The sequence below is a fragment of the Mycobacterium sp. 1164985.4 genome (assembly GCF_001668575.1).
In the GTDB taxonomy this organism is placed as follows: Bacteria; Actinomycetota; Actinomycetes; order Mycobacteriales; family Mycobacteriaceae; genus Mycobacterium.
In genome coordinates, this window is record NZ_LZMD01000075.1 from 1 (window position 1) to 56,123 (window position 56,123).

At 68.2% G+C, this 56,123-nt stretch carries 54 protein-coding genes, 3 tRNA genes and 1 pseudogene (1 of these 58 running past the window's edge); 24 read left to right on the forward strand and 34 right to left on the reverse strand.

Features of this window, described 5'->3' with window-relative positions; genetic code table 11:
• On the reverse strand, window positions 1-379 hold a 379-nt coding region (locus A5650_RS15895), incomplete at its 3' end, for a class I SAM-dependent methyltransferase (RefSeq protein ID WP_156744155.1).
• Between the two features lie 61 nt (window positions 380-440).
• On the reverse strand, window positions 441-1,115 hold the full coding sequence (locus tag A5650_RS15900) for a TetR/AcrR family transcriptional regulator (protein WP_502687078.1): 675 nt from the start codon (window positions 1,113-1,115) through the stop codon (window positions 441-443).
• Between the two features lie 108 nt (window positions 1,116-1,223).
• Here A5650_RS15900 and A5650_RS15905 point away from each other — a divergent pair, with 108 nt between their 5' ends.
• Together A5650_RS15905 and A5650_RS15910 are read left to right on the forward strand one after the other, a co-directional pair.
• A complete protein-coding gene (locus A5650_RS15905; RefSeq protein ID WP_067080413.1) occupies window positions 1,224-1,790 on the forward strand; it encodes a TetR/AcrR family transcriptional regulator in 567 nt (188 codons plus the stop codon).
• Window positions 1,791-1,804: 14 nt separating this feature from the next.
• Entirely contained in the window at window positions 1,805-3,976 is a 2,172-nt protein-coding gene (locus A5650_RS15910; protein ID WP_067293283.1) for an FUSC family protein, read from the forward strand.
• Here A5650_RS15910 and A5650_RS15915 read toward each other — a convergent pair.
• Complete coding sequence (locus tag A5650_RS15915) at window positions 3,957-4,925, reverse strand: pirin family protein (RefSeq protein WP_067293288.1); 969 nt, start codon at window positions 4,923-4,925, stop codon at window positions 3,957-3,959. The two genes, A5650_RS15910 and A5650_RS15915, sit on opposite strands and share 20 nt — an antisense overlap.
• A gap of 111 nt (window positions 4,926-5,036) precedes the next feature.
• Here A5650_RS15915 and A5650_RS15920 point away from each other — a divergent pair, with 111 nt between their 5' ends.
• Together A5650_RS15920 and A5650_RS15925 are read left to right on the forward strand one after the other, a co-directional pair.
• A complete protein-coding gene (locus A5650_RS15920) occupies window positions 5,037-5,306 on the forward strand; it encodes a hypothetical protein (protein WP_067293291.1) in 270 nt (89 codons plus the stop codon).
• Between the two features lie 2 nt (window positions 5,307-5,308).
• Window positions 5,309-6,406 (forward strand): annotated as a pseudogene (locus A5650_RS15925) (13E12 repeat family protein); the annotation flags it as partial.
• Window positions 6,407-6,850: 444 nt separating this feature from the next.
• Here the strand turns inward: A5650_RS15925 and A5650_RS27370 are convergent.
• Together A5650_RS27370 and A5650_RS15930 are read right to left on the reverse strand one after the other, a co-directional pair.
• Window positions 6,851-7,159, reverse strand: coding sequence for a hypothetical protein (locus A5650_RS27370; protein WP_082950786.1), 309 nt, complete (start codon window positions 7,157-7,159; stop codon window positions 6,851-6,853).
• A gap of 7 nt (window positions 7,160-7,166) precedes the next feature.
• Window positions 7,167-7,685: a hypothetical protein gene (locus A5650_RS15930; protein WP_067293502.1), complete on the reverse strand. Its 519-nt coding sequence runs from the start codon at window positions 7,683-7,685 to the stop codon at window positions 7,167-7,169.
• Window positions 7,686-7,892: 207 nt separating this feature from the next.
• Here A5650_RS15930 and A5650_RS15935 point away from each other — a divergent pair, with 207 nt between their 5' ends.
• The 3 genes from A5650_RS15935 (at window position 7,893) to A5650_RS15945 (ending at window position 10,511) form a co-directional block, all read left to right on the forward strand.
• The gene (locus A5650_RS15935) at window positions 7,893-8,192 is read left to right on the forward strand and encodes a hypothetical protein (protein ID WP_067293297.1); all 300 of its coding nucleotides are present in this window, start codon (window positions 7,893-7,895) and stop codon (window positions 8,190-8,192) included.
• 106 nt (window positions 8,193-8,298) lie between these two features.
• Window positions 8,299-9,681 carry an acyl-CoA dehydrogenase family protein gene (locus A5650_RS15940; RefSeq protein ID WP_067293299.1) on the forward strand — a complete coding sequence of 461 codons (1,383 nt, stop codon included), beginning with the start codon at window positions 8,299-8,301 and terminating at the stop codon, window positions 9,679-9,681.
• A gap of 17 nt (window positions 9,682-9,698) precedes the next feature.
• Complete coding sequence (locus A5650_RS15945; RefSeq protein ID WP_067293302.1) at window positions 9,699-10,511, forward strand: DUF427 domain-containing protein; 813 nt, start codon at window positions 9,699-9,701, stop codon at window positions 10,509-10,511.
• Here A5650_RS15945 and eccD read toward each other — a convergent pair.
• From eccD to A5650_RS16010, 13 genes are all read right to left on the reverse strand, one after another.
• Window positions 10,508-12,034 (reverse strand): type VII secretion integral membrane protein EccD, encoded by a 1,527-nt coding sequence (gene eccD, locus A5650_RS15950; protein ID WP_067293305.1) that lies wholly within the window; start codon window positions 12,032-12,034, stop codon window positions 10,508-10,510. The genes A5650_RS15945 and eccD overlap by 4 nt on opposite strands.
• Window positions 12,031-13,425: a MinD/ParA family ATP-binding protein gene (locus tag A5650_RS15955; RefSeq protein WP_067293307.1), complete on the reverse strand. Its 1,395-nt coding sequence runs from the start codon at window positions 13,423-13,425 to the stop codon at window positions 12,031-12,033. Before A5650_RS15955 ends, eccD begins: the two co-directional genes overlap by 4 nt.
• Before the next feature lie 91 nt (window positions 13,426-13,516).
• Window positions 13,517-13,816, reverse strand: coding sequence for a WXG100 family type VII secretion target (locus A5650_RS15960; RefSeq protein WP_067080511.1), 300 nt, complete (start codon window positions 13,814-13,816; stop codon window positions 13,517-13,519).
• Window positions 13,817-13,843: 27 nt separating this feature from the next.
• Window positions 13,844-14,143, reverse strand: a complete 300-nt coding sequence (locus A5650_RS15965; protein WP_067080509.1) for a WXG100 family type VII secretion target — start codon at window positions 14,141-14,143, stop codon at window positions 13,844-13,846.
• Window positions 14,144-14,228: 85 nt separating this feature from the next.
• The gene (locus A5650_RS15970; RefSeq protein WP_067293309.1) at window positions 14,229-15,524 is read right to left on the reverse strand and encodes a PPE family protein; all 1,296 of its coding nucleotides are present in this window, start codon (window positions 15,522-15,524) and stop codon (window positions 14,229-14,231) included.
• Between the two features lie 33 nt (window positions 15,525-15,557).
• Window positions 15,558-15,851: a PE family protein gene (locus tag A5650_RS15975; protein ID WP_067293313.1), complete on the reverse strand. Its 294-nt coding sequence runs from the start codon at window positions 15,849-15,851 to the stop codon at window positions 15,558-15,560.
• Window positions 15,852-16,022: 171 nt separating this feature from the next.
• Window positions 16,023-17,780 (reverse strand): type VII secretion protein EccCb, encoded by a 1,758-nt coding sequence (gene eccCb, locus A5650_RS15980; protein WP_067293315.1) that lies wholly within the window; start codon window positions 17,778-17,780, stop codon window positions 16,023-16,025.
• Window positions 17,777-20,008, reverse strand: coding sequence for a type VII secretion protein EccCa (gene eccCa / locus A5650_RS15985; RefSeq protein WP_067293318.1), 2,232 nt, complete (start codon window positions 20,006-20,008; stop codon window positions 17,777-17,779). The genes eccCb and eccCa overlap by 4 nt, the downstream gene beginning before the upstream one ends.
• Window positions 20,005-21,474, reverse strand: coding sequence for a type VII secretion protein EccB (eccB, locus tag A5650_RS15990; RefSeq protein WP_067293322.1), 1,470 nt, complete (start codon window positions 21,472-21,474; stop codon window positions 20,005-20,007). Before eccB ends, eccCa begins: the two co-directional genes overlap by 4 nt.
• 2 nt (window positions 21,475-21,476) lie before the next feature.
• The gene (eccA, locus tag A5650_RS15995) at window positions 21,477-23,198 is read right to left on the reverse strand and encodes a type VII secretion AAA-ATPase EccA (RefSeq protein WP_067293505.1); all 1,722 of its coding nucleotides are present in this window, start codon (window positions 23,196-23,198) and stop codon (window positions 21,477-21,479) included.
• The gene (locus tag A5650_RS16000) at window positions 23,191-23,673 is read right to left on the reverse strand and encodes a secretion protein EspD (RefSeq protein WP_067293325.1); all 483 of its coding nucleotides are present in this window, start codon (window positions 23,671-23,673) and stop codon (window positions 23,191-23,193) included. Before A5650_RS16000 ends, eccA begins: the two co-directional genes overlap by 8 nt.
• Window positions 23,663-24,502, reverse strand: a complete 840-nt coding sequence (locus A5650_RS16005) for an ESX secretion-associated protein EspG (protein ID WP_067293329.1) — start codon at window positions 24,500-24,502, stop codon at window positions 23,663-23,665. The genes A5650_RS16000 and A5650_RS16005 overlap by 11 nt, the downstream gene beginning before the upstream one ends.
• On the reverse strand, window positions 24,499-24,825 hold the full coding sequence (locus A5650_RS16010; protein WP_067293332.1) for a type VII secretion target: 327 nt from the start codon (window positions 24,823-24,825) through the stop codon (window positions 24,499-24,501). The genes A5650_RS16005 and A5650_RS16010 overlap by 4 nt, the downstream gene beginning before the upstream one ends.
• A 512-nt stretch (window positions 24,826-25,337) precedes the next feature.
• On the opposite strand from A5650_RS16010, the gene A5650_RS16015 reads away from it, so the two are divergent.
• Window positions 25,338-26,645, forward strand: coding sequence for a MinD/ParA family ATP-binding protein (locus tag A5650_RS16015; protein ID WP_067293508.1), 1,308 nt, complete (start codon window positions 25,338-25,340; stop codon window positions 26,643-26,645).
• Between the two features lie 5 nt (window positions 26,646-26,650).
• Here A5650_RS16015 and A5650_RS16020 read toward each other — a convergent pair whose 3' ends face one another.
• A complete protein-coding gene (locus A5650_RS16020; RefSeq protein ID WP_067293337.1) occupies window positions 26,651-27,382 on the reverse strand; it encodes a helix-turn-helix domain-containing protein in 732 nt (243 codons plus the stop codon).
• Window positions 27,383-27,690: 308 nt separating this feature from the next.
• Here A5650_RS16020 and A5650_RS16025 point away from each other — a divergent pair, with 308 nt between their 5' ends.
• Window positions 27,691-27,981, forward strand: a complete 291-nt coding sequence (locus A5650_RS16025) for a WhiB family transcriptional regulator (RefSeq protein ID WP_067293340.1) — start codon at window positions 27,691-27,693, stop codon at window positions 27,979-27,981.
• Between the two features lie 187 nt (window positions 27,982-28,168).
• On the opposite strand, the gene A5650_RS16030 is transcribed toward A5650_RS16025, so the two are convergent.
• Complete coding sequence (locus A5650_RS16030; protein ID WP_067293343.1) at window positions 28,169-29,737, reverse strand: acyl-CoA carboxylase subunit beta; 1,569 nt, start codon at window positions 29,735-29,737, stop codon at window positions 28,169-28,171.
• A 96-nt stretch (window positions 29,738-29,833) separates the two neighbouring features.
• On the opposite strand from A5650_RS16030, the gene A5650_RS16035 reads away from it, so the two are divergent.
• Genes A5650_RS16035 through A5650_RS16050 form a run of 4 tightly spaced genes read left to right on the forward strand, consistent with a single transcriptional unit; the run spans window position 29,834 to window position 32,405 of the window.
• Complete coding sequence (locus tag A5650_RS16035) at window positions 29,834-30,253, forward strand: EVE domain-containing protein (protein WP_067293347.1); 420 nt, start codon at window positions 29,834-29,836, stop codon at window positions 30,251-30,253.
• Window positions 30,254-30,268: 15 nt separating this feature from the next.
• Window positions 30,269-31,234, forward strand: a complete 966-nt coding sequence (locus A5650_RS16040) for a pirin family protein (protein ID WP_067293350.1) — start codon at window positions 30,269-30,271, stop codon at window positions 31,232-31,234.
• A 7-nt stretch (window positions 31,235-31,241) separates the two neighbouring features.
• Window positions 31,242-31,574 (forward strand): GNAT family N-acetyltransferase, encoded by a 333-nt coding sequence (locus A5650_RS16045; RefSeq protein WP_067293353.1) that lies wholly within the window; start codon window positions 31,242-31,244, stop codon window positions 31,572-31,574.
• 27 nt (window positions 31,575-31,601) lie between these two features.
• Complete coding sequence (locus tag A5650_RS16050) at window positions 31,602-32,405, forward strand: acyl-CoA thioesterase domain-containing protein (RefSeq protein WP_067293357.1); 804 nt, start codon at window positions 31,602-31,604, stop codon at window positions 32,403-32,405.
• 101 nt (window positions 32,406-32,506) lie between these two features.
• Here the strand turns inward: A5650_RS16050 and A5650_RS16055 are convergent, their stop codons facing one another.
• The 4 genes from A5650_RS16055 to A5650_RS16070 all read right to left on the reverse strand — a co-directional run bounded on the left by A5650_RS16055 (window position 32,507) and on the right by A5650_RS16070 (window position 36,867).
• A complete protein-coding gene (locus tag A5650_RS16055; protein ID WP_067293361.1) occupies window positions 32,507-33,460 on the reverse strand; it encodes a hypothetical protein in 954 nt (317 codons plus the stop codon).
• Window positions 33,461-33,590: 130 nt separating this feature from the next.
• A complete protein-coding gene (locus A5650_RS16060; RefSeq protein ID WP_067293364.1) occupies window positions 33,591-34,070 on the reverse strand; it encodes a nitroreductase family deazaflavin-dependent oxidoreductase in 480 nt (159 codons plus the stop codon).
• 4 nt (window positions 34,071-34,074) lie between these two features.
• Window positions 34,075-34,575: a pyridoxamine 5'-phosphate oxidase family protein gene (locus tag A5650_RS16065; RefSeq protein WP_067293366.1), complete on the reverse strand. Its 501-nt coding sequence runs from the start codon at window positions 34,573-34,575 to the stop codon at window positions 34,075-34,077.
• Between the two features lie 12 nt (window positions 34,576-34,587).
• A complete protein-coding gene (locus A5650_RS16070) occupies window positions 34,588-36,867 on the reverse strand; it encodes a molybdopterin-dependent oxidoreductase (protein WP_067293368.1) in 2,280 nt (759 codons plus the stop codon).
• Window positions 36,868-36,918: 51 nt separating this feature from the next.
• Here A5650_RS16070 and A5650_RS16075 point away from each other — a divergent pair, with 51 nt between their 5' ends.
• Window positions 36,919-37,521, forward strand: a complete 603-nt coding sequence (locus A5650_RS16075; RefSeq protein ID WP_067293370.1) for a TetR/AcrR family transcriptional regulator — start codon at window positions 36,919-36,921, stop codon at window positions 37,519-37,521.
• Here the strand turns inward: A5650_RS16075 and A5650_RS16080 are convergent.
• Window positions 37,505-38,680 carry a DUF7373 family lipoprotein gene (locus tag A5650_RS16080; protein WP_067293372.1) on the reverse strand — a complete coding sequence of 392 codons (1,176 nt, stop codon included), beginning with the start codon at window positions 38,678-38,680 and terminating at the stop codon, window positions 37,505-37,507. The genes A5650_RS16075 and A5650_RS16080 overlap by 17 nt on opposite strands.
• A gap of 115 nt (window positions 38,681-38,795) precedes the next feature.
• Window positions 38,796-38,878 (reverse strand) — tRNA-Leu (locus A5650_RS16085).
• A gap of 258 nt (window positions 38,879-39,136) precedes the next feature.
• Between A5650_RS16085 and A5650_RS16090 the strand changes: the two genes are divergently transcribed.
• The 7 genes from A5650_RS16090 to pknB all read left to right on the forward strand — a co-directional run bounded on the left by A5650_RS16090 (window position 39,137) and on the right by pknB (window position 48,925).
• Window positions 39,137-40,597: an FhaA domain-containing protein gene (locus A5650_RS16090; protein WP_067293376.1), complete on the forward strand. Its 1,461-nt coding sequence runs from the start codon at window positions 39,137-39,139 to the stop codon at window positions 40,595-40,597.
• Between the two features lie 129 nt (window positions 40,598-40,726).
• A complete protein-coding gene (locus tag A5650_RS16095; protein WP_067293380.1) occupies window positions 40,727-41,194 on the forward strand; it encodes an FHA domain-containing protein FhaB/FipA in 468 nt (155 codons plus the stop codon).
• Entirely contained in the window at window positions 41,191-42,780 is a 1,590-nt protein-coding gene (locus A5650_RS16100; RefSeq protein WP_067293383.1) for a PP2C family protein-serine/threonine phosphatase, read from the forward strand. The genes A5650_RS16095 and A5650_RS16100 overlap by 4 nt, the downstream gene beginning before the upstream one ends.
• Window positions 42,777-44,189, forward strand: coding sequence for an FtsW/RodA/SpoVE family cell cycle protein (locus A5650_RS16105; RefSeq protein ID WP_067293388.1), 1,413 nt, complete (start codon window positions 42,777-42,779; stop codon window positions 44,187-44,189). The genes A5650_RS16100 and A5650_RS16105 overlap by 4 nt, the downstream gene beginning before the upstream one ends.
• Entirely contained in the window at window positions 44,186-45,661 is a 1,476-nt protein-coding gene (pbpA, locus tag A5650_RS16110; protein ID WP_067293391.1) for a D,D-transpeptidase PbpA, read from the forward strand. The genes A5650_RS16105 and pbpA overlap by 4 nt, the downstream gene beginning before the upstream one ends.
• A 46-nt stretch (window positions 45,662-45,707) precedes the next feature.
• On the forward strand, window positions 45,708-47,051 hold the full coding sequence (locus tag A5650_RS16115) for a protein kinase domain-containing protein (protein WP_067293394.1): 1,344 nt from the start codon (window positions 45,708-45,710) through the stop codon (window positions 47,049-47,051).
• Entirely contained in the window at window positions 47,048-48,925 is a 1,878-nt protein-coding gene (gene pknB, locus A5650_RS16120; RefSeq protein WP_067293397.1) for a Stk1 family PASTA domain-containing Ser/Thr kinase, read from the forward strand. Before A5650_RS16115 ends, pknB begins: the two co-directional genes overlap by 4 nt.
• Here the strand turns inward: pknB and A5650_RS16125 are convergent.
• Both A5650_RS16125 and A5650_RS16130 read right to left on the reverse strand, forming a co-directional pair.
• On the reverse strand, window positions 48,903-49,589 hold the full coding sequence (locus A5650_RS16125) for an aminodeoxychorismate/anthranilate synthase component II (protein ID WP_067293402.1): 687 nt from the start codon (window positions 49,587-49,589) through the stop codon (window positions 48,903-48,905). The two genes, pknB and A5650_RS16125, sit on opposite strands and share 23 nt — an antisense overlap.
• A 67-nt stretch (window positions 49,590-49,656) precedes the next feature.
• The gene (locus tag A5650_RS16130; RefSeq protein ID WP_067293406.1) at window positions 49,657-50,442 is read right to left on the reverse strand and encodes a DUF881 domain-containing protein; all 786 of its coding nucleotides are present in this window, start codon (window positions 50,440-50,442) and stop codon (window positions 49,657-49,659) included.
• A gap of 90 nt (window positions 50,443-50,532) precedes the next feature.
• On the opposite strand from A5650_RS16130, the gene crgA reads away from it, so the two are divergent.
• Together crgA and A5650_RS16140 are read left to right on the forward strand one after the other, a co-directional pair.
• Window positions 50,533-50,796, forward strand: a complete 264-nt coding sequence (crgA, locus tag A5650_RS16135; RefSeq protein ID WP_067087535.1) for a cell division protein CrgA — start codon at window positions 50,533-50,535, stop codon at window positions 50,794-50,796.
• A gap of 154 nt (window positions 50,797-50,950) precedes the next feature.
• Window positions 50,951-51,373, forward strand: a complete 423-nt coding sequence (locus A5650_RS16140; protein ID WP_067293411.1) for a PH domain-containing protein — start codon at window positions 50,951-50,953, stop codon at window positions 51,371-51,373.
• A gap of 9 nt (window positions 51,374-51,382) precedes the next feature.
• Here A5650_RS16140 and A5650_RS16145 read toward each other — a convergent pair whose 3' ends face one another.
• Entirely contained in the window at window positions 51,383-51,910 is a 528-nt protein-coding gene (locus A5650_RS16145) for a peptidylprolyl isomerase (protein ID WP_067293416.1), read from the reverse strand.
• A 106-nt stretch (window positions 51,911-52,016) separates the two neighbouring features.
• Between A5650_RS16145 and cwsA the strand changes: the two genes are divergently transcribed.
• Entirely contained in the window at window positions 52,017-52,457 is a 441-nt protein-coding gene (gene cwsA / locus A5650_RS16150; protein WP_067293419.1) for a cell wall synthesis protein CwsA, read from the forward strand.
• A gap of 23 nt (window positions 52,458-52,480) precedes the next feature.
• Here the strand turns inward: cwsA and A5650_RS16155 are convergent.
• The 5 genes from A5650_RS16155 to gyrA form a co-directional block, all read right to left on the reverse strand.
• Window positions 52,481-52,553, reverse strand: a tRNA-Ala gene (locus A5650_RS16155).
• Window positions 52,544-52,672, reverse strand: a complete 129-nt coding sequence (locus A5650_RS27540; RefSeq protein ID WP_286150380.1) for a hypothetical protein — start codon at window positions 52,670-52,672, stop codon at window positions 52,544-52,546. The genes A5650_RS16155 and A5650_RS27540 overlap by 10 nt, the downstream gene beginning before the upstream one ends.
• A gap of 16 nt (window positions 52,673-52,688) precedes the next feature.
• Window positions 52,689-52,762, reverse strand: a tRNA-Ile gene (locus A5650_RS16160).
• A gap of 72 nt (window positions 52,763-52,834) precedes the next feature.
• Window positions 52,835-53,734 (reverse strand): DUF3566 domain-containing protein, encoded by a 900-nt coding sequence (locus tag A5650_RS16165; RefSeq protein WP_067293422.1) that lies wholly within the window; start codon window positions 53,732-53,734, stop codon window positions 52,835-52,837.
• A gap of 30 nt (window positions 53,735-53,764) precedes the next feature.
• Window positions 53,765-56,123 carry the 3' portion of a DNA gyrase subunit A gene (gene gyrA / locus A5650_RS16170; protein WP_067293425.1) on the reverse strand. It continues 149 nt past the right edge of the window, so the window shows 2,359 of its 2,508 coding nt (coding positions 150-2,508); the start codon falls outside the window, past its right edge; it ends in the stop codon at window positions 53,765-53,767.

Consider the following 56,123-nt stretch of genomic DNA (forward strand, 5'->3'; position numbering starts at 1 on the left):
CCGCGGGCCAGTCGAGCCGGTACGCGCGCGAGTCCAGCCCCGACGCCAGGATGACGATCTGCCGGATGCCCGCGCCGACGGCGTCGGTGAAGTAGGCGTCGAAGAAGTGCGTCCGCACCGCCTGGTAGTTCCCCATGTGCTCGAAGATCGCGGCGACGTCGGGATCCGCCTCGTCGACCTTCGCGCGGGTGCCAGGGTCCGTCATCACGTCCCAGGCACCGCCGCCGGTGCCCGCCACCAGCACCTTCGCGAAGGGATCGCGGATCAGCGCGTCGTCCCGATCGGTTTCGGCGGCGCGGGCGGCCGCCACCATGACCGCGGTCGTCCCAACGCTGGTCGCGATGTCCCAGGTGTCGTCTTCAGTGCGCAGCGAACTCATCGAACGCCATGGTAGCCGGAAGAACTTAGGCAGACTATCGAGCTGTGGGGCAGGTCACCCGTCAGGACTGAAGGCGCCAGAGATTGTTCGACATCAGCAGCTCGAACTGCCGCACCACGGCCTTGAGCTCGTCGTGGCTGCCGACGAAGCCGGCGTAGAAGCCCATGCCCCACATCACCGCGACGAGCATCTCGACCAGCGATTCGACCTCGGTATCGGTGGTGAGCTCGCCGCGCTGGATGGCCTCGCTGACCGCCCAGGCCACGAATTCGCGGGAATGCCGCAGCGAGTCGTGCTCCTCGTCGGCAAGCTCCGGGTGGCGCTGGGCCTCGAGCACCGACGTCACCAAAAAGGCTGCGGCCGAACGATCTTCGGACTCGGCCTGCATCGCCGCGGTGAAGTACGCCGACAGCCTGGCGAGCAGGTTCGTCTCGTCCTCCGCGCGTGCCCGGCCCGCGCTAACTATCGCGGCGTTGGTCTGCTGCACGACCTCGCGCCACAACACCTGCTTGTTGGAGAAGTAGTGGTTGATCGCCGGCCGCGTCAGATCCGCCCGAATCGCGATCGCCTGGAAGGTCGCGGCGTCATATCCGAGTTCGCTGAAAACCTCGCGCGCAGCCCCTATGATGCGCTCACGTGTCTCCGCAGCCTTCGCTGCGGGTGGACGACCCGGACCCCTACTCGCCGTATGCGGCACGGTCAAATTGTGCCACACGTCACCTGGTGCTTCAGACATCAGCTCCTGGCGCCGCCCCGACCAGCCGTTTGTCAGCAAATCACGAGATTTGATCGCCGAGAAATCCGACGTAGAGAATCAGCACCTCTTGGAACTAATGTCCAGGTAATGGGGAGCGTCGTGTCGCGGGACGGTTACTTCGATGTGGGTATCGAGATTCTGTCCGACATGGGGTACGGCGGCCTGAAACTGGCGGAGGTCTGTCAACGCCTCGGCGTGACGACCGGCTCGTTCTACCACTACTTCCCGAATTGGCCCGCCTACACCAGGGAGCTGCTCTCGCACTGGACGCAAGAGCGCACGGTGCGGGTGATCGAGGCCGTCCGCAGTGAGCCGGACCCGCGCCGCCGCATCGACGCCCTGTTCCAGACCGGGCTGGATCTGCCCCACAGCGCGGAAGCCGCGATCCGCGTGTGGAGCGCGCTGGACCCGCACGTGCACGAGGTGCAGGTGGCAGTCGACCAGCAGCGCTTCGACATCCTCTACGAATCGGCGTTCGAGATCCTGGAGAACAAACGCCAGGCACAGCTTTTCGCTGAATCCGCCGTGTACGTCTTCATCGGGTACGAGCAGACGAAGTTGACGCCCGACCCAGACGGATTGCAGTGGATCTCCGCACAGCTACGCCAGGCCCTCGACGACGGCCGGTTCGCGTCGGTTCCCGACGCCGAGTAGCGCGGGCGGCGGGGTTGTCGCTCTCTGAAGTCGTCGCTCCGCTGCTGCGCCGCGCCGAAAACCGGCTGCGGCGGCGCGATCCCGAACTGGACGCGCTGCGGCGCGCGATCCGGGCCGCGATCGTGGTGCCGATCGCCGCCGCAGTGAGCTTCGCGGTCGGCGGCGGAACCCAGACACCGATGATCACGATCTTCGGCTCGGTCTCGCTGCTGATCATGGTCGACTTTCCGGGCAACCGGCCGGCTCGCGCGCTGGCGTATCTGGGGCTGGCGATCAACGGCGCCATCCTGATCACGCTCGGCACCCTGGTCGCTCCGCATCCGTGGCTGAGCGTCGCGGCGATGTTCGTACTCGGGGTGGTGGTGACGTTCTCGGGAGTGCTCAGCGAGATCATCGCCTCCGGCCAACGTGCGACGCTGCTGACGTTCGTGCTGCCCGCCTGTACCCCGGTGGGCCCCATCCCCGATCGGCTTCTCGGCTGGCTCATCGCGCTCGTGTTCTGCGTGCCCGCCGCGCTGTTCCTGCTGCCGCCTCGCCACCACGACGAGTTGCGCAGTGGCGCCGCGCGGGTATGCGACCGCCTCGCCGACTGTCTGCAGGGCACCACGCCCGCCAAGAACGTGACCCGGGCGATGAACAACCTGTGGGAGACGTTTCTGGGCGCCGACTACCGCCCAGTCGCCTTGACCGCTGGCAGCCGCGCGCTGGTCCGGGTGGTCGACGATCTCGGGTGGCTGTCCGACCGAATCTCGGACGACACCGGGCGGTTCCTCGCCGACATGAAGGACCCGCTGATCCGGGTGCTGCGCGATTCGGCCGCCGTACTGCAGATCTCCGACGTCGCGGCCCGTCGAGCCCGCTCGGCCGATCTCGACGAGGCGCTGACCGAACTGCGCGCGATCGCCCAGGGTCGCTATCGCGAAGACATTGTCGAGATCCTCGCATCGCCCGATGACGCGGACGCCATCGAAGTGGGCCGGAAGTTGTTGGGACGACGCACGTTTTCGGCCACGGTCGGGGTGACCGGCCGCGTCATTCGCAACGCCGCGGCGGCCGACGCCCGCCCGGTGTTGGCGCGCGTGCTGGGCCGCGGGCTGCCCAAGACCGGCACCGCGGATTGGGTGATGCCGGAGACCACGGCCGTCGCCGCCATCACCAGCGGGTTCTTCGCCACCCGGGCGGTGGTGCTGCGCAACAGCATTCGCACGGGTCTGGGTTTGGCGCTGGCCATCGCCGTCACCCATCTGTTCCCGCTCGAGCACGGCTTCTGGGTCGTACTCGGCGCGATGTCGGTGCTGCGCAGCAGCGCGCTGACCACCGGCACGCGGGTGTTGCGCGCCGTCGCGGGCACCGCGATCGGATTTCTGTTGGGCGTCGGGCTGATCGAACTGGTCGGCGTCGATCCGGTCGTGATGTGGATGCTGCTGCCGGTGGTGGCATTCGGTTCGGCGTTCGTGCCGGAGGTGGCGTCGTTCATCGCCGGACAGGCCGCGTTCACGATGATGGTGTTGATCATCTTCAACCTGATCGCGCCGACCGGTTGGAGCGTCGGGCTGATCCGCGTCGAGGACGTGGCCGTCGGAGCGCTCGTGGGCATCATGGTTTCGCTGCTGTTGTGGCCGCGCGGTTCGCGTAATCGGTTGGGGCGGGCCATCGACGACGCGTTCGCCGTCGGTGCGACGTTCCTGAGGGAGGCGGTGCTGCGGGTGACCCGCGGTGCGTCGGAACAGGCCACGAACCGGGTGATCGCGCTGAGCCAGGAGGCGTTGCGAGCGACGCGGACCGTGGACGACGCGGTGCGACAGTTCCTTTCGGAGAGCAGTGGTCCCACCGATATCCGCGGACCTGCGGTGCGGTCGGCGAACCGGGCGGTCAGGCTGCGCGCCGCCGCGGAGTTGATCGCCGACGTCGTCCCCCCGCCGCACGGGGTCTACTCGAAGACCAGGGAGGTGCTCGAAACGCACGCGGAGGCCATCTGCGCAAGAGCCACTGGCGGAGCGCCGCGCTCGCTACCGCGGCTCAGTGACGACTTCGTGACGGCCCTGCGCGACGAAACCACCGACGACGAGCTCGCGGTCTCGGCGGCCCTGCCGCTGGTGACGGTCGCGGCGCATCTCGGCGCGCTGAACCTGCTGTACCCGAAGCCCGAGGCGCGGCGGACAGCGGCTAAGGACGGTGCGGCATAAGCGCATTCGGCGGGATAGTGCCGAACTTGCCGGCCTGGTAGTCCTCGAGCGCCTGGACCAGTTCGGACTTGCTGTTCATCACGAACGGGCCGTACTGAAACACGGGTTCGCGGATCGGCCGGCCGCCGAGGATCAGCACTTCGAGTGCGGGTCGGTGCGCGTCCTGATTCCGCTGAGCGTCGACGCGGATCCGGTCGCCGGGTCCAAGCACCGCGAGCTGTCCCTGCTGGATCGGATGGGCGGCGGGCCCGACCGTCCCGCGGCCGGACAGCACGTAGACAAGTGCGTTGAAGTCGCGCCGCCAGGGCAGGTCGAGTCGAGCGCCTGGCTGAATCGTCGCATGCGCCAACGTGATCGGGGTGTGCGTCGCGCCGGGGCCGGTGTGCCCGTCGACGTCGCCGGCGATGATCCGCACGAGGGTGCCGCCGTCGTCGGAAGACAACAGTTTCACCTCGTTCCCCTCGATCGCTTGGTATCGGGGTGAGGCGAACTTGTCCTTGCGGGGCAGGTTGACCCACAACTGGACGCCGTGGAACACGCCGCCGCTCTCGACCAACTCGGTCGGCGGGGTCTCGATGTGCAGGATGCCCGAGCCCGCAGTCATCCACTGGGTGGCGCCGTCGGTGATCAGGCCGCCGCCGCCGTGGGAGTCCTGGTGGGCGAAGCGTCCGTCGATCATGTATGTGACGGTTTCGAAGCCGCGGTGCGGATGCCAGTCGGTGCCGCGCGGTTCGCCGGGTTCGTACTCGACTTCGCCCATCTGATCCATGTGGACGAACGGATCGAGATCGGCGGCGGAGACGCCGGCGAACGCGCGGACGACGGGGAAGCCCTCGCCCTCGAATCCGCGGGGTCCAGTGGTGATCGACCGGACGGGCCGATCGGTGTCGGACGGTCCGGCCGCGGCGATGCGGGGCAGGGTGAGCGTGTCGGCGGTGATGGCAGGCATGCCATCGGTAACCGGACTGTGGTCCGATTAATTCCTTCGGGTTTAGTTCGGCGCTTCTGCCGCCTGCCGAACTTCCCCTGGCTTGTCGGACCCCAGCGCTAGGCTTCGTACATGCGTTCGAATCACATCTCCGACGTGCTCACAGAGTTGGACTCGCTCTCCCGGGAGCTCGCGACGTGCCGGCTCGGCGGGTTGACGCGCACCGAGCTGTACGCGCTGATCGAGCAGCTCGACAAGCTCGACAACCAGATGGCGGCGCTCGAACAACGGTTGTTCGGCCGACTGCTTCTCGACCGCGGGGCGACGCCGCGGGATGTGGCCAGACGCCTGCGCATCTCACAAGGAGAGGCGCAGCGTCGTCTCGGTCAGGCGGCTTCCTAGCCATGAGCGCGGGCGGGGTGTGCGGTCGGGAGCGGGTGGTGAAGGCTCTTGATGCGTTGGATTCCGCCCTGGATGAGCTTGTCGACGCCTCGCCGGACGGGTTGGGGTCCGGTGAGTTGGTGGAGGTGTTGTTTCGGTGTGAGCGGGTGCGCCGGCGCCTTCCGGTGGTCGATCATGCCGTGATCGCCGGCCTGCAAACCTCGGCCGACCCGCGGGTGGTGGGGGCGTGTTCGTGGCCAGAGGCGATCGCCACGGCGTTGCAGACCTCGTATAAGGAGGCCAAGCGGCGCATTGCGTCGGCGGCGGTGCTGGGCCCGCGCCGCGCGTTGACCGGTGAACCGTTGGCCCCGGTGTTGGAGAACACGGCGGCGGCCCAGGCGCGGGGGGCGTTGGGGGTCGAGCAGGTGGCGTTGATCGAGCGGTTTTTCGACCAGCTGCCGATGTCGGTGAACTATCAGGCCCGTGAGTTGGCCGAGGCCGATCTGGCCCGCACCGGGGCCGGGCTGCGCCCCGAGGAATTACGCAAGGTCGCCGATCGGTTGATGGCGCTACTCGACGAGGACGGCGCACCACCCGAGGAGGCCGAGCGTGAGCGGATCCGCAAACGCTACATCGAGATCGGCCCGCAAGGTGCCGACGGGATGAGCGCGGTGCGCGGACGGTTGACCCCCGAGGCGCGCGCCACCCTGGATGCGGTGCTGGCCAAACTGGCCGCCCCGGGCATGTGCAACCCCGACGACCCGGACCCGTGCATCGACGGACCACCCACAGATGAGCATTTCGTCAACGACGCCCGCTGCACCGGACAACGCAACCACGACGCCCTGACCGCCATGGGCCGCGCCCTGCTCGCGTCGGGACAACTGGGCCAGCACCATGGGCTGCCCACCACGATCGTCGTTTCCACCACGCTCAAAGAGTTGCGGTCGTTGGCGGGGTTCGCCGTCACCGGCGGCGGCACCCTGCTGCCGATGGCCGACCTGATCGCCATGGCCGCCACCAGCGAGCACTACCTCGTCGTGTACGAGGACCATCGGGAGGTGCCGATGTATGTCGGGCGGGCCAAACGCTTGGCCACACCGGGGCAGCGCATCGTGTTGCACGCCCGCGACCGGGGCTGCACCAAACCCGGCTGCACCGCACCGGCGTCCTGGGCGCAGGTCCACCACGCCGCCCAAGACTGGGCCGCCGGCGGGGGCACCGACATCGACGGGCTCACATTGGCCTGCGGCCCACACAACCGACTGGTCACCGACGGCGGCTGGCGCACCCGCATCCGACCCGACGGCCGCGTCGAATGGCTACCCCCACCCGAGCTCGACACGGGCCAGACCCGGGTCAACAACTACCACCACCCCGAGAAATACCTCCTGCCCGACGAACCCGACGACCCACCCGACCCTGAAGACTCCGACGAGGCCGCACCACACCCCCAACCACCAGAGTCACCAACAGAGCCCGACAACCCCCCAAGAACAGCGAAGGACCGTGAGTCCTGTCGGCTGTCGTCGACGCGACCACCCGCGACCAGTCGCCGGCGTTCGCTATTCCGTCTTGGGCTTGAGCGTCCACGCGGGGATCCAGTGCGTGACCGCCTTCCGGCGAGCGCCGTAGGTGATCTCGTAGGTCACCCATCCCCACCAGTAGCCCTGCTCGCACAGCCCCCAGCACGATAGCCGGCCCTCGACCACCGCGTGCATCTGCAGACCTGCCGGGTTGTAACCGCCGACGGCGTGTGGCTCGCGCGGGAAGACCGCGGCCAGGTCGACCATCACTGTAATCGCCGGGTCGACACGTCGGAAGGCTTGCTGAACGGGCTGACCGTTGTACCCAATGCCCTTCAACTCGCCCATTGTTCGATCATACGTTCGAACGTGGTACGACGAACGCGAACGGTCGCGGATACCCCAGCCCGACCAACCGACCCCGTCGTACGCTGTCCACACCGACGGATCGCACCGCCCCGGACGTCGGCTCATAACACTCGAGCCGACCGCCCCCGCTCCCGACGATCAGCACCCAATGCCGCGGGACAAACCGACCGACGAGCATCGGGATCGGCCACCCGTCGGCCGCCGCCCGCGGCACATCGGCAAGCGACTCCCGCGACCCGCAGAACAACCGCCACCGATACCGGACGCCGAGCTTCCGACTCCAGCCGTTGACCGCCCGGGCCATCCCGCACGGCGTGGTGCCCAGCCGCCTCGGCCAGAGCCGGTTGATGTCGCGATGCACCCGCGCCTGCTCCGCCGCGAACCACGCCGGCTCGACAAGCCGCGCATTCGCGTCCGGGTTCACCAGCGCACCAGCCACCACCGCAACCGTCGGACCGCACGTAACGCCGTCGCGCTGTCGCAGCCGAAGGCCCGCCAGGTCCATCCCCTCAGTGTCCTCGGCGGGCCAATTCGGACGTCCGAACATGGCCAATCGGCTGTCCCGCAGCAGAATTCCTGCCATCAGGCAATCAATTTCTGCCAACGGAATTAAAACCTTTGACCACGAGGTTTCCAAGATCAGCTGCAGCTACGAACCGCGACACATGCCACGGCTCGGACACCGAACGGAACAAAAGAAGAAGGCTCGAAAATGAAGCAGTTTGGTATCGCTACCGTCGCCGCTAGCGCCTTTGCCGCCGCACTGATCGGACTGGCCGCACCCACCCAGGCAGCGCCGTCTGGACCGGGGAGCGCGCAGGACACCATCAGCCAGCTGGAATCGCAGGGTTACCACGTGATCGTGAACCGCATCGGTAACGCCCCGCTGGACAAGGCGTCCGTAGTTGCGGTGCGCCCCGGTCAGACCTACACCCAGACCGACAGCCTGGGCGTCGGCGGTGACCGCAATACGCGGGTGATCAACAAGACGGTCTATGTAGACGTCAAGTAGCTCACCCACCGACGAGCCCCCGGATGAACCCCTAGCCATCCGGGGGCTTGTCAACATTTCAGCGAACAAGTGTTTCGGATTGCCGAAGCGCGGCTAACTCACTTTCGTGGCTTTCGACCTCACGCCCACCGAGGCGCAGCACGACCTAGCGCGACGGACCCACGAATTCGCCGAGCAGTGCGTCCGTCCCGTAGCTCTTGAGTACGACCAGCGCCAGGAATTCCCCTGGCCGGTTCTCGAGGAAGCCGCCGCCCGCGGCTTCTACAGTCCGCTGTTCTATCGCGACCTCATCGGCGACCCGACCGGGCTCTCCCTGCCGATGTTCATGGAGGAGCTGTTCTGGGGGTGCGCGGGCATCGGTCTCGCCATCGTCATGCCTGCACTCGCGCTCTCGGCGATCGGCCAGGCCGCCTCACCCGAGCAGATGTTGCAGTGGGCACCCGAATGCTTCGGCACTCCAGGCGATCTCAAGTTGGCGGCACTGGCGATCTCCGAGCCGGAGGGTGGCAGTGACGTCCGCAATCTGCGCACCCGCGCCCACCGCGACGGTGACGACTGGATCATCGACGGCCACAAGATGTGGATCGGCAACGGCGGCATCGCCAACGTGCACGTGGTCAACGCCGTCGTCGACGAGGAGCTCGGCCACAAGGGCCAGGCGCTGTTCATCGTCCCCGGCGGCACCCCGGGACTGGAGATGGTCCGCAAGCTCGACAAGCTCGGGTGCCGCGCATCGCACACCGCGGAACTGAAGTTCAACAGCGTCCGCGTTCCCGCCGAGAACCTGCTCGGCGGCCAGGAGAAACTCGACTACAAGCTGGCCAAGGCCCGCGAGGCCATCGAAGGCGGTAGACATTCCGGCTCGGCGACGCTCGGCACCTTCGAACAGACCCGCCCGATGGTCGCAGCTCAGGCGCTCGGCATCGCAAGGGCCGCCCTGGAATACGCCACCGAGTACGCCAACCGCAGGGAGGCGTTCGGCGCCCCGATCATCGACAACCAGGGCATCGCGTTCCCGCTCGCCGAACTCGCGACCTCGCTCGACGGCGCCCGCCTGCTCACTTGGCGTGCGTCCTGGATGGCCGCGAGTGGCATCCCGTTCGAACGCGGCGAGGGCTCGATGTCGAAGTTCGCCGCCAGCGAGGTCGCCGTCCGCGCCACCGAACGCGCCATCCAGACGATGGGGGGCTGGGGTTACATCAAGGATCATCCCGTCGAGAAGTGGTATCGGGATGCCAAGCTGTACACCATTTTCGAGGGCACCAGCGAGATCCAGCGGGTCGTCATCGCGAACGCGCTCGGCGCCGCCGACGGCAAGCCCCCGCTGCACTTCGACCTCGAACCCACCGGCGGCCCGTTCAACAAGATGTTCGGCCGAGGCACACCGCTGCGGGGTCGAGCAGCCGATGCCGCGCTTTCCGCCAAGGATCGAGTGCCCGCGCCGATAATGCGGTTGGCGATGAACGTCTTGCGCCCGCCGCGCAAGTAACAGACAAGGGGTGCCCGATGGCCATCCGGATGGCCGACCTGTTGCGCGGGAACCTCGATGCCCTCCGATACGAACCGACACCGAAGCGGATCCGCGTGGCCCTGGCCGGTGAACCGGTCGTCGACACCTGCGAGGCCCTCCTCGTCTGGGAACCGCGCCGAATACTGCCGACGTACGCGGTGCCTATCTCTGCACTGGCCGGCCAGTTGGTGCCCGCGGGCGCGGAGTCCGGCGACGACGACGCCGACCGTCCCGGCGACGACCGCGCGGTGCTCGACCCGACGGTCCCGTTCGGCGCCCATTCTTGCCCCGGTGCTGAATTCGACGTCATCGCCGGCGAAGAGACGGCACCCGCAGCGGCCTTCCAACCCGAGGATCCCGAGCTTGCCGACTACGCAGTCCTGGACTTCGGCGCGTTCGAGTGGCGGGAAGAGGACGAGCCGATCGTCAGCCATCCGCACGATCCGTATCACCGCATCGACATCCTGACCGGCAACCGACACGTCCGCATCGAATCCGATGGCCGTCTGCTCGCGGAGTCGACGCGCCCGTTGCTGCTGTTCGAGACCAACCTGCCGGTGCGGTACTACCTGCCGCGCGAAGACGTCGTCGCCGACCTCGACGACAGCGACACCGTCAGCTACTGCGCCTACAAGGGGCGGGCATCGTACTTCTCGGTGCCGGGCGGACCGGACGACGTCGCATGGACGTACCGCGATCCGCTGCCCGACGGCGAACGTGTCCGCGACCGCATCTGCTTTTTCGGCGAGCGGGTGGACGTCACCGTCGACGGTGTCCGCCAGGACCGCCCGGCGACGCAGTGGAGTTAGAAGCGCAGATTGCGCAGCAGGTCGTAAACGCCCGCGATCCACAGCAGCATCGGGATCACCGCGGCGATCGTCGCGCCGTCGAGCAACTCGAGGATCCGCTTGGTCACCGGTGAGATCCGGCGGACGCTCGCGGTGGCCCCGACGACGATCAGCGCCACGAGACCGAGGAGAAGGTAGAGCGCCAGCACCAGCCACGACCGGTCCGGATACCACAGGCACAGTCGCACCATCACGCCGGTCGGAACGGCCACAGCACCGGCCAACAGAGCCCAGGCACACCATCTTTCGGCGTATAGCCGCGACCGGAAGCCACAGATCGCGGTGATCAATCCGGCGACGATCATGCTGTGCATGAAGAAGTGGCCCTGCGTGATCACGGTGATCGCGCCCACTGCCAGCACGAGCGCTCCGGCCGTCACGAATCCGATCAGCAAGCGCCTGGCCAATTGGCTGCGCTCGTGCAACCGCGCCGCCGATTCCGGCACGGACGCGATGATCGCCTGCCAGGTCGGCGACTCCTCGTCGCTGCCGGCTGTCGCGACGGGGTCGAGCAGTTCGTCGTTGGCGACCGTCTCACCCGGTGCGGGTATCGGGGGCAGCGCGATACGCGCTACGGCGACAGTCAGTTTCGCCGCATTGGTGACCACGATCAATCCAAACGCGATCGCCCCCGCGGGCACCCAGTGTTGCCAGCCGTATCCGTACGCGATCGCCGCGGCCGTCGCCGCGATGGACGTCACCGCCAGAGACGATGCCAACTCGGCTCGGCGGCGAGGCCCGCCGCGCGTCGCCAGGGTCAGCAACAGAACCAGCGCGGCGGCGCCCGCGATCTGCGGTGCGCCCAACGAATCCACGCCTCGCGGCAGTGGCACGGCAAGGCCGACCGCGCCCGCGAGCATCGGTACCGCCCCGGTCAGGAGGCTCTCCGCCAGGTCGATGTTGCGGTAGCGGCTGTTCGCCACCGCGCTGCCACCAAGCAGACCCAAGCCGGGGACACCGAGCGCCACCGCCCACCACCAGTCGTGACCCGCCCGCGACCACGCCAGCAGCGCCATCACCGTCACGATGACGGACACCAGCGGAATCGCGACTCCGACAAAGCGGTTCAACGCCTTGCGGTCGAACTCCGGCGACTCGTCCAGCACGGCGATCGCGTCGATGACGTCTTCCACGAGCGGGCGATACCGCTCGGTGCGGCTGACCGAAACCAACGTCAGCAGCGACCCGTCGACGACCCCCGCGTCGTCCAACGACTCGTTGAACTTCAGCGGCGGCGCACCGGGCCGAGCGAACGCCCAGACCCCCTGCGCCTTGAAGTCGAACCCCGCGAGCACATCCTTGGGAGTGTCCTCGAGCAGATCGGCCAACACCGAGACGGTCTCGTCGATGTAGGTCTCGATCGGCGCCGTCGCGGGCAGCACCAGGTCGGTCATGCGCCGCCCGGTCAGGATCGTCACCCGGGTCGTCGACGGCCGCCCTGGCGTGACGCTCGAGGCGGATGTTGCTGCGGCGGTTGAGGTCACCGACGTTCGAGCCTGTCGAAGTCGTCGGAGAGGGCGGCTGCCAGCTCGACAATGCGCCGACGGAATGCCTTGCCGAGCAGATCCAACTGGATCTCGGTGCCGGCCGCTATGTGCTTGTCGTACGGCAGCACGACGACACGGCCGGGCGGGACGTGGCGCTCGAACTGCGCGACCAGATCGTCGACGTCGATGTTCGGCTTGCCGGGTACGACGTGGTTGATCACCACGCACGAACGGCTGAGCAGATCCTGATATCCGTTCTGGCGCAACCAGTCCATGGTCATCGCGGCCTGTCGGGCACCGTCGATCGAGGCGCTTGCCACGATGACCAGGCCGGAGACCGTCGACAGCACGCCGCGGGCCGCGGGCTGGAACAGTCCGGCGCCGCAGTCGGCGAGCACGAGGTTGTAGTAGCGCGACACGATATTGGTCACGCCCTTCCAGTCCTCGTCGTTGAACTCGCGGCGGGCACCGCTGTAGTCCTCACTGGAGAGCACCTCGAGGTTCGCGCCGTTCATACTCGTGTACGCGCGAATGTCGTTGTAGCGCTGCAGTTCCTTGTCGGACAGAAGATCGGCGACGGTGGCCGCGGACTGGCGTCCCGCGCGGTCGGCGAGGTTGCCGCCGTCGGGGTCTGCATCGACGGCCAGGATCCGGTCGCCGCGCACCTTGCTCAATGCGGAACCGAGCGCGACGGTGACGGCGGTCTTACCGACACCGCCCTTGAGGCCGAACACGCCGATCTGGTACGAGTCCCGGGCATTTCGGCGAATCCGGGTGTGCAGGTCCATCTCGTAGAGCTCGTCGGGCGACAACCCGAGGTTGATGCGCGTCAGCAAGTAGAGGATGTGGCGCCAGCCGCGCTGCGACGGCATCTTCACCGCCGACTTCACGCCGACATGTGACAGGGCATCGATCGCACGGTGGTTGCCGATGGTGGCTGCCGATGTCTGCGCGGGCGTTCCGCTGGCGAAGGCCCCGTTCGGCTCTACCTCGCGCTCGGCGAAGTGCTGGCTCGGGGCAGGAGCCGGAGCGTGCCGCGGGGCCGGTGCGGGCACCGACCGGGGCTGCTCGAATCGGGCGCCGGCCGGCGTACCCGACATCGGCATCCGCATCATCGAATTCGGTTGCCGCGGCGGCGTGCTCGACCGTGCGGCCGGCATCTGGGTGGTGATCTCGTTCTGCTGCGGTGGCGGCGCCTGACCCGCCTTGGTCTGCCCGACGGACACCGTGGGTCCGGTCATCTCGACGGGGGCGTGACCGGTGGGCATCGGTGCGGGCGGGGGCGTGGCCGAACCGGTGGCCACGGCGTCACGATCCACTGCGTCGTCGTCGGCTGTTTGGACAGCGTCTCCCGCGGAGTGGAAAAGCCGGTCATAGTCTGCCGACATGGGAACCTCTCTGATCAATAACTAGTGCGGATGCACGCGGTGGTGGGCAAGACCCCCCGTAGGGTTGCGCTTGCCCACCCGCGTGCGGCTTCTATCCGCCGAACGAGCCCTCGATGAGCTTGTCGGCCTGAAACATCGTTCCTCCGGTGCCGCCGGACTCCTGGATGGTGGAGGCGAGCTGCCGGAGCGCGGTGTTGAGCTCCGCCGACGCGGTGTCCCAACGCATTTGAACGGCCTGGTAGGCCTCGGAGCTGGTGCCTCCCCAGACACCGGCGAGGGCCGCCAGCGAGCCCTTGCCCTCCTCGAGCAGACCCTCGGTCTGACCCACAGCGGTGTTGATCTCGGCCGACGACGCATCGATCGCGGCGTAGTTGTAAACCTTCTCGCTCATTACGTGTTCTCCGTTCGTCTCAGTGGGTCAGAACTGCATCGCCGAGGACAACGCCGCGGACCCGTCGCTGTCCATCGCCGCGTACTGCGAGCCCGCAGAGTGGATGTTGGCCGAGATGTCGTCGAGGGCCTGAACCTGACGGACCGCCGCCTCATGGAAGCGCATCAGCGCCGCCTGAGCGGCCGACCCGGCCTCACCGACCAGCTGTGCCGACAGCGCGCCGGCCGTCGACTCGACGTGACCGATGACGGCCCGCAGCTCTCCACCGATGCGTTCGAAGTTGGCTGCCTCCTTGGCGAGGACAGCAACGTCGGTATTCATTGCCATGCTGGATACTCTTTCTCTCTTCCTCTGTCCTCACCATCGATGGCGAGTCTTTCCGGTCGGCTGACCGGGAAGTCTTGGTGTGCGATCACCAGTCGTCGTCCTCGTCTTCTCCGAGGTCCTGCGGCAGCAGGCGCGGCGCCGTCAGTCCCTGCTTGCTTCCGCCGCTGCTCCCCCGCTGCCCCATGTGACCCATCGGCGCTCCGCCGCCACCAGTCGCGCCCACCGGCGCGAGACCGCCTCCGCTGCCGCCGGCAGCGGCACCCGGCGCACCCGCGCCCGTCGACGGTTGACCGATCAGCTCGGCCATCAACGGGGTGCGCGCCATCGTGCCGCCGGCACCCGGCAGCGACGCCGCGCGCACCAGTCCCGCCCCGGACGTCGCCCCCGAACCACCGGCCAGCGGATGGTTCGACAGCGGGCTGGCACCGACGAGACCGACCTGCATCTTGTCGCTGCCCAAACTGCTCCCGAGCTGGGTGAACAGCGAGGGGACCTGTTGCAGCGGCTGGGTCATCTGCTGCACGGGTTGCGTCACCATCTGCATGCCCTGCTGCGGTACCTGCGCCAGGGTCGAGCCGAGCTGCGACGCCATCTGCATGCCCATCTGCATGCCTTGCTGCATCGGCTGATTCGGGCGTGCCTGCTGCGTGAGGTTCTCGGCTTTCTGCACCTGGCCCTCGGCGTGCTGACCCGCCATGCCCATCTGGGAGGTCGCCCGCCCGCCTTGGAGCACCGCCGACTCCATCGACGCCTGCGTGCTCACCTGGGTGATGACCGCGTTGCGCAGCGCGGTGGCCGGCGCGGCGGCCGCCGCGAAGCCGGTTGCCATCGCCGTACCGCCGGCGGCCACACCCGGTATCACGATCGGTTTCGGCGGCATGATCGGTTCGAAGAGGAGGTTGACGGCCGTCTCGGCTTGGTAGAGGTCCATCGCCCCGGCGGCCTGATTCCACATGCGGACGAAGTAGTCGAACTCGTTGACGCCGATGGGAACCGTGTTGATGCCGAGAAAGTTGGTGGCTTCGAGCACCCCGTGAGTGATGTGGTTCTGCTCGATCTCCGGGAGCGGCGGTGTGGTGGCCATCGCCTGGCTGTAGGAGTTCGCCTGAGCGGTCGCCTGCAAGGCCCGCTTCATCGCCTGAGCGCTTACGGTCCGTAGCCAGGCGATCATCGGCATGGTTGCCGCGACGACCCGTTCGCTTGCCGCCCCGCTCCACACCGACGTCAGGGCGGCCAGGCTCGCGGCCAGTTCGTCGGCTTGCGTCTCCAACGAGATCGCCAACGCCTCCCAGCCCGCGGCGGCTTGCAGCATCGGCGCCGCGCCCGCGCCGGCCATGAGCCGGGCGGTATTGAATTCTGGCGGCAAGGCATGCCAGAACATCGTCTAGGTCTTCCCTGGTTCGTCGAATCGCGATCAGAACGTCGCGGCGTTCGAGCCGTCCACGGCGTTGTAGATTCCGGCGCTCTCGACGACGGCCGCGCCCATGCGAGCCAACTCTTCCTGGGCAAACGTGTTCATCGCGAGCGTCTCCACGCCCTCGGCTGCGAAGACGGCCGCGGCCTGTGCGGAAACCTCGTCGGCACCGGCCGGAACCAGGGCGGTGACCGCCGCACCGGCCGTCGTGCCCGCTGCGAGCCCGCGGGTGCCGTTAGCCACCACCTGCGACCCGATTCCCACGGCGCCCGGGTTGTGCATCAACGGTTCCATTCGAAAAATCTCCTCATTGGCTACGAAATCAATGCGTATGAACTTGTGAACGTTCGGATACGGTTGTCGGTCAGCCAGGAACCGCGCTCCCCGACCTCTTTGCTGCGACGCCACCATCGTGTTTGCTAGCATGCGCCTCGAACCATAGTAACCACGGTTCGCGGGTGGTGCTTACACAACTTCTTCCGGCGGATCCACATACGCCGCCTGGATGACCTCCTTTCCGTCGGGTGAGACCAGGAGCCCCTGGCCGGGTGGCCGGCGCTTCAGCCTGACCTCGCTGGACGGAAACTCCTGTTTCTCGCCCGAGAGGAACAGCGTCGGCGATCCAGCGCCGTACGCGGCTCCGACGAATTTGTCCATGGTCGCGCGGTGCGCCTGGCTCATCTGGCAGGTCACGATGATGTGCAGTCCGATGTCAGCGGCCGCAGGCAACAGCGGGAACAGCGGAGCCATGGGCGGCACCACACCGCTTGCGGCGACGATCATGTGCCAGTCGTCGACCAGCAGCACGACATCGGGTCCGCTCCACCACGAGCGCGAACGCAACTGCGCCGTGGTGAGATCCGCGGGCGGGAGCCGCCTCTGCAGGTTGATGGCGAACGCCTTGATCGCCTCTTCGAGGCTCGCATTGTTGCGGTTGATGGCGCCCGCGGCGAGCAGGTGCGACTCCGGCACCGCGTCGAGCAGTCCGGACCGGTAGTCGGCGAGCATGAACCGCACCTGATCCGGACTGTTGCGAGCGCAGATCGCTTGCGCCACGGCGTGAGCGATGCGGGTCTTACCCGACTTGGGCCCGCCGAAGATCAGCAGGTGCGGCGTGGTGTGCATGTGGTTGTAGGCAACGCCCATATCGGACTCGCGCAGGCCGAGCGGCACCGTCCACCTGTTGCGGTAATCGGTATCGGGGCCGGGCGGGTTCGGATCGAGCTGATGCAGGTAGATGCGCTCGGGGAGCACGCGCACCTTCGGCGCCTGGTCGGTGTGCCGTGCCGAAATGATTTGCACCGCTTCGGACATCGCGCCTACGAGGTTGTCCGCGCTGTGCACACCGTCGAGCCGCGGCACCCCCATCATCAGGTGGTGCTTCTCCGTCGACACCGCGCGACCCGGCCGGTTCGCCGGTATCTCGCGGGTGATTCGGTCGATCTGGGTCTCGTTGACGTCACCGAGCCGGAACTCGACCTTGGTGCCGAGGTAGTCGCGCACGCGCGCCTTCAGCTCGGTCCAGCGCGGCGTCGAAATCACCGTGTGCACACCGAATTGCAGACCCTGACCGGCTAGGTCCTGCACGACGGGCTCAAGGTCGGGGAATTCCGCGACGAAGGCGGGCCAGCCGTCGATGACCAGGAACACGTCGCCGAACGGATCGGCGGCCAGCGGATGGTTCGCGTCGTCGCGCATCTGGCGGTACGCGGCCATGGAGCCGACGCGGTACTGCTTGAACATCGCTTCGCGCTGCCGCAGAACCCCTTTCATCTCCGCGATGACGCGGTTGACCCGGTCCGGCTCCGAACGTGTCGCCACGCCACCGACGTGCGGCAGGTCCTCGAGATACATCAGACCGCCGCCGCCGAGGTCCACGCAGTAGAACTGGACCTGCCGCGGCGAGTGTGATGCGGCGGCGGACAGGATCAGGGTCTGAAGAAACGTCGACTTGCCGGTCTGCGGCGCGCCACCGACGGCGATGTTGCCGCCCGCCGACGAGGTGTCGATACCCCATACCTCCTGGCGGTGCCTGCGAGGCTCATCCATGATGCCGAGACCGAAGCGCAGCGGTTGACGCTGGCGGTCGTTGGCGATCAGCTCGTTGACCGGCGTCGGATCGGCCAACGGCGGCAACCACATTCGATAGGCGCGGGTCTCGCCGGTGGTCAGCTGGTCGAGCACCACCTCGCGGAGCACGCGCTGCTCGGATTCGATGCTCATGACCTCACCACCGGTTCGGGGATCGGCGCAGCGGTGAAGGGTCGGATTCGCACCCGGCTCTGCCCGTTGGTCTGCGGCCGAGCTTCCCCGTCGTCCTGCCGTGCGGCGGTCGGGACATAGTTGACACCGGTGTACACGCTGTGGAACTTGACCGGATCCTCCATGCCGACGCGAAGGAAGCCGACACCGCTCTCCTTGTTGGTGATGTACTGCGCCTCCGGTGTTCCGATCACGGCCTTGGATTCCGCGGAGCTGGTGGTGCGCAGCGCGATCCGGTAGGTCAGGTTCGGTTCGAGCTTGTCGATCCGCACACCGCCGGTGTTCAGCGACTGCGTCGCCAGCAGCAGGTGCACCCGCAGTGACCGGCCCACGCGGCAGATTCGGTCGAACAGCCCGATGAAGTCGGGATGGTTCTGCAGCAACTCGGCGAACTCGTCGACCACGACGAAAAGGGTTGGCAGCGGCGGGAGGTCGGCTCCGCGTTCGCGGTGCTTCTCGTACTCGGCCACACCGGACAGCGCGCCCGCCGCGCCGACCTGGATGCCGGCCTTGCGCAGGATGGACTGCCTGCGGTCCAGCTCGCCGCTGAGCACCTCGCCCATGCGGCTGACCAGTTCGGCTTCTTCTTCCATGTTGGTGACGACGGCGGCGGTGTGGGGCAACTTCTCCATGCCCAGGAACGTCGAACCGCCCTTGAAGTCGGTGAGCAGCAGGTTGACCTGGTCCGGGTGGTGGGTGGCCGCCAGCGACAGGATCAAGGTGCGCAGGAACTCCGACTTGCCCGAACCCGTTGTCCCGATCAGCATCCCGTGTGGTCCGGCGCCGAACTCGGCGCCTTCCTTGATGTCGAGGTGCATGATGTCGCCGGTCTTGAGCTCGTGGCCGAACGGGATGCGCAACCGGTCGCGGTCGGTGTCGCTGAACATGCGCCACCGCGCCGGCGTCACCTCCTCGATCGTCTGCGCCCCGACCAGTTGGTGCCACTCGGTGGCGACCTTCTTGTGCACGCGGACGCTCTTGTCGATGATCGTGCCGGTGATCGACCAGCCCGCCAGCTTCCGCGCGATGCGCGCGGCCTGATCGGAGGTCATGCGGTCGACGGTCGACGTGATGAGCCGGAAGGTCTGGTTGGGCAGCCGATCGTCGGCGGTGCCGTCGGCCGCCACCCGAATCCGGTACGCCGAGCCGCGGTGGTTGCCGAGCGTGATGACCGTGACGCCAGCCCGCCCGTCGACCGGGAACCCGGCCTTTCCGCCGGTCAGGTCGAATACCACGACGTAGGGTCCGCTCGGCGCCGCGTCGGCGGTGTGCGGGCCGCGTGCGGTGAGGTCGCTGAAGCCGTCGGGGCGGGTGAAGATCATGCGGGTGGGGCCGGCGGCGTCGGTGTCCGTCTGGTGTTGCACATGCGGTAACCACTTGAGCCAGGCCCAGTTCGGGTCTTCGGGATCGTCGATGAGCACCCGCATCTGCAGGAGGTCCGGCGGGTGGAAGACGGCGAGGTGACAGATCATGGCCGTCAGCAGCCCCGCGGCGCCGTCCGGGTCGCCGCCGATCGCGATGGTCGGAAACGTGCGCAGCTGCAATAGCTTCGGGCAGTCGTGAATCAGCCCGTGGGTGCGGAGGAACTTCGTCACCCACATGTGGCTGACCGGTTCCAGGTGCGGTTGGGGCGCGCCCTGTGGACCCGCCAGCTCTCCCCCGACGGCGGGTTTCAGCAGGCGGTCGACCGCAGGCTCGGTGCCCAACCCGATCCGGGTGGCGGCGTAGAAGTCGGCATTGGTCTGCCGCGACCACTGGCGGTTGGTCCCGATGATCGACAACAGGTCTTCGGGGTGCGGCGCGTGATAGTTGAAGAACGTGACCTGCGCGGCGGCCGACGATGTGACGCGGGTGCGGAGGCCGGCCAGATAGCGCAGGTATTCCTTGCGGTCGGCGTTGATCTCGGGAACGCGCTTACCGCCGGGTCCGCCGCCCGCCATGAACCCGACGGTCGCCATGATCATCATCAGCGGCATCATCAGCATGTACGGCGAGAGTTGCCGGATGCCGGTGAAGATCATGATCGCGACCATGCCGAGCATGCCGCCGCCCATCACCCACGGCAGCGCCTTCTGGATACCCGACGGCGGAACCTCGACACCGAGGTCTTCCGGTGGGGCGACGTTGATCTCACCCGGTGTCAGGCGCGGGCCACGCTTGATGATCGGCGTGAACTTCTTGGTGGTCATCCGCCACCTCCTGCCGGTGCGGCGGCCGGCTCGGCGGCGCCGTTCACCTTGCGCGGATTGGGATCCGGGGGCAGGGTGTCGTGTTCGACGAGCGCCGCCTCCTTCGACAGCACCGGGCCGTCCATCAGCAACCCGACCACCTGCCACGGCGCGGTGGTGGGTCCGGTCAGCCCGAGGGTCTTGCCGGTGTCCTCGTTGGGCAGGCCGTACCGGACACCCTGCGGGTCGATGTAGTAGAGACTCTCGCCGTAGCGCGGATCGGGCGACTGCAACTGGATGTACTGTCCGCCGTCGATGTAAACGGTTGCCGCGCCACCGATCTGCTTGATCCCGGTGCTCATGGCCGACGACGGGATGGGCAGGTGGCGCCCGGCGATCACCGTGGTCTTCGGCGCCTGGTCGCCTGGCTCGCGCTGCCACGCCCAGCACAGGGTCGGCGCGTCGTCACGCTGCAGGATCTCCAAGGGCTTGTCGGGTAGTGGAGAAGCGAACACCTGCTCGGGAATCCGCGCCACCACACTGGCTTCCACCGACGGCGGCGTCACGAGTCCGAACGAATTGGTCGCGCGCAGCGCTGCGGCGGTGGCGTCGTTGATCCGCGCGACACCGTCGGGCAGCACCACGAAGTGCTGTTCACCGTCTTCGGTCAGCGCCTTGAACACCGAACCGATCACCAGGTTCGGCGGCAGCCCGACCGTGTTCGGCGTGCCGAACAGGGGGATGTCGGGCAGACGCCACGGTCCGGCGTTGGGAAGCGCGTTGAACAGTCCCTGCGAGATCGGCGTCGCCCTCGCCGTCACCGGGATCCCTACCGCCGAGGTGACCGCGCGGTCCGCGAGATCGACGTCGTGCCTTCCGCCCTCGGTAACCAGCCAGACGTCGTTCTCGTAGGACACCAACATGCCCTGGTCGGGGCGCATCGGCGCGACCGCGGAGTCGGTGACCAACGGCCGCACGATGATCGATGACTCGAGGTTCGGCACCACGCTCTCCGGCTTGGTGACCGTGTCGCACAGCGTCCACATCGAATTCGCGCCGCCCACCGGCGTCGCGTACGGCGCGCCGGGGATGCCGATCGGCTGGCCCTTCGGCATCCGGTTCAACTCCTCGGATTTGACGGCCGACGGCGTTCCCGCGTTACCGAGCACCAAGCGCGCCGAGGTGAGGTTGTACACGGGCCGCAGCTGTCCACTGCCCGGAAGCACGACGTAGAGCTGGTTGGTGCCGCGGTCGACGAGAAGTGTGTCGTTCCCGCGCTTTCCGAGCGGTTTGAAGTACGCCAGCAGCGCGGCGCCCAGGCAGACCGCGACCGCGATGATCACGCCGACGGAGACCGCGCGGCTGTAGAACTGCAACGGGTCGTCGAACATCCTGGTGTCCCGGCGCACGATCGCGTGCTCCACACGGCGCAAGAGAAAACGCCAGCCGCTGACCTGCACCTTGGTGGTGAGCCGGAAACCCGCCATGCCTACTCGCCGATACTCAGACGTGCGTGGACCGCGCTGATCGCGGCGGCCATGTCCTCACCGTTGATCTCGGACAGTTGCTCGTCGCCGAGGCTTTCGATGTCCAGCGACCGGGCCAACCGCATGTCGCGGTTCTGTTCGGAGGCCTCGACCAGCTGGCGGGCGTAGCGGCCGTTGCCCGCGATGTCGAGCGCGGGCTTGCTGTTGAGAGACCGGCTGCTCAGCAGCGTGGCCGCCTCTCGCACCTGCTTGGCTGCCTGATCGTTGAGCGACGAGTCATTCGCCCGCGCAATGACTTCGGCGATCTCGACGATCTCGTCGGGGGTGTACGAGTCGAACTCGATGCGGGTGGCGAAGCGCGACCGGAGGCCGTCGTTGGATTCGAGCAGGCGGTCGATGTCCGCGCTGTAGCCGGCGATGATCACCACCAGCCTGTCGCGGTCATTCTCCATCCGGGCCAGCAGTGTCTCCAGCGCCTCGGTGCCGAACGGGTCGGCGCGCCCGTCGCGTTCCTGCACCAGGGTGTAGGCCTCGTCGATGAACAACACGCCGCCGAGGGCGCGGTCGATGGTGCGGCTGGTCTTGACCGCCGACTGGCCCTCGTACTCGGCGACGAAGTCCCTTCGGGACGACTCGACGAGCTTCGGCTCGGCGATGACGCCAAGGCCGGCAAGGATATTCGCCACGACGCGGGCGATCGTCGTCTTCCCGGTTCCGGGCGGCCCGGCGAAGATCATGTGCTTGGACGTCTGCGCGACCTTCATCCCGCGCGCCGCGCGGATCTTCGCCATCTGCGTGGCGGCGCGGTAGGCCTCGATCTGTTCCTTGACCCTCGTCAACCCGATCTGACGGTCGAGTTCGGCCTGCGCCTCGGCGAGTAACCGCTCCCGGCCGGTGGTGTCGGCCTCGACGCTGTTCGGGTCCCACGGATCCTTGCGGGCCGCGATCTGCTCCGCGGTGGTCGTGGTGAGCCGGTACGACGGGTCGCGCAACGCCTCAATGACTTTCGGGTCCGGGTGCGTGGCCTGCATCCACTCGAGTAGCGCGAGCGCGGACTCTTCGTTGCCTTGGCTACGGCGGGTCATCGCCAGGAACCACGCGATCGCGGGTGCGCACGCCTCCCCGGCGGGCGAGGAGTTGGACTCGGTGAGTCGCCGCTCGGCCTCGGTGAACAGTCCGAGGTTGGCCGCCGCGACACCGTGCGCCACACCCGCTGCCGCCGCAAGGAACTTGTCGGGCCAGGCGCCGGCACCGCGAACCTGGTCGATCACATCGGTCCAGCGTTCCGCGGCACCGTAGATCACGGCCTTGATCCAGGACACTAGATGCTCGGCGCCGGCGGCGGGGGCGTCCTCGAGCGCCTCCATCGCGTCGGCGTAATTGCCGATCGACGCTTCGTTGGCCGCAAATCCCATGGTGATGGCCAACGGCGAGTTGACCGGGTAGGTGATGTCGCCGAACCGTCCGCCGATCGGCACCCGCGCGTTGAGGCTGTTCATCGAGATCTCCGCCGCGCCGGCGAGTTGGCCGAAGTTGGCCCGCGAGTACCACGCCCGGAACAGCGTGACCCTGTCCGTGTCGCCGCAGCGGATGCGTCCCACCCACGCATCGCAGGCGGATTCGTCGAAATTGGTGATCTCCGTGAAGATTTCGAATGATCGCGCCGGTGTGCTGGCCAGCATTCCGACCGCACTTCCGAACAGGCTCGCGAGATGCTCAGTCATGGTCACCGGCATATCGTGTCGAGAACACCCGTGCGCGTTCGGCGCGGGCCTGTTCGGGGCTGGGCAATCCGAGGTCGCGGGTGAGGAAGTCGCGGGTCGCCGCGTCGTCGTGACCCTGTTCGCGCATGCCCTCGAGCATGCTGGCGTACTGCGCCGACTGGGCGTCCCGGGCGGCGAGACCCGCCACGACGACGACCTCGTCGGCGAGCACGGACTCGGTCAGGCCGCCGGCCTTTTCGGATAGGCCGATGCGGCTGATGCGACCGTCGAGGAAGGCGCTCACCGAAACCGTACCGGGCGGGTTCGTCACGGTCACAACGGAATCCGGCGATTGCGCGGCGTCGTCCTCGGCGTGTCCGTAGACATCCAACACATCGAGAACTGATTCCTCGGGCGCGCCGGGAGGGCCGAAATCCAGCGCGGCCATATCGTCACGCTCGTCATCGAAGTCGCGCGGCGACGTCTCATCCGCCATTCGCGGCCTCCGCTGACTCGAGCGTGGCATGGTCGAACCACTTGCCCGACGGCAGGAATTCGATCAACCCGTCCAGTGCCCGCGCCAGGTTGTCGGCGCTGCCCGGCAGGAAGCTCCCGTACAGCTCACCGCTGACGCGGCGCGGGATCGACACGATCCGGCCGTACTTCGAGTCGAGCACGCCTGCCGCGACGTCGGCCTGTGTGAACGTGCCGCCGGGATGCCGCTCGATCGCGGTGATCTCCGCCCAACTGTCCGGGCCGGCGATGATGTCGGCGTATGCGCGCGCCGAAGACGGGCCGATGCCGTAAGCGGCGATCTGGTTTGCGTCGCGGCACTCGGCGAGTTTGCTCGCCACACCGGTGAGCGGTTCGACGTCCGCAGGCGTGGCGGTACCGAGGACGGTCATCACCATGCCCGCCAGACCAACCTGCGGGGCCACCCGCTGCAGCACCAGCATGTCGCCGTCACGAGCGGCGACGACATGGCGGTCGCCCTTTCGGCAGACCACGAAACGAATGAGCTTGCCGCCGACGTCGCGCCGCCACCAGCGCGCCTCCAGCGTGCGGTCCGCTCGGCTCAAGGTGTCGACCATGGCAGCCACCTCGGGATGGGGCTGGCCGAAGACGTCGAGCACGCCCTGCGCGGTCAGGTCGCGAGCGACCTGCTCCCAGACACGGTCGCGCAGTTCGGGCTGCGGGATGTTCTGCCGGATGCCCAACGCCGTCGGAAACTCCATGAGGCCGAGCCGGTCGGCGATCACCAGGATGCCGTCGATGGTGACTTCGACACCGACGACGTCGTCGATGTGCGTGGCGTCGGGGCTCACGTCCGATCCGCCTGCATCTGCGCGTTCAACACCGAGGCCGCCGCCTCATCGGTCCGGTCGTAGTGCGCGAGCGCGTCAGCGAGCGTGTCGGACAGCGCCGCGGATGCGTCGACCAGCTTGGCGCCCGCGCGCCCCCGCGAGTCCAGCACGGTCCCGAGCGCGCCGGCGGTAGAGGCCGCGATGTCGCCGTGGGTGTTCCTGACCGCTTCACCGATCTCCTCGGCGGCGCGTGCCGTCGCCATGGCGTCCGAAGCGGTGCGCGCATGGCGGGCCGCCAGGTCCGCGAGGTGAGTGGCGGAGACGCGCACATCGTCACCCGACATGACGTTTGCCCCTCTCCTTCGTCGTGCGGTGGCGGGCGGTGCTCGCTACCGCCACCGTTTGCGCACAGACCCCGAGTCTTTTGCCGCGGATCAGCTACACGCGGCCGGAGCCGAACGCGCAGGCCCCGTCGCCGCGAGCCAGCGTACCAGCGGTTCAGCGGTGCTCATGACACGGAATTTCGTTGCATTGATCAGCACCCTCGGCACGTGCGGGGAACTCCTAGTTAATCCCCACAGTGGGATTTCGGCGGCATAAGACGGCCTATGGCGAGATCAGCAAATGCTGAGTCTCAGGTCTGGCCCGCTCCGTACGTGGTGAGACCTGCATCGAGCGTCAACACTGGCAAGTTACGCAGACGATAATTTTGGCGCCGCCCAATCGGACCTCGCAGCAGCCCTCGCCACCGCCACCGAGCCGCCTTTGGTGTTTGCTGGAAGCGCGGTCGACGGGCGCCTGGAACAGTGGTCGATACTGGGGCGGGGACCCGCGACACGAGCTGGAGGAGATCGCATTGACGGACCGCGATGACGCGCTGCGACGAGAACTCGGCTGGGCGAGCTCGGAGGAAGCCGCCGATGAGCCGTCGCCCTCCGAACCGGAGGCCACGCCGGCGCCCCCTCCGGGATTCCCAGATCCGGAACCGCAACGCACCACGTTCCGTGAGCAGCCTGCGCGGTTCGGTCCGCCACCCGACTCGCTCGGCGACACCGGGCCCGTGCCCGTCGCAACCCGTCCCGATCCACGGATGTGGGGCCACCCCACTCGTCAGCAGCCGGCTCCCAGGGCACCGCAGCAGCCCGGGCACCCGGCGCCGGGTCCGTGGGTGGGCCACGGCCTCCAGGCGCCGGGCCCGCAGGTCCCCCCGCAACCGGGTTCCTACGCCGAACGCATCAGGCCCGACGAGTTGGTTCCGCCCCGCAAGCCGGCGCCGAAGCGGGGTTGGCGGTTCGTTCTCTACCGGGCCACGTTCGGATCGGTGAACCTCGGCCCGGGTCCGGACGAGGTGCGCCAGGCCGAGTTGGAGGCCAAGATCCGCGGAGCGCTGCGGGGTCACTACAAGATCGGCGTGATGGGCAAGGGCGGGGTCGGCAAGACGACCGTCTCGGCGAGCCTCGGCTCGGTGTTCGCCGAACTGCGGCAGGACGACCGGGTGGTGGCGATCGACGCGGACACCGCGTTCGGCAAGCTCGGCAGCCGCGTCGACCCCAGGGCCCAGGGTTCGTACTGGGAGCTGGCGTCGGATCAGCACCTGGAGACCTTCGCCGATGTGCGCAGCCGTGTCGGCAACAACGCCGCCGGGTTGTTCGTGCTCGCCGGTGAAGGCGCCCCCGCGCGCCGCCGTGTACTCGACCCGGCGATCTATCGCGAGGCGGCCTCACGTCTGGACCGCTACTTCACGATCTCGATCATCGACTGCAGTTCGACCATGGACTCACCCGTCACGCAGGAGGTGTTGCGGGACCTGGACGCGATGGTCGTGGTGTCCTCACCGTGGGTCGACGGCGCGGCCGCGGCGGGCCAGACGTTGGACTGGTTGGCCGCTCGCGGGTTGACCCGGCTGCTGCAGAGCACTGTCATCGTCCTCAACGACTCCGACGGACACGCCGACAAGCGCACGCGTTCGATTCTGGCGCAACAGTTTTCGGGCCAGGGGCAGAGGGTTATCGAGGTTCCGTTCGACGGGCACCTGCGGCCCGGCGGCGTCATCGACGGAACCTCGCAGATGTCGACGAAGACCCGTCGCCGGTTCTTGGAGATCGCCGCCGCGTTGGCCGATCACTTCCCCAGCAGCGACGACCGTAGCCGCGAGCGGTACTGACGCGCTCAGCCGAGCTCGTCGATCAGCGCCGCGATTGCCTGCGCGGCTGCGGCTGACACCGGCTCCCCCGCCTCGACGTGCACGATCTCGTCGTCGGAAACGCCTGCCGCTTGGGCGGTTTCGGAGATGGTGAGGTTCGCCCGGCGGCGCGCGGCGTAGAGGCGTTGGCCCAGGGTCGCGCCGGGAGAGTGTGCGGCGCGCAACGTCAGGTCGTCGTAGCGTGACCGCACCGCGCTCAACGCCTTGATCAGCGGCGGCGTCACCCGGCTGATCCGTGCCGCGCGCGCCGCCACGGCTTCCAACTGCCGAAGGTCGGCGAGGATCTGCGCCGCTTTCGGCGCGAACTCGGGATCCTCCGCTTCGGGCAACGCAGAGATCGCCGAATCGAACGTCCTCGCAGCGGTGATCACCGCTTCGGCGATCAACGGCACCTCGTCGCTCGCGTGCGTCGACACGGGACGGTGGTCGCCGGCGACCGGTTCTCCCCGCCGGAGCTTGGCGATCGTGCCCGGGGGCCAACGCAGGACCTCCTCGAGCTTTGCTCGGGTGCGCTCTCGCGGCCAGCTTCTGCCTTTCTCGAAGGCGATCAGGGCGCCGGCGTTGATGATGCCGTCGGCCGCCAGGCTGCGTTGGCTGATGTTGAGTTCCCGGCGCCGCGCGGCGGCCGCCGCCCCGGCCCGCGCCATCCCCGGATCGGGTGCCTCGGCCGATCCGTCGGTCGACTCCGGATTGGTCATGGGGGCGGCGGTCCTCGAAGCGGGCGGATGAGACGGCGCCGTAATCGTATCCGTCGTTACGTAGCGCGCTACGGCTTGGAGCGGCGTGGCGTGGATCCAGTCGTGGCGATGCTCCGGTTCTGCTGCGGTTCGCACGTCCGCTGCTACGTTTATGCCTGGGTCTGAGCCCGTAAAACTCCATGTCAGAGCCCTCTTCTTGCAACGATCCAAGGGGAAGCACTCCATAACTGTTGTGTCGCTACGGTTTATGCGCTACGTTTTCGACCAATGCAGCCGACGCGCTGCACTCAGCACGAAGGAGTTCGCAGATGCACACGACTGAATCGGATGAGATGCCCGTCGGCGCATGCACCAGGGATCCGGAGAGATGGACCACGTCGGCCGACGAACAGGCCAAGGCGATCTGCCGGGCGTGCCCCCGCCGGTGGCTGTGCGCACGGGAAGCCTGCGAGCTACCGCGCGCCGAAGGCCTTTGGGCGGGCATCTACGTGCCCGAGGGAGGACGCGGTCGCACGTTTGCTCTGAGGCAGCTGAAATCGCTGGCCGAACGGCACGGGCAACCGGTCCGCGAACGTCGGTTCTACGCGGAATCCGCGTGACCATCGCTTCGCTCGCCGCCGCTCGGGGGGTCGGCGGCGGGCGACCACCCTCGGAATAACTCGCGGCCTGCCCCGGTTGATCGATGCGACGGTGTCGGGCATGCCCCGGGCCCCAACCACAATCGTCGCTTCGAGCGACCACTCGCCGAGAGGCGCAGGCGGCACCGTCCCCTTCTTCTCCCCCCGGCTACCAGGTGTCGACGAACCGTCGGCCTTGGCGCTCGGGGGCGTGCGCGGAGGCGGCGGTCAAGGTGTTGATGATGATCTCGCGGGTCTCCGCGGGGTCGATCACGTCGTCGATCTCGAACAGTGCAGCGGCGTTGAGCGCCTTGGCGTTTTCCTGCGCGGCCGCCGTCGCCTGCCGGACCCGCTCCTCGCGCTCGTCGTCGTCGGCGATCGCCTCGAGCTCCTTGCGCATCCCCAACCGAACCGCGCCCTCCAGGCCCATCGGTCCCAGGTGCGCCCCCGACCACGCCACCGTCAGCGCCGGCTCGCGCAGGCTGCCGCCGGTCATCGCCTGGGCGCCCAATCCGTAGCCGCGACGCAGGATCACCGCGATCAGCGGCACCTCGAGCGACGCTCCGGCGACCAGCATCCGCGATGCGCGGCGCACCAGCGCCTCGGACTCGGCCGCCGGGCCCACCATGTAGCCGGGGCAGTCGACCAGCGACAGCACCGGCAGCCCGAACGCGTCGCACAGCTGCAGGAATCGCGCCGCCTTGTCGGCGGCGGCGGCCGTGATCGCGCCGGCCATCACCATCGTGTTGTTCGCGATGACGCCGACCGGTCTGCCGTGAATGCGCGCCAGCGCCGTCACCATCTCCGGCGCGAACTTCGTCCGCAGGAACGTCGCCGAACCCTCGTCGGCGATCGTCTCGATGATCGGCGCGACCTGATAGGCCCGGCGGGCACGCTCCGGAACGATTGTGCGCAAACGGGTCTGGTCGGTGACCCGACCCGGTTCGGTGCTGCCCTGGAAATAGCCGAGCAGCCGTTTGGTCACCGCGACCGCCTCGGCCTCGTCGGCTACGACCACGTCGACAACGCCGTTGGGGGCCTGCATGCTGATCGGTCCAACCTCGTCGGGTGGCACGTCGCCGAGCCCGCCGCCGGCGATCATCGCGGGTCCACCCATACCGATGGACGTGTTCTCGGTCGCGACCATCAGGTCCGCGCATCCGGCGATGACGGCGTTGCCCGCGAAGCAGCGGCCGTGCACGACCGCGATCCGCGGCACCACGCCCGACAGCGCCGCCCACAGCTTGAACGCACGGGCGTCGAGCGCCGAGACGGACGGGATGTCGGTGTCGCCCGGGCGCCCGCCGCCGCCCTCGGCGAAGAACACCGTCGGCAGCCGCAGCCGCTCGATCAGCTCGAACAGCCGGTCCTTCTTGCGGTGGCCCAGCGCCCCCTGCGTCCCCGCGAGCACCGTGTAGTCGTAGGACAGCACCGCGCACGCGCTGCGCTCGTCGCCGAAGAGGTCGCCGTTGACGCGTGCCGTGCCGGCCACCAGACCGTCGGCGGGGGTGCGGGCGATCAGGTCGTCGAGGTCGCGACGGTGCCGCTGCGCCGCGATCGCGAAGCGCCCGTATTCGACGAACGAACCGTCGTCGACGAGGTCGGCGATGTTCTCCCGCGCCGTCCTGGCGTTCGCCGCATGTCGCCTGGCCACAGCGTCCGGTCGGGCCGCGTCCTCGGTAAGTTCGCGGCGCCTCAGGAGCTCGGCGTGGTCGTCGCGCAGCGACTCGTCCCTCACGGCGTCCGATGCTAATCAGGCGACAACGGCGCGAGTTATCCACAGGCACTTCTCGCGGGATCCCAAACTGTCGGCCGTCGCGCTTAGCGTGCGGACATGACGAACTGGATCAACACAGTCAGCCGCGATCACGTCGAACTCGGCGTGCGCGGCCGCTTCACTCAGGCCAATCACGGCAAACCGCACATGCTGCGCAGGATGGCGCGCGGCGATTGGATCGTCTTCTACTCACCGCGCACCGTCTATCCCGACGGGCCGCCGTTGCAGGCGTTCACCGCGATCGGGCAGGTCGCCGACGACGAGCCCTACCTCGATCCCGCCTCTCCGGACGAGGAGCGGTGGCGGCGCAATGTCGACTTCCTCGACGCGAAGGAGACGCCGATCCGCCCACTCCTCGACCATCTGGACTTCATCGAGGACAAGACGCGGTGGGGTTACAAGTTCCGCTTCGGGGTTTTCAAGATCGGCGACGACGATTTGGAGGTGATCCGTTCGGCGATGACGGGCACGGGATAGACCTACTGTGGGTTGGTGAGCAACACCGACCCAGCTCCCACCGAAGTCGCCTGCGCGGCAGTCCCGTTCGCGGGTGTCCTACATCCGCGTGAGGTGCCGCTGGGCGGGCCGAGGGCGATCCGGGTGCGGCGCACGCTGCCGCAGCGTGATCGATCGCTGATCGGGGCGTGGTGCTTCGCCGACCACTACGGCCCACACGACGTCCGCGGCGGCACCGGTATGGATGTGCCACCGCACCCGCACACGGGATTGCAGACCGTCAGCTGGCTGTTCAGCGGCGAAGTCGAGCATCGCGACAGCGGCGGGGTGCACGCGATGGTGCGGCCCGGCGAGCTCAACCTGATGACGGCCGGCGCGGGCATCTGCCACTCGGAGGTGTCCACCGACGCGACCGCGATCCTGCACGGCGTGCAGTTGTGGGTGGCTCTGCCCGACGGCGCGCGCGACACCGAGCGCGGCTTCGAGCACTTCGTCCCGGCGCCGCGGGCGCACGACGGCGCAACGCTGCGGGTGTTCATCGGCGAACTCGGGGGCGAGCGGTCACCGGTGCACACGTTCACACCGCTGCTCGGCGCGCAGGTCGACCTCGAACCGAGCGCGGAGCTGACGCTGGAGGTCGATCGGGACTTCGAGCACGGCGTGCTGCTCGATCACGGCGACGTCGCGGTCGGTGACTCGGTGTTGGAGGTCGCCGATCTGGCGTTCCAGGCCGCAGGCACCGACCGGTTACACCTGACAAACCGCGGCGCAGAGCCCGCCCGGCTGGTGCTGCTCGGCGGGCCGCCCTTTCCCGAGGAACTGGTCATGTGGTGGAACTTCGTCGGCCGCAGCCATGAGGACATCGCGACGTACCGCGGGCAGTGGGAGGACGGCGACGACCGCTTCGGCGCCGTGCAGGGATACCGCGGAGCGGTGACGCGGCTGCCCGCTCCTCCGCTGCCCAATGCGACCTTGCGTCCGCGACGCAACCCGCGGGTATAGAGGAACCATGACGACCGACAAAACCGGGGCGCCCACCGAGGTGACCGCCGGAGCCGACCGCTACACCATCGCCGTCGAGGGGAAGAACGTCGGGCTTGCCGAGTTCGCCGACCGCGACGGTCAGCGCATCTTCACCCACACCGAGGTCGACAGCGACTTCGAGGGGCGCGGCCTGGCGACGATCCTGATCGGCGAGGCGCTGCAGAACACCCGCGACGCCGGGCTGCGCATCGTGCCCGTCTGCGAGATGGTGGCGTCCTACGTCAAAAAGCACGACGAGTACAGCGACGTCGTCGATCCGGTGTCGGACGACGTCGAGCAGTGGCTGGCTAATCGTTAGTCCGGCTAGCCCGCTATCGTCTTCGCGATGGTGGCCGCGTTCTTCACCCCCGATGGCGATGCCTTCGTGCCCTCGCCGATGGCGCGGGGCCCGTGGGGTCAGACGATCAGCGGCAACTACGCCGGCGGTCTGCTCGGACACGTCATCGAACGTGACGCCGGCGACCCGGACTTTCAGCCCACCCGCCTGACCGTCGACCTGTTCCGCCCCGCCGCGCTGGCCGCGGTCCGCGTCGAGACGTCCGTCGTCCGCGAGGGTCGGCGCCTGAAGCTCGTCGACGCGCTGATGACGCAGGGCGACACGACCGTCGCGCGTGCGACCGCCCTGTTCCTGCGACGCAGCGAACAACCCACCGACGAGATCTGGACGTCGCCGGTCACCATGCCGCCGCTGCCGCCGACACCCGATCCCATCCCCCGCGAACTCTCGACGCTGGTGTGGACCTACGGCAGGGACGGCCGCGAACCCGGGCCCGGCGAGGGCCTGATGAACTGGCAGCACTCGGGTCCGAAACACCTGTGGGTCCGCGACTTTCGACCGCTCGTCGACGGGGTTGAGCTCACCCCGTTCACCCGCGCCGCGATGGCCGGCGACATGGTGAGCTCGTTGACGCACTTCGGACCCAGCGGTCTGCAGTGGATCAACGCCGACTACACGCTGTCGCTGTCGCGGCTGCCGGAGGGTGCCTACCTCGGGCTCGCCGCGCTGACCCACTTCAGCGACGCGGGAGTGGCGACCGGCACCGCGACGATCGTCGACGAGTACGGGCCGATCGGCGGCGGCGTCGCCAACGCGCTGGCGAACCCGGGCTTCACTCCGCCTCGCATGTAGCTTGAAACCGCCCCTCTCGCACCGAGCTCAAAAACCCCTGCAACACAAGAAACACCCCGCGGTTTCCCGCGGGGTGCTTCGTGCCATCCATGTGGTCCGGGTCAGCTGATGCCGACAACCTCCTGGGCGATATCGGCCAGGCGCGTCTGCGCTGCCGACACCAACCGCTGGCGGTTCTTGTGCATCTCCTCGTAGGCGATGATCGTGCGGATGTCCGACGGATCGTCGAGATCCTTCACCGCCGCGACCGCGTCGCTGAGGTTGAGATCCTCGTATCCGGCGATCGGCAGCTCGTCGGCGTCGACGACACCACCCTCGGCACGGGCCTTGTGCAGCGCGTCGGCCGCATCGCCGGCACCCTCGCGGCGGACGACCTTCTCGGCGCTGCGCAGCGCACCGTCACGCGACGCACCGAGCGCCTTGAACGTGATCTCGCTGGCGCGCTGGGCCCGCTCACGCAGGTCGTCGACGGCCGGTCCGGCCGAGCGCAACAGCTCCGCGAGCCGCTCGACCGACTGAGCCGACCACTGACCCGGCAGGTTGACCAGCTTCACCGCGGTGCCCGCGGCGGCCTGCAGCGGGGTGCGCTGCAGCGCGGCCGGGCCGCCGAGCGCGTCCTCGGCCAGAACCGTGGTCAGCCAGCTCACCGTCGCGGAGTGCGCGGTGATCAGGCGATCTGCGAGCTCCTGTACGTCGGGCTTCTTCGCGGCCACCGCGAGCGCCTTGATGTAGCGGGCGCGGTCGAGCAGCTGATCCTCGAGCGCCAGGTCGCCCAGCAGCGCCTCGTCGAAGGGCTGGGCTTGCTCGGTCAGCGCCTTCACCGCTGCGGCGGCGCGGCCCAGGAACGGGCCGATGGTGTCGGGGAATCCGCCCAGGTCGCGGATCGCCTTCTCGATCGCCTCGGCGCGGATGCGGCCGTTCTCGGCGTTCTGAGTCAGCTCGCGACGGACAGCCTCAGTGCGCGCCTGCGTGATCCGGGTTTCGGCGACCTGAATCTCGGTGTGCGTGAGGTCAAGAATCGTGCGCAACTGGTTCAGCAAGGTGGTGGTACTCATATGTAGAAATCGCCCCTTAAGCGTTGACGGTTTGGGTCGGCGCTGGGGTGCACCTGTCCAGTTGGCTACCCGGTCCGCGGGGGCGGCCGAACGCTTCAGGAGTGTGAGATGGATCGCACTCGGCGTGTCGTCAGCGCGGTTGCAGGATGACCACCGGGATCTCCCGGTCGGCCCACGCCTGATAGGTGTCGAAGTCGGCGTACGCCTCGACCAGCTTCGGCCACAGCCGGGCCTTTTGCTCGGGCGTCGCGGTCACCGCGCGCACGGCGCGGCGGTCCGAACCGATCTCGATGTAGGCGTCCGGATTCGCGACCAGATTGCGGTACCACTGCGGATCGGTGTCGCTGCCGCCCTTCGAGGCCACCACGATGACGTCATCGCCGTCGTTGATGAACACCAGCGGCGACACCAGCCGTCGGCCGGACTTGCGCCCGATGTGCTCGAGCAGCAGCGTCGGCACCGGCTTCTTGAACCCCGCGCCCACCCGCCAGTTCGCGCCGATCTTGCCGCCGGTGCGGCGGTACACCCACACGTGCGCCTTGCCCGCATACTTCATGACCCGCTCGACGACGGGCGAGTTCAGCTGCTTTGGCTTGTTGTTCGGATCCATGCGATCAACCTAGGTATTGGGCCGTGCTGCCGCCCAGCGGCATCGCCGGCATGCCGAGCTTGCGGTGGTCCCAACTTCGTGTGCGCAGCGGCACCACCCGCACGCAGATGCGGTTGTTCATCATCTGATCGACGAACGGCCGCATCTCGTCGGAGTACGGTCCTGTGTAGCGCTCCCAAACGCTGATGCCCACGCGCAGAACTGTTTCGGGGTCGTCGACGATCTCGGCCCTGCCGTCGATCGAGACGCCCCGCAGCGTGTCGTAGGTGTCGCCGTCCTCGATCATCACGGTGACCGTCGGATTGCGGCGCAGGTTGACCGCCTTCTGGGACTTGGCTTTCGTCTCGAACCAGATCTCGCCGTCGAGAACGGCGTACCACATCGCGACCAGGTGCGGCCGCCCGTCGGGCAGCACGGTCGCCATTGTGGCGGTGCGGCTGCGTTCGATGAATTCAGTGATCTCGTCGTCGGACATGACGATCTTCGCGCGTTCGTTCTTGCCCACGGTCCGATCTTGTCAGGTCACCGCAGCGACGACGGTCACCGGGATGCCGTTGAGTGCCCCGTTGCCGGACGGTTCGTCGACGAACGTCGGCGGCGACAGGATGTTGGTGTTCACGCCGGGCGCCTGATTGGCGACGGACATCCGCGTGCCGGGCTTGCCGTGGCCCCAGCCGTGCGGCATCGAGACGACGCCGGGCTTGATCGCGTCCGTCACCTCGACCGGCACCTCGATCTGCCCGCCGTCCGAGCTCACGCGCACGAGGTCGCCGGTCGCGACGCCGCGTTTGACCGCGTCGTCGGTGTGCATCAGCAGCGTGCACCGGTCGCGGCCCTTCATCAGCGGCACGACGTTATGCAGCCAGGAATTGTTGGAGCGCAGGTGCCGTCGGCTCACCAACACCAATTCGTCCGGCGCACGGTCCAGGCGCGCAGCCAACCGGGGCAGGTCGTCGAGCAGGTACTGCGGAGCCAGCCGGATCTTCTGGTCGGCGGTGCCGAGCACCTCGGGGACCCGCGCCACCATCGGCCCGAGGTTGACGCCGTTGGGCTGCGCCTTGAGCTTCTCGAGCGTCAGACCGTCCGGGTTCTCCCCGTAGCGGTCACCGAACGGCCCGGTGCGCAACGTGAGGTCGAGGATGCGCTCGGGGCCGCCGTGGGTGTAATGCTTGCGGATCTCGGCACCGTCGAGGCCCTGGGTGAAGGCCATGTAATCGAAGAAGCCGTCGTCGATCGCGGTGACGTCGACATCCTCGGCCGGCGTGCCTGCGCACAGGCCGGTGAGCCGGATCAGGATCTCCCACTCCTGCGGCCGGTTGGGGTCCTCGGGCTCGAATACCGGCGGCGAGTAGTTCGCGATGCTGTTGATCGCGAAGTTGAGGATCAGGTCGTCGTGGTGGGGCTGCTCGAGAGGCGATGGCGCGGGCAGGATCACGTCGGCGTGCCGAGTGGTCTCGTTGATCCACATGTCGACCGCGATCATCGCGTCGAGCATCGGCAGCGCCTCGTCGAGCGTGTGACCGGCGGGCGTCGACAGCACCGGGTTGCCGGCCACGGTGATCAACGCCTTGATCTGCCCCTCCCCCGGCGTCGCGATCTCCTCGGCCAGGCACGACACCGGCACCTGCCCGAGCACCTCCTTGGCGCCGCGCACGCGGGTGCGGAAGCGGCCGAACTCCGGGGCGCCGTCCTCGAGCCCGGGGATCGGCTGCACGGTCACCGACCATGCGGCGGGCCGCGGGAACATCGCACCGCCGGGAGTGTCGAAGTGTCCGGTGAGGATGTTCACGACGTCCACGAGCCAGCTGGCCAGGCTGCCGAACTCCTGGTTGCACAACCCGATTCGGCCGTACACGACCGAGCGTTCGGTGCCGGCAAGCTCGCGAGCCAACCCCCTGATGCGCTCGGGGTCGATTCCGGTCACCGCGGCGACGCGCTCCGGCGGCCAGTCCGCGGCCACCTCGCGCATCCGCTCCAGCCCGTCGACGTGCGGGGCCAAGCGCCCGAGCGACACCAGGCCCTCGGCGAACAGCGTGTGCGCGACCGCCAACAGCAGCGCGGCGTCCGTGCCCGGGGTGATGGGCAGCCACTCGTCGGCCCTGCCCGCGGTTGCGGTGCGGACGGGGTCTATCACGATCACCCTGCCGCGCTTGCGGATCGAGTCGATGATGCCCATCACGTCGGGCGCGGCCAGCAGCGAGCCCTGCGAGGCGGCGGGGTTGGCACCCATGATCACCAGCAGGTCGGTGCGTGCGATGTCGGGTACGGGAAACGACCACCACCCGCCGTACATCAGGTGCGACGACAGGTTCTTCGGCCACTGGTCGACCGTGCCGGGCGAGTAGCTCAGCGGGATACCGGACATTCCCAACAGCACACCGGTGTAGCGGCCCAGCGAAAACGAGTGTGCGAGTGGGTTTCCCGTATAACAGGTGACCGCGCCGATGCCGTACTTCTCGATCACCGGCGCGAGCAGCTCGGTGCATCGCCGGAACGCGGCGTCCCAGCTCACCTCCCGCCACTGCCCGTCGACCTTGATCAGCGGGCGGCGGATCCGGTCGGGATCCTCGTGCACCGCGCCCAGCGTCGCGCCCTTCGGGCAGATGTGTCCGCGGCTCCAGGTGTCGTCGGGGTTGCCGCGGATGCCGGCGACGCGGCCGCCGTCGACGTGAATCTCCAACCCGCACATGGCCTCACACAGCGGGCAGGTGTACAGGTGCCGGCCGTCGTCTCCCGGCGCGGCGAGTGGCGTGGTGAGATCTGCGGTCACGCTGCCCTCCTCATCCGCGTTCGGCATCGCCTTTTGTTGTGACACACTGTAACGACAACACGTGGTGAAGGGACGCAAATGGCCGACACCGTTGCGCCGCGGCGCCGGCGCCAGGGCTCCCGTCGTGATCCGTCCATCGACGCCGACGTGCTGGCCGCGACGCGGCGGCTGCTCACCGAACGCGGCTACGTGAACACCACCATCGACCTGATCGCGACGACGGCTAACGTCAGCAGGCCGGCCGTCTACCGCCGCTGGCGGTCCAAAGCGCACCTTGTCCACGAGGCGGTGTTCCCAGACCTCGGCCCGGAACGGCCCGCCGACGACTTCGCCGAGGAGATCACCCGGCTGTGTCGCGGGGCGCTGGCCATGTATGCCGATCCCGCGGTGCGCGAGGCGATTCCGGGTCTACTCAGCGATTTGCGCTCCGACCGCGGAATGCGCCGCGTGCTCAGCGATCGCCTGGAGGCGACGGCGCGCAGCCAGCTCGGTGAGCGGGTGGCCGCCGCGGTCGCCGACGGTGTCGCCCGATCCGGCATCGGCGCCGACACGATCATGGATGTCATCGCCGGAGGCAGCTGGTACGCCGTCTGCGTGCGCCGCATCAAGGACGTCGACGCAGCCGCCGAGGAACTGGCGGCGCTGGTGCTCGGCGGGGTGCTGGCTAGCTCATCAGCATGATGTACTGCGCGGCCGTCATCTGTTGCGCCGCAAGCAAAGTCGGGGCGCTGGTCTCGATGGTGTAGCGGTCGGCGGTGGCCAGGCAGTAGAAGCCTCCGTCGTCCGTGCGCAGGCATCGACTGCCCGGCATGTCTGGGACCGGGTTGGCCGGTTTGGCGGTCGCCGACACCTCGTCGGCGAACTCCTCGACAACATCCTCGGCCCCCGCACCGTCCTCGGACTCGTAAACCGTCGTGCCGCCCATCGCGACGAGATCGACGCCGGTGTCGGCGAAGAGCTTGTCGGATCGGACGGGATCGGACTGGAAGTGCAGCGCGCCGCGCCGTTCGTACGTGCCCCCCTTGGTGAAGGTCGGGTCGCGACCGTCGAGCGGCAGGGTGCGGGCGAGCAGGCCGGTTGGATCGATCGAGATGTCGGCCAGTTCGTCGGGGGCGGTGGCGCGGAACTTGTCGATCTCCGAGGCCTGCATGTCGATGCTCTTGGTGACCAGCCGGGCGGCGGCGTCCACGCCCGCGGTCGCCTGCGCCAGCTGCATCAGCACGTAGGGTCCATGCGCGGTGAACGACCGCACCGCGCCGAACTTTCCGATGTTGCGATCGGATCCGGTGTGGCTGCTGGCGCGCGCCTCGGGATGGCCGGGGATGTCCATCTTCGGCGACGGCCCGTCGGGGCCCTGAGGCTGCGACACCGCGTCGCCCATGTCATCGGCTGCGGCCTTGGCGGCTCGATCGTCGGCGAAGCGCAGCACCGCGTTGAGCAGGATCTGCTTGTTCTTCTCGGTGCGCGTGGTGGCGAAACCGGTGACGAAGTCATGCCGGGCCGCCGCGGCGGCGACGTTCATCGGGCCGATCGCGGCCATCGCCTCGGCACGGGGCAGCACCATGGCTCCGAGTCCGAACCAGTCCTTGATCGCCGGGTCGACCTCCCACGGCCCGATGACGTGGTTGGCCAGTCGCTGCCCTTCGAGCACCACGCCGAGCATGGGGTCGCCGGCGACGCCCAGCGGATCGCGCGGTGCCGTGGGGAACCGGCCCGGGTCCAGCTGGTCGAAGTCGAGCGCGGGACCCGACGCTCGCACGGCGGATCCCTCGACGGTCGATGTGCACGCCGTCGCGAGCAGCGCGACGACAGAGATGAGCGCAAGGATCGCGTTCCGCATGCCGGCAAAATTACCCGCGCCGACAGAGCGTGAGTTCCAGGCGTGCCGACGCCGCGGGCGGACTTCATAGAAATGAGACGAGCCACCGAAACCGGTGGCTCGTCTCCATTGCTTGTGGGCGAAGGGGGACTTGAACCCCCACGTCCCGAAGGACACTGGCACCTGAAGCCAGCGCGTCTGCCATTCCGCCACTCGCCCCAACAACCGGGGGAGCCTATCACGCACGGCGCCCCGCTCCCCAACCGTACCGGCCGCCCCGTGCGGCTCCCACCACTGCGTTCGGCTGATCGTGATCCGCCGCGCTGAGCTGCGGCGATCTGATTCTCAGAGTTCTGTTGGTCCCGCAACGCGGCGCTTGGCCGATACCATGCACATGAGCATTGTGGCCAGATGACACGCAGGCACAGCGGCTATGAGCAGGGCCGACGGACGACGACGAGTGAGGCGGGCGGTGACATGGGTCTAGTCGACCGCATCGAGCGCAAGCTCGAGTCGACGGTCGGTGACGCCTTCGCCCGCGTGTTCGGCGGATCGATCGTCCCGCAGGAGGTCGAGGCGATGCTCCGCCGGGAGGCCGACACCGGCGCGCGCGAAGTACTCGGCGGTCAGGTTTTGGCACCAAACGACTACGTCATTACCCTCAGTGTGCCTGACTATCAGAAGGTGAGCGCCGACCCAGACCTCACGTCAGCGACTTTTGCCAAGCACTTGGAGGGATACATCCGTGAGCAGGGGTGGCAAACGTATGGTGATGTGGTCGTCAGATTCGAACAATCACCCACCCTGCACACCGGACAGTTTCGCGCGCGTGGAGCGGTCAATCCCGACTCGACCAATGGCGAACCCGCCCCACCACCTCATGTACGTGCGTCCAGCGCAGAATCAGGAGTACCACCGATGAGCGACAACCCGACCTACCGCGGCGGCCAGGGGCCGGGGAGGCCCGCCGACGAGTACTACGACCGTCCCCAAGACCGTCCCCAAGACCGTCCCCAAGACCGTCCGCAGGACGACCGGTACGGCCGCCCGGACGACCGCGGCCAGTACCCTCCGCACGAGCAGGGCGGCTATCCCCCGCAGGGCGATCCGTACGCCCCGCGTCAGGGCGGCTACCCCGACCAGGGCGGCTACCCCGACCAGGGCGGCTACCCGGATCAGGGCGGTTACCCCGACCAGGGTTATCCGCCGCCGTCCTACGAGCAGCGCCCCCCGGCCGGATACGGCCCCCCGCCGCAGCAGGGTGGCTACCCCGACCAGGGTTACCGTCAGGCCCCGGGTGGCTACGGTCCGCCGCCGGGCGGTCAGCCCGGTTACGGCGGCGCGCCCGCGGGTGATTACGACTACGGCCGTCCCCCGGCCCCCGGCCGGCATGAGGAGGGCGGCTACGGCCGTCCCGAGCCCCGGCCCTCCTATCCGGATCAGGGCGGCTACCCCGACCAGGGCGGCTACGGCGGCCAGCCCTACGGGCGACAGGATCAGGGTTACGGCGCCCCGCCGGACTACGGCCGGTACGGCGATGCGCCCGGCGGATACGCCGAGCCGGGCTACGCCGAGCCCGCAGGCGGCGGCTACGACTACGGTCAGCCCGCCGGATACGGCGGTTACGGCCAGGGCGACTATGCGGCCGGCGGTGCGACCGTCACGCTGCAGCTCGACGATGGCAGCGGCCGGACCTACCAGTTGCGTGAGGGCACCAACGTCATCGGCCGCGGTCAGGACGCGCAGTTCCGGCTGCCCGACACGGGAGTCTCGCGCCGCCACCTGGAGATCCGCTGGGACGGTCAGGTCGCGCTGCTGTCCGACCTGAACTCCACCAACGGGACCACGGTGAACAACGCGCCGGTCCAGGAGTGGCAGCTCGCGGACGGCGACGTGATCCGGTTGGGCCACTCCGAGATCATCGTCCGAGTGCACTGAGCGTCGGCCGGGGGCGGAGAAGCTGGTCGCTTCCCCCTCATGTCGGTAACCGCCCAAGTATCGTGACGGTGCCGAGGCTGGCTGCGTTGCCTAGGCGACTGAACGGGATGGAGACGGAGAGGACGTCAGATGCAGGGGTTGGTACTGCAACTGACGCGCGTCGGATTCCTGTTGCTGCTATGGCTGTTCATCTGGTCGGTCTTGCGGATCCTACGCACGGATCTCTACGCCCCGACCGGTTCGGTCATGGTCCGTCGCGGGTTGCCGCTGCGCGCCTCGCTGCTCCCCAACCGGGCTCGCCGTAATGTGCCACGACATCTGGTGGTCACCGAGGGCGCGCTCGCGGGCACCCGCATCACGCTGGGTACTGCGCCGGTGTTGATCGGCCGGGCCGACGACTCGACCTTGGTGCTCACCGACGACTACGCCTCGACGCGCCACGCGCGGCTGTCGCCGCGAGGCTCGGAGTGGTACGTCGAAGACCTAGGATCGACCAACGGCACATACCTCGACAGGGCGAAGGTGACGACGGCGGTACGCGTTCCGATGGGCACGCCGGTTCGGATCGGCAAGACGGTAATCGAGCTGCGCCCGTGACACTGGTGCTTCGATACGCCGCGCGCAGCGACCGCGGCCTGGTCCGGGCGAACAACGAGGACTCGGTGTACGCCGGTGCCCGGCTGCTCGCGCTCGCCGACGGCATGGGCGGTCACGCCGCGGGCGAGGTCGCCTCGCAGTTGGTGATCGCCGCGCTGGCGCATCTCGATGACGACGAGCCCGGCGGTGATCTGCTCAGCAAGCTCGACGCGGCGGTTCGCGAGGGCAACTCCGCGATCGCCGCCCATGTGGAAGCCGACCCCGAGCTCGAGGGCATGGGCACCACGCTGACCGCAATCCTGTTCGCGGGCAACCGACTTGGCCTGGTGCACATCGGTGACTCGCGGGGTTATCTGCTGCGCGACGGCGAGCTGACCCAGATCACCAAGGACGACACCTTCGTCCAGACGCTCGTCGACGAGGGCCGCATCACCGCCGAGGAGGCCCACAGTCACCCGCAGCGCTCGCTGATCATGCGCGCGCTGACCGGCCACGAGGTCGAGCCCACGCTGATCATGCGCGAGGCCCGCGCCGGCGATCGGTACCTGCTGTGCTCCGACGGCCTGTCCGATCCGGTCAGCCACGACACCATCCTCGAAGCGCTGCAGATCCCCGATGTCGCCGAAAGTGCCGACCGGCTCATCGAATTGGCCCTGCGCGGCGGCGGCCCCGACAACGTCACCGTCGTGGTGGCCGATGTCGTCGACAACAGCACCTACGACTACGGACAGACCCAGCCGATCATCGCTGGAGCGGTATCGGGTGATGACGATCAGCCGCCGCCCAACACCGCGGCCGGTCGCGCGTCGGCGTTCAACCCGCGTCGCAACGAAACCAAGCGCGCGCTACCGGAACCGGAGGAACCGCCGCGACCGCCCAAGTCGCGGCGGCGAATGTTCATCGCCGCCGCGCTTGTGGTCCTGGTCATCCTGGCCGGGCTGGCCGTCGGCCGCGAGATCATCCGAAGCAACTTCTACGTCGCCGCCCACGACGGCGTCGTCTCGATCATGCGGGGTGTGCCGGGATCGGTGCTTGGATACCCGCTGCAGGAGCCGTACCGACAGGGCTGCCTGACCGAGCGCAACGGCCTGACCCTCATCAACCCCGGCCAGGAGCCTCGCGACTGCCAACTGCTCAAGGTCGGCGACCTCAAGCCCTCCGAGCAGCGTCAGGTCATCGCGGGGCTGCCGACGGGGTCGGAGGATCAGGCGATCACCCAGATCAACCAGCTGGCGCGCGACTCGCTGTTGCCGATCTGCGCACCGCCGCCTCCGCCGCCGCGTACCAACGCGGTGCCGCACAGCCCGGCGCCGTCGAATTCGCCTGGCGTACCTAATAATCCGCCGCCCCGCGGCGAGGACGAGACCCCGGCGCCGGAGACCCCGCGGACCGTGACACCGCCTCCCCCGTCGCCCGCGCCCAAGCCGCCGTCACCCGCACCGGAATCTCCGCGGGCCGAACCGGGCACGCCGCCACCGCCCGAGGGCCCCGAGTCGCCGACGCCCAAACCACCGCCGTCGCCGACCGTCACCGCGCTGCCTCCGCCGCCGCCCGAGCCGGGGACCACGTGCCGGGAAGTGTCATGACGACACAGCCGCAGTCCGCCGTCTCCGTCGCGCCGCCACTTCCGAACCGGCGCAACGCCGAACTGCTGCTGCTCGGCTTCGCCGCCCTGATCACCACGCTGGCGCTGCTGCTCGTGGAGGCCAACCAGGAGCAGGGCGTGCACTGGGACCTCGCGCAGTACACCGTCGCGTACATGGCGTTGTTCAGCGGCGCGCACCTCGCCATCCGGCGCTTCGCGCCCTACGCCGATCCCCTGCTGCTCCCGGTCGTCGCGCTGCTGAACGGCTTGGGGCTGGTGATGATTCACCGTCTCGACCTCGCCGACGGCGAGCTGTCCCAGGGCGGGCTGGGCGGCACCGCCAATCAACAGATGCTGTGGACGCTGCTCGGCGTCGTCGGCTTCTCGCTCATCGTGATCTTCCTGCGTGATCACCGACTCCTGGCCCGCTACGGCTACATCTGCGGCCTGTCGGGTCTGGTCCTGCTCGTCATCCCCGCCGTGCTGCCGCGCGCGATGTCTGAACAGAACGGCGCGAAGATCTGGATTCGCTTGCCGGGCTTCTCGATTCAGCCCGCCGAGTTCTCCAAGATACTGCTGCTGATCTTCTTCGCCGCCGTGTTGGTGTCCAAGCGCAACGTCTTCACCAGCGCGGGCAAGCACGTCCTCGGCATGGATCTGCCCCGCCCGCGCGACCTCGCGCCGCTGCTGGCTGCGTGGATCGCGTCCGTCGGCGTGATGATCTTCGAGAAGGACCTCGGCACCTCGCTGCTGCTGTATGCGTCGTTCCTGGTGTTGGTCTACGCGGCCACCGACCGGTTCAGCTGGGTCGTCATCGGGCTGACGTTGTTCGCCGCGGGAAGCGTTGCGGCATACCATCTTTTCGGTCACGTCCAGGTGCGCGTGAAGACCTGGCTCGACCCGTTCGCCGATCCCGACGGCGCCGGCTACCAGATGGTGCAGTCGCTGTTCAGCTTCGCCACCGGCGGGATATTCGGCACCGGCCTCGGCAACGGTCAGCCGGGCACGGTGCCCGCTGCGTCGACCGACTTCATCATCGCTGCCGTCGGCGAGGAGCTCGGCCTGGTCGGCCTGGCCGCGGTGCTCATGCTGTACACCATCGTGATCATCCGCGGCCTGCGCACCGCGATCGCCGTTCGCGACAGCTTCGGGAAACTCCTGGCCGCCGGCCTCGCCTCCACGCTGGCGCTGCAGCTGTTCATCGTCGTCGGCGGGGTCACCAAGCTCATACCGCTGACGGGGCTGACCACTCCGTGGCTGTCCTACGGCGGCTCGTCGCTGCTGGCGAACTACGCGCTGCTGGCGATCCTGGTGCGGATCTCGCACGCGGCCCGCCGCCCGATCATCGCCGGACCGCAGACCCCCACTCCGATCGCGGCGGCCAGCACCGAGGTGATCGAGAAGGTATGAACACCTCGCTGCGCCGCGTCGCCGTCACGATCATGGCCCTGATCGTGCTGTTGTTGGGCAACGCCACGCTGACGCAGGTTCTGACCGCCGACGGGTTGCGCTCGGACCCGCGCAACCAGCGTGTGCTGCTCGACGAGTACTCCCGCCAGCGTGGGCAGATCTCCGCGGGCGGCCAGCTGCTGGCGTATTCGGTGTCCACGAACGGCCGGTTCCGCTTCCTGCGGGTTTATCCCAACCCGATGACGTATGCGCCGGTCACCGGCTTCTACTCGCTGCAGTACTCGAGCAGCGGGCTGGAGCGCGCGGAGGACTCGATACTCAACGGCTCCGACGAGCGGTTGTTCGGCCGTCGACTCGCAGACTTCTTCACCGGGCGCGACCCACGCGGCGGCAACGTCGACACCACTATCAAGCCGCAGGTGCAGCAGGCGGCGTGGGATGCGATGGAGGACGGCTGCGATGGCCCGTGCACGGGCTCGGTGGTGGCCATCGAGCCGTCGACGGGCAAGATCCTGGCGATGGTGTCGTCGCCGTCCTACGACCCGAACCTGTTGGCCACCCACAACCTGGAGGCGCAGAGCCAGGCTTGGCAGCGGCTGCGCGACGATCCGAACTCGCCGCTGCTCAACCGCGCGATCTCCGAGACCTATCCCCCGGGGTCGACGTTCAAGGTGGTCACCACCGCTGCGGCGCTGCAGCGCGGCGCGACGGTCAACACGCAGCTCACCGCCCAACCGCGAATTCCGTTGCCGGACAGCACCGCAACACTGGAGAACTTCGGCGGCGCGTCCTGTGGTGGCTCCCCCACCACGTCACTGCGGGAGGCGTTCGCCCGATCCTGCAATACCGCCTTCGTCGAACTGGGCATCGACACCGGTGCCGACGCGCTGCGCTCGACGGCGCGCTCCTTCGGTCTGGACGCCCCCGCGCCGCCCATCCCGCTTCAGGTGGTCGAATCGCGGGTCGGGCCCATCCCGGACGCCGCCGCCCTGGGCATGTCGAGCATTGGGCAGAAGGATGTCGCGCTGACCCCGCTGCAGAACGCACAGATCGCCGCGGCCATCGCCAACAAAGGGGTGGCGATGCAGCCCTATCTGGTCGATAACCTGAAGGGACCTGACCTCTCGAACATCGCCACCACGGCGCCGCAGGAAGAGCGCCGGGCGGTGTCGCAGCAGGTCGCGGATACACTTACGGACTTGATGGTCGCCGCCGAGCAGGTGACTCAGCAGAAGGGAGCCATCGCCGGCGTGCAGATCGCATCCAAGACCGGCACAGCGGAGCACGGTACCGATCCTCGTAACACCCCTCCGCATGCCTGGTACATCGCCTTCGCCCCGGCCCAGGCCCCCAAGGTGGCGGTCGCGGTGCTGGTCGAGAACGGCGGTAACAGGCTGTCGGCAACCGGAGGCGAACTCGCCGCTCCGATCGGCCGGGCCACGATCGCCGCGGCCCTGCGGGAGGGCTCATGACCGGCGCACGGCGGACGCTCCGCAGGACTCACGCCCGGGGGGCCGTATGACGGCTCGCGTGGGAGTGACGCTGTCGGGGCGCTACCGGCTGCAGCGGTTGATCGCCACCGGCGGCATGGGACAGGTCTGGGAGGCCGTGGACTCCCGGCTGGGTCGCCGGGTCGCGGTGAAGGTGCTCAAGGCGGAGTACTCGACCGACCCCGAGTTCGTCGAGCGGTTCCGCGCCGAGGCCCGCACCGTCGCCATGCTCAACCATCCCGGCATCGCCAGCGTGTACGACTACGGCGAGACCGATATGGACGGCGAAGGGCGCACCGCCTACCTGGTGATGGAACTCGTCAACGGCGAACCACTGAACTCCGTCCTCAAACGGACGGGCCGGTTGTCGCTGCGGCATGCGCTCGACATGCTCGAGCAGACCGGCCGCGCCCTGCAGGTCGCCCACAGCGCGGGCCTGGTGCACCGCGACGTGAAGCCCGGCAACATCCTGATCACGCCGACGGGCCAGGTGAAGCTCACCGACTTCGGCATCGCCAAGGCCGTCGACGCCGCCCCGGTGACCCAGACCGGCATGGTGATGGGCACCGCTCAGTACATCGCCCCCGAGCAGGCGCTCGGTCACGACGCCACCGCCGCCAGCGATGTGTATGCGCTGGGAGTCGTTGGCTACGAATCGGTTTCGGGTAAGCGGCCGTTCACCGGCGACGGCGCGCTGACGGTCGCGATGAAGCACATCAAGGAGACTCCCCCGCCACTTCCCGCCGATCTGCCGCCCAACGTGCGCGAGCTGATCGAGATCACCCTCGTCAAGAACCCCGGTATGCGGTACCGCTCCGGCGGGGCGTTCGCCGACGCGGTGGCTGCGGTGCGCTCCGGGCGCCGCCCACCACGACCGAACGCCGCCCCCTCGATCGGCCGGGCGGCCCCCACCGCCGTGCCGTCGGCCACCCAGGCCCGCGCCGCCGCCGAGATGACCGGACGTGCCCCGGCCACGACTGCGCGCCCGCGCTCGGTGAGCGGAAGCCACCGGCCGCCTCCGCCGCGGCGTACGTTCTCGTCGGGCCAGCGCGCGCTGTTGTGGGCCGCGGGCGTGCTGGGCGCGCTGGCGATCATCATCGCGATCCTGATCGTGCTCAACGCCCAGGACCGTCAGGACAAGCAGACACCCCCGCCGACGATCACCAACACGATCACCGAGACGACGCCGTTCGAGACCCCCGAGGCGCTTCCCGACCGGACCATCCGCGAAGGGAGCGACGGTGGTAGGGAACAATCAGGGGTAACCACACCGCAGGCGATGACGTCACCGGCAATGCCGCTGGTACCGGCGTCGCCCCCGGCACAGGAGCCGTACCAGCGGCTTTCGGCTCCAGAACAGACATTGCAATGACGACCCCGCAACATTTGTCCGACCGCTACGAGCTGGGCGAGATCCTGGGCTTCGGCGGTATGTCCGAGGTCCACCTCGCACGCGACGTCCGGCTGCACCGCGACGTCGCGATCAAGGTGCTGCGCGCCGACCTCGCCCGCGACCCGAGCTTCTATCTGAGGTTCCGCCGCGAGGCCCAGAACGCCGCCGCCCTCAACCACCCGGCGATCGTCGCGGTCTACGACACCGGCGAGGCCGAGACCCCACAGGGCCCGCTGCCCTACATCGTCATGGAGTACGTCGACGGTGTGACGCTGCGCGACATCGTCCACAACGACGGACCGATGGAGCCGCGCCGGGCGATCGAGGTGATCGCCGACGCCTGCCAGGCGCTGAACTTCAGCCACCAGCACGGCATCATCCACCGCGACGTCAAGCCGGCCAACATCATGATCAGCAAGACCGGCGCGGTGAAGGTGATGGACTTCGGCATCGCCCGCGCGCTGGCCGACGCGAACAGCGTCACCCAGACCGCCGCCGTGATCGGCACCGCACAGTATCTGTCGCCGGAACAGGCCCGTGGCGAAAAGGTCGACGCCCGCTCCGACGTCTACTCGCTGGGCTGCGTGCTGTATGAAATCCTCACGGGGGAGCCACCTTTCATCGGCGACTCGCCGGTGGCGGTGGCGTATCAGCACGTCCGCGAAGATCCCGTCGCGCCGTCGCAGCGCAACCCCGCGATCAGCCCCGAACTGGACGCGGTGGTGCTCAAGTCGTTGGCAAAGAATCCCGACAACCGGTACCAGACCGCCGCCGAGATGCGCGCCGACCTGGTCCGCGTGCACAGCGGCGAGCAGCCCGAGGCGCCGAAGGTGTTCACCGACGCCGAGCGCAGCTCACTGCTGTCGTCGCCAGCGCCGCACGAGCGCACCGAACCGATCGACCCGATGCCGCCGGTTCCCGCCGCCGACTACGCCGAGCGCCACCGGCGCGGCTCGGTCGGACGCTGGCTGGCCGCGGTCGCGGTGCTGGCCATCCTGACCGTCGTGGTCACGGTCGCGATCAACATGTTCGGCGGAAGCACCCGCAGCGTGGAGGTGCCCGACGTCAGCGGCCAAGCGTCGGCCGACGCCATCGCTGAACTGCAGAACCGCGGTTTCAAGACCAGGACGGATCAGCGGCCCGACTCGACGGTGCCTCCCGACCATGTCATCAGCACCGATCCCAGCGCCGACAGTTCGGTCGACGCGGGGGAGGAGATCACCCTCAACGTCTCGACCGGTCCGGAGCAGCGGGAGATCCCCGACGTGAAGAACCTGAGCTACTCCGAGGCCACCGAGAAGCTGAAAGAGGCCGGCTTCGAGAAGTTCAAGTCCTCGTCGTCGCCGTCGACGCCGGAGCTGAAGGACAAGGTGCTCGGCACCAACCCGCCGGCCAACCAGACGTCGGCTATCACCAACGAGATCACCATCATCCTGGGCTCGGGCCCGCAGACCCGCGCCGTGCCGAACGTCGAGAACCAGACGGAGGAACCGGCGCGGCAGATCCTGACCGCCGCCGGCTTCACCAACGTGGTGCCGGTTCAGGTCGACAGCCCCAAGCCGTGCGGACAGGTCATCGGCACGCTGCCGCCGGCCGGTCAGGAGTCGGCGGTCGACTCGCCAATCCAGCTGCAGCTCTCGGCGTGCAACCAGTTCGTGATGCCCGACCTGCGCGGCATGTTCTGGACCGACGCCGAACCGCGGCTACGGGCGCTGGGCTGGACCGGCTTCCTGGACAAGGGCGCCGACGTGCAAAACAGCGGTCAGCGAACCAACGCGGTGGTGACTCAGAACCCGTCACCGGGCACCGGCGTGAATTTCGGCGCGACGATTACGCTGAGCTTCGCGTCGTAGCGGCGTGGCGGCCGGCCGCGATGGCCCCCGCGACCTCATCCTCGAGCTGGCGGACCAGCGCCTCGGCCGGTGCCGCGCCGCAGTACCCCAGCCAGTTGGCAAGCATGCGGTGACCGCCCTCGGTCAGGATCGACTCGGGATGGAACTGCACGCCATGGATCGGCACCTCGACGTGCCGCACCCCCATGATCACGCCACCCTCGGTCCGCGCGGTCACCTCGAGCACATCCGGAACCGTGTCCGGCAGAATCGTGAGCGAGTGATACCTCGTCGCGGTGAAGGGGTTCGGAAGACCCAGCAGCACACCGGAATTGGTGTGGTGGACGACGCTGGTCTTACCGTGCAGCAGTTCGGGTGCGCGGTCGACGGTGCCGCCGAACGCGACACCAATGGCCTGGTGACCGAGGCAGACGCCCAGCAACGGGGTGCCCGCAGTCGCGCATGCCTTCACCAGGGGGATCGACGCGCCCGCACGCTCGGGCGTGCCCGGGCCGGGCGACAGCAGCACACCGTCGAAATCAGTGGCGGCCTTCGCGACGTCGGCATCGGTGGCCAGGCGGTCGTCGTCGTTGCGCCACACCTGGGCCTGCACCCCGAGCTGACCGAGGTACTGGACCAGGTTGAACACGAAGCTGTCGTAGTTGTCGACGACCAAGACCTGCATCCGCCCAGGTTACTGGTTGCGGGCGCGCACGTACCCGGTCGCACCCAGTCCGCTCACCACAGAGAGGTCAGTAGCCGATCGGGCCTGCCGGCTTGGCGAACCGCATCCGCACGGGCTCCTTGTGGCCGACCAGTTCGACCGATGCCTGGGGTTCTTCGGCATAGCCGAGACCGAACCGCACCACGTACTGGCGGTACAGGTTGACCAGGGGAGCGTCCGCCAGGGCCGCCTGCATGGCGGACGCGTCGCCGATCGCGGTGATGACGTAGGGCGGGCTGTACGTGCGCCCGTTGAGCAGCAGGGTGTTGCCGACGCATCGTGGCGCCGAGGTACCGATGATCCGCTGATCCTGCATCTGGATGCCCTCTGCGCCCGCGCTCCACAGCGCGTTGAGAACGGCGTCGATGTCCTGCTGGTGCACCACCAGGTCGTCGGGGGAGGCGTCGCGCGGGAACCGGCCCTCGGCGTCGCGCTGCGCGTCGTTGAGCCGCACGATGAGCCCGGCCCCCCGGATCGGGTCCAGCCCAGCCTCGGCCGACAGGCGTGCTGCGCGACTGGTGATGGCCGCCAAGGCCGCGTCGGCGCCCGGGCTGCCCCCGTGATGGCTGTCGATGGTCGATACGAGGGCATCGCGTTCGGCGCCGAGCCGGTCCACCGACTGCTGGGTCTCGCGGACCAGGTCGACCAGGCGGGGGGAGTCGCTGCGGCGGATCTCGCCGCCCCGGGAGACACCGTGCGTGGCGGCCAGTAGGAGGCCGGCCAGCAGACACACCACCGGCACGCCGTATCGCCACACCGTCGAGCGTCGGCTCTGCTCGTGTGTCGCCTGCTTCGGGCGATGCGACCCCTGCAACTGCCTTACCTGGCTTCCTTGACTCTGCGGTGCCGGTCCTACGTTAGGCTCGTCAGTACATCGTCGCACTCAGTTGTCCCGAAGGTACCCATGCCCAAGTCGAAGGTCCGCAAGAAGAACGACTTCACCGCCAACCAGGTGAGCCGCACGCCCGTCAAGGTCAAAGCCGGGCCGTCGAGCACCTGGTTCGTCGTGCTGTTCGTCAGCCTGATGCTGATCGGCTTGGTGTGGCTGCTGGTGTTCCAGCTCGCGTCGTCGGCCATCCCCTTCCTCGCGGAACTGGGGCCGTGGAACTACGCGATCGCGTTTGCCTTCATGATCACCGGTCTGTTGCTCACCATGCGGTGGCGCTGAGATCCCCGTCGCTGGAATGAATTCAACCCCGTTGCTCCGCGTTACCCTGCTAGCAACCTCCGGGAAATCAACTCACACGGTTGTGATTCATCCCCATTGGGGATAGCACTTGTGGATAACCGCATACCCCGCGGTGAAAGGGTGTGGAAGAGCCGTGCAGCAAACTCAATGGAGCCCTCCCGCCGTCGGCATCGCAGCGTGCGGCATAGGCGGAATTATCTTGGCTACCATCGCTGTGAGCCTGATCACAGACCCTCCGGGCCGCCTCCTTGGGGGAGTTGCCGGGGTGGGTTTGATCTTGTTTGCAATCTTCTCGTGGCGCGCGCGGCCGAAGCTGGCAATCAAACCTGACGCCCTCGTCAACCGCGGTTGGTTCGGCACGAAGATTTTGCCGCGCAGCGAGATCAAAGTGATCCGGATCACTGAGTTCCGCCGCTTGGCCCGCAAAGTCCGGCTACTCGAGATCGACACCGAAAGCGGCGACCTGATCGTGTTCACGCGTTGGGATCTGGGCACCGATCCGCTGCACGTACTCGACGCGCTGACCGAGGCCGGCTACGCCGGCCCGCGTTCCTGACCGCTTCGGTCAGGCGATGGTGATCGAGTCGACGACTACGGGGTCGGTCGGTCGGTCACTGCGATCGGTCGCCGTCGTCGCGATGGCGTCGACCACCTTCTGCGACTCGGCGTCGACGACTTCACCGAAGATGGTGTGCTTGCGGTTCAGGTGCGGGGTCTTGGTGACCGTGATGAAGAACTGCGAGCCGTTGGTGCCCGGCCCGGCGTTGGCCATCGCCAGCAGGTAGGGCCGGTCGAACTGCAACTCGGGATGGAATTCGTCTTCGAACTTGTACCCCGGGCCGCCGCGGCCAGTGCCGGTCGGGTCGCCGCCCTGGATCATGAAGCCGTCGATCACACGGTGGAAGACCACACCGTCGTAGAAGGGTCCGGACGTGCCGCCCGATGCGTTCTCGCCGCTGTAGTCCTTGGTGCCCTGGGCCAGGCCGACGAAGTTGGCCACGGTCTTGGGCGCGTGGTTACCGAAGAGTGCGATCTTGATGTCGCCGCGGTTGGTGTGCAGGGTCGCGGTCGCTGTCTGAATGGGGCTCGTCACGGGATGTCAGTGTGCCACGCCGCGTTCGGCGCCCATCCGGCACCGGTGTGTTCGGCTAGATGGCAGGCTGTTGTGGTCGCACCCCGGCCGCGAGAAAGGTACGCCCATGAGCGCTAAGACGGAGATCCGGATGAGCCCCGCCCAGCGGTTGAGCCGCGGCCTGAAGTTCACGGCGGTCGGGCCCGTCGACGTCACCCGGGGCGCTCTGGCGCTGGGGCTCAACGGTGCTCAATCGTCGGCGTCCTGGGTGGGCGACCGATATCGGCGCGGCCGCATCAAGGCTCAGCTGAGCGAGGACCTGGCCACTGCGCAACAGACCATCACGCAGGAGCTCGCCGCGGCCCAGGAGGCCGTCTCGCAGGTGTTGCTGGGCGCCGTACCGGCCCGCGCATCGAAGGCCAAGCAGCGCAGGCGTCGGCTGGTGATCGCCGCAGCCGGCGTCGTCGTGTTGGCCGGGGGAGCGGTGGCGTTCTCGATCGTGCGGCGGTCAACGCAGCCGGACCCCTCGCCGCTGCCGCCGAGTGTGGAAGTGTCGCCGAAACCCTGAGATTCAGGGCGGGGGAGTGGGAGTGGAGCCTAGGAGAATCGAACTCCTGACATCTACCTTGCAAAGGTAGCGCTCTACCAACTGAGCTAAGGCCCCTGGTCCGCAGGCGGCGCATCGGGCGCCACATGCCACACCTCGATGCCGTGGCGCGAGCGCCAGACGGCGACGGTGACTACGACGCCGATCGCCGTGGCGATCAACAGCACCCGCCTCATGGTGTGAACCTTTCCGTGGGGCTAGGAGGACTCGAACCTCCGACCTCTTCGTTATCAGCGAAGCGCTCTAACCGCCTGAGCTATAGCCCCGTACCGCCGTGATGGCCGAGCGACGAGATTACCGCAATCGTGGGCTCCCGCCCAAACCGCGGTTCGCGACGATCAGTCGCGATCGGCGAGCGTGACTTCCACGCCGCCAACCAGGTCCGTGGTCAGGTTGTAGATGAACGCGCCGATCGTCGCCATCGCCGTCAGCAACACGATGTTGACCAAGCCGATCAACGTCGCGCCGCCGAAGATCGTCCCGCTCGACACCAGCTCACCGCCGGAACCGCCGCCCGCGCTGGTGAGCAGGTCTCCGACGTTGCTGTTGAGCTTGCTCCACACACCCATCCCGCCGAGCACGAGGTACAGGAACGCGACGGCGATCATCCACACGAAGAACAGGGCGACCGACAGCACGGCCGACACCTTCAAGGTGCTCCACGGGTCGATGCGACGGATCTGCATGCTGGCGCGCACCGGACCCTTGTGCCGGGTGCCGACCTGGATGCGGCCGCCCGGCGACGGCCGGCTGCCCGGCTCGGACGGCGCGCGGTCCGCGGGTTTGCGCTGCTGCGGCCCGCGAGGCATCGGCCCGGACAGGTCCGGCAACTCGCTGGCGTAGGTCTCCTGGCGCGGTGCCTCCGGCGGCCCGCTGCGGGTCGGGACCTCCTCGGTGGGCGTGGAACCGCCGGGGACGAACCGGTTGGCCCGCGCGCCGACGTTGGGGGGGTTGTTGGCATTTCCCCGCTGGTCGTCGGCGGGCCGCTCGGGCGCGTGACCCTCGTCGGCCGGTCCCTCGCCACGCGGGCCCGGTACGGGCGCGCGCCTCGGCGGTTCCGGCGGCCGTTGACCCGGATGCGCCGTGCGCGCAGCGGGGCCCCGCTGCCAGGGCGGCACCTCGGCGCGGTCCGGAACCTCGGGTCGCGTTCCGAGCGCGTCGTGGTTGCCCGCGGAGCCGTTGGCGCCGCCTGGTCCATCGCCCGCGCGGGGGCGTCCCGGCTCGTTCGGTGAACTCACCTACGGCTCCTCACTGGTCCCGTCGCTCGGTCAGGCACCGGGGTCGGTGTTGACTTCGTCGGTGCTGTCGCCTTCCTCCGCGTTGCGCGCGATGGCTATCAGTGTTGTGCCCTCACCGAGGTTCATCAACCGGACACCCTTCGTCTGCCGCCCGGCCTTGCGAACCTGGCGAGCCGCGGTCCGGATGACGCCCCCACCCGAGGTGATGGCGTACAACTCCGTGTCGTCGTCGACGACCAACGCTCCCACAAGATTGCCACGGCGTTTGTCGAATTGGATCGTCAGGACCCCTTTGCCGCCGCGGCCCTGCACCGGGTACTCGTCGATCGCGGTGCGCTTGGCGTAGCCACCGGAGGTCGCCACCAGCAGGTACGTATCGGGCCGTACCACGTTCAGCGACAGCAGCGCGTCGTCGGCGTTGAACCGCATGCCCTGTACGCCCGAGGTCGCGCGCCCCATCGGGCGCAACGCCTCGTCGGTTGCCGAGAACCGGATCGACTGCCCCTTGGCCGAGACAAGCAGCAGATCGTCGTCGGACGAACACAGCACGGCTCCGACAAGCTCGTCGCCGTCGCGCAGATTGACCGCGACGATGCCACCGGAGCGGTTGGAGTCGAAGTCGACCAGCCGGGACTTCTTGACCAGCCCATTGCGGGTGGCCAGCACCAGGTACGGCGCGTCCTCGTAACTCTTGATCTGGATCACCTGCGCGATGCGCTCCTCGGGCTGGAACGCCAACAGGTTCGCCACGTGCTGGCCGCGCGCGGTGCGCGACGCCTCAGGCAGGTCGTATGCCTTGGCGCGATAGACCCGGCCCTGGGTGGTGAAGAACAGGATCCAGTCGTGCGTCGAGCAGACGAAGAAGTGGTTGACGATGTCGTCCTGTTTGAGGCCGGCGCCCTGCACGCCCTTACCGCCGCGCTTCTGGCTGCGGTACAGGTCGGTCTTGGTGCGCTTGGCGTAGCCGGTCTCGGTGATCGTGACGACGACGTCCTCGCGGGCGATCAGATCCTCGTCGGCAACATCTCCGTCGGACGCCACGATCCGGGTGCGACGGTCGTCGCCGTACTTGTCGGCGATCTCCTTGAGTTCGTCACGCACGATCGCGCGCTGCCGTTCGGGCTTGGCCAGGATGTCCTCGAGGTCGGCGATCTCGGCCTCGATCTTGGCCAGGTCGTCGACGATGCGCTGCCGTTCCAGGGCGGCCAGGCGGCGCAGCTGCATGTCCAGGATCGCCTGCGCCTGGATGTCATCGATGTCGAGCAGCTCGATCAAGCCCTGCCGCGCCACGTCGACGGTCTCCGACGCCCGGATCAACGCGATCACCTCGTCGAGTGCGTCGAGGGCCTTGACCAGACCGCGCAGGATGTGGGCCCGTTCGTTGGCTTTGCGCAACCGGTACCGAGTGCGCCGAACGATGACGTCGAGTTGGTGGTTGACGTAGTGGCGGATCAGCTGGTCGAGGCGCAACGTGCGCGGAACGCCGTCGACGATGGCCAGCATGTTGGCCCCGAAGCTGGTCTGCAGCTGGGTGTGCTTGTAGAGGTTGTTGAGCACCACCTTGGCCACGGCATCGCGCTTGAGCTCCACCACGATTCGTAGCCCGACGCGGTCGCTGGACTGGTCCTCGATGTTGGCGATGCCGTTGAGCTTGCCGTCGCGGACCTGCTCGGCAATCGAGGTGATGAAATTGTCGTGGTTGACCTGATACGGCAACTCGGTGATGACGATGCCGGTGCGGCCGCGGTTGTCCTCTTCGATCTCCACCACGCCGCGCATCCGGATGGACCCGCGGCCTGTGGTGTAAGTGTCGCTGATCCCTTGTGACCCAACGATCAAACCGTGCGTCGGGAAGTCCGGACCCTTGACGCGCTCGGTGACCGCGGCGAGCGTGGCCTCCTCGTCGGCGTCGTGGTTCTCCAGGCACCAGTACACAGCCTCGGCCAGCTCGCGGAGATTGTGCGGCGGGATGTTCGTGGCCATCCCGACCGCGATGCCGCCCGAGCCGTTGGCCAGCAGGTTCGGGAACCGGCTGGGCAGAACGGTCGGCTCCTGCACGCGCCCGTCATAATTTGGGATGAAATCGACTGTCTCCTCGTCGATTTCGCGCAGCATCTCCATGGCAAGCGGAGTCAACCGGGCCTCGGTGTACCGCATCGCCGCTGGCGGATCGTTGCCCGGGGAGCCGAAGTTGCCCTGCCCGTCTACCAGCGGGTAGCGCAGCGACCACGGCTGGGCCATCCGGACCAGGGTGTCGTAGATCGACGCGTCGCCGTGCGGGTGGTAGTTGCCCATCGTCTCGGCAACGGAGCGTGCGGATTTCGCGTGGCTGCGGTCGGGACGGAAGCCGGAGTCGAACATCGCGTACAGCACGCGACGGTGTACGGGT

What these genes read in the sequence shown, in the direction of transcription:
- A5650_RS15900 (WP_502687078.1), bottom strand. Translation starts at nt 1,115, where the DNA reads ATGTCTGAAGCACCAGGTGACGTGTGGCACAATTTGACCGTGCCGCAT.
- A5650_RS15905 (WP_067080413.1), top strand. Translation starts at nt 1,224, where the DNA reads ATGGGGAGCGTCGTGTCGCGGGACGGTTACTTCGATGTGGGTATCGAG.
- A5650_RS15915 (WP_067293288.1), bottom strand. Translation starts at nt 4,925, where the DNA reads ATGCCTGCCATCACCGCCGACACGCTCACCCTGCCCCGCATCGCCGCG.
- A5650_RS15920 (WP_067293291.1), top strand. Translation starts at nt 5,037, where the DNA reads ATGCGTTCGAATCACATCTCCGACGTGCTCACAGAGTTGGACTCGCTC.
- A5650_RS27370 (WP_082950786.1), bottom strand. Translation starts at nt 7,159, where the DNA reads ATGGGCGAGTTGAAGGGCATTGGGTACAACGGTCAGCCCGTTCAGCAA.
- A5650_RS15930 (WP_067293502.1), bottom strand. Translation starts at nt 7,685, where the DNA reads ATGGACCTGGCGGGCCTTCGGCTGCGACAGCGCGACGGCGTTACGTGC.
- A5650_RS15935 (WP_067293297.1), top strand. Translation starts at nt 7,893, where the DNA reads ATGAAGCAGTTTGGTATCGCTACCGTCGCCGCTAGCGCCTTTGCCGCC.
- A5650_RS15945 (WP_067293302.1), top strand. Translation starts at nt 9,699, where the DNA reads ATGGCCATCCGGATGGCCGACCTGTTGCGCGGGAACCTCGATGCCCTC.
- A5650_RS15955 (WP_067293307.1), bottom strand. Translation starts at nt 13,425, where the DNA reads ATGTCGGCAGACTATGACCGGCTTTTCCACTCCGCGGGAGACGCTGTC.
- A5650_RS15960 (WP_067080511.1), bottom strand. Translation starts at nt 13,816, where the DNA reads ATGAGCGAGAAGGTTTACAACTACGCCGCGATCGATGCGTCGTCGGCC.
- A5650_RS15965 (WP_067080509.1), bottom strand. Translation starts at nt 14,143, where the DNA reads ATGGCAATGAATACCGACGTTGCTGTCCTCGCCAAGGAGGCAGCCAAC.
- A5650_RS15970 (WP_067293309.1), bottom strand. Translation starts at nt 15,524, where the DNA reads ATGTTCTGGCATGCCTTGCCGCCAGAATTCAATACCGCCCGGCTCATG.
- A5650_RS15975 (WP_067293313.1), bottom strand. Translation starts at nt 15,851, where the DNA reads ATGGAACCGTTGATGCACAACCCGGGCGCCGTGGGAATCGGGTCGCAG.
- eccCb (WP_067293315.1), bottom strand. Translation starts at nt 17,780, where the DNA reads ATGAGCATCGAATCCGAGCAGCGCGTGCTCCGCGAGGTGGTGCTCGAC.
- eccCa (WP_067293318.1), bottom strand. Translation starts at nt 20,008, where the DNA reads ATGACCACCAAGAAGTTCACGCCGATCATCAAGCGTGGCCCGCGCCTG.
- eccB (WP_067293322.1), bottom strand. Translation starts at nt 21,474, where the DNA reads ATGGCGGGTTTCCGGCTCACCACCAAGGTGCAGGTCAGCGGCTGGCGT.
- eccA (WP_067293505.1), bottom strand. Translation starts at nt 23,198, where the DNA reads ATGACTGAGCATCTCGCGAGCCTGTTCGGAAGTGCGGTCGGAATGCTG.
- A5650_RS16000 (WP_067293325.1), bottom strand. Translation starts at nt 23,673, where the DNA reads ATGGCGGATGAGACGTCGCCGCGCGACTTCGATGACGAGCGTGACGAT.
- A5650_RS16010 (WP_067293332.1), bottom strand. Translation starts at nt 24,825, where the DNA reads ATGTCGGGTGACGATGTGCGCGTCTCCGCCACTCACCTCGCGGACCTG.
- A5650_RS16020 (WP_067293337.1), bottom strand. Translation starts at nt 27,382, where the DNA reads ATGACCAATCCGGAGTCGACCGACGGATCGGCCGAGGCACCCGATCCG.
- A5650_RS16025 (WP_067293340.1), top strand. Translation starts at nt 27,691, where the DNA reads ATGCACACGACTGAATCGGATGAGATGCCCGTCGGCGCATGCACCAGG.
- A5650_RS16035 (WP_067293347.1), top strand. Translation starts at nt 29,834, where the DNA reads ATGACGAACTGGATCAACACAGTCAGCCGCGATCACGTCGAACTCGGC.
- A5650_RS16045 (WP_067293353.1), top strand. Translation starts at nt 31,242, where the DNA reads ATGACGACCGACAAAACCGGGGCGCCCACCGAGGTGACCGCCGGAGCC.
- A5650_RS16050 (WP_067293357.1), top strand. Translation starts at nt 31,602, where the DNA reads ATGGTGGCCGCGTTCTTCACCCCCGATGGCGATGCCTTCGTGCCCTCG.
- A5650_RS16055 (WP_067293361.1), bottom strand. Translation starts at nt 33,460, where the DNA reads ATGAGTACCACCACCTTGCTGAACCAGTTGCGCACGATTCTTGACCTC.
- A5650_RS16060 (WP_067293364.1), bottom strand. Translation starts at nt 34,070, where the DNA reads ATGGATCCGAACAACAAGCCAAAGCAGCTGAACTCGCCCGTCGTCGAG.
- A5650_RS16070 (WP_067293368.1), bottom strand. Translation starts at nt 36,867, where the DNA reads ATGCCGAACGCGGATGAGGAGGGCAGCGTGACCGCAGATCTCACCACG.
- A5650_RS16075 (WP_067293370.1), top strand. Translation starts at nt 36,919, where the DNA reads ATGGCCGACACCGTTGCGCCGCGGCGCCGGCGCCAGGGCTCCCGTCGT.
- A5650_RS16080 (WP_067293372.1), bottom strand. Translation starts at nt 38,680, where the DNA reads ATGCGGAACGCGATCCTTGCGCTCATCTCTGTCGTCGCGCTGCTCGCG.
- A5650_RS16090 (WP_067293376.1), top strand. Translation starts at nt 39,137, where the DNA reads ATGGGTCTAGTCGACCGCATCGAGCGCAAGCTCGAGTCGACGGTCGGT.
- A5650_RS16095 (WP_067293380.1), top strand. Translation starts at nt 40,727, where the DNA reads ATGCAGGGGTTGGTACTGCAACTGACGCGCGTCGGATTCCTGTTGCTG.
- A5650_RS16105 (WP_067293388.1), top strand. Translation starts at nt 42,777, where the DNA reads ATGACGACACAGCCGCAGTCCGCCGTCTCCGTCGCGCCGCCACTTCCG.
- pbpA (WP_067293391.1), top strand. Translation starts at nt 44,186, where the DNA reads ATGAACACCTCGCTGCGCCGCGTCGCCGTCACGATCATGGCCCTGATC.
- A5650_RS16115 (WP_067293394.1), top strand. Translation starts at nt 45,708, where the DNA reads ATGACGGCTCGCGTGGGAGTGACGCTGTCGGGGCGCTACCGGCTGCAG.
- pknB (WP_067293397.1), top strand. Translation starts at nt 47,048, where the DNA reads ATGACGACCCCGCAACATTTGTCCGACCGCTACGAGCTGGGCGAGATC.
- A5650_RS16125 (WP_067293402.1), bottom strand. Translation starts at nt 49,589, where the DNA reads ATGCAGGTCTTGGTCGTCGACAACTACGACAGCTTCGTGTTCAACCTG.
- crgA (WP_067087535.1), top strand. Translation starts at nt 50,533, where the DNA reads ATGCCCAAGTCGAAGGTCCGCAAGAAGAACGACTTCACCGCCAACCAG.
- cwsA (WP_067293419.1), top strand. Translation starts at nt 52,017, where the DNA reads ATGAGCGCTAAGACGGAGATCCGGATGAGCCCCGCCCAGCGGTTGAGC.
- A5650_RS27540 (WP_286150380.1), bottom strand. Translation starts at nt 52,672, where the DNA reads ATGAGGCGGGTGCTGTTGATCGCCACGGCGATCGGCGTCGTAGTCACC.